The 54,539-nt window shown below is 56.3% G+C and carries 58 protein-coding genes, 1 pseudogene and 1 riboswitch; of the genes and pseudogenes, 30 read left to right on the forward strand and 29 right to left on the reverse strand.

Translation table 11 applies throughout. From position 1 onward, the window contains the following. From IQ273_RS01195 to purC, 6 genes and pseudogenes are all read right to left on the reverse strand, one after another. Positions 1–513: pseudogene (locus IQ273_RS01195) on the reverse strand (lipid-A-disaccharide synthase); the annotation flags it as partial. Continuing rightward, the gene (lpxA, locus tag IQ273_RS01200) at positions 503–1,327 is read right to left on the reverse strand and encodes an acyl-ACP--UDP-N-acetylglucosamine O-acyltransferase (RefSeq protein WP_194021276.1); all 825 of its coding nucleotides are present in this window, start codon (positions 1,325–1,327) and stop codon (positions 503–505) included. The pseudogene IQ273_RS01195 and the gene lpxA, both read right to left, overlap by 11 nt. 48 nt (positions 1,328–1,375) lie before the next feature. Further along, the gene (fabZ, locus tag IQ273_RS01205) at positions 1,376–1,873 is read right to left on the reverse strand and encodes a 3-hydroxyacyl-ACP dehydratase FabZ (RefSeq protein ID WP_313897999.1); all 498 of its coding nucleotides are present in this window, start codon (positions 1,871–1,873) and stop codon (positions 1,376–1,378) included. Between the two features lie 104 nt (positions 1,874–1,977). Continuing rightward, a complete protein-coding gene (lpxC, locus tag IQ273_RS01210; RefSeq protein ID WP_194021280.1) occupies positions 1,978–2,910 on the reverse strand; it encodes a UDP-3-O-acyl-N-acetylglucosamine deacetylase in 933 nt (310 codons plus the stop codon). After that, positions 2,910–5,279: a BamA/TamA family outer membrane protein gene (locus IQ273_RS01215; RefSeq protein WP_194021282.1), complete on the reverse strand. Its 2,370-nt coding sequence runs from the start codon at positions 5,277–5,279 to the stop codon at positions 2,910–2,912. The genes lpxC and IQ273_RS01215 overlap by 1 nt, the downstream gene beginning before the upstream one ends. Positions 5,280–5,409: 130 nt before the next feature. Next, positions 5,410–6,168, reverse strand: a complete 759-nt coding sequence (gene purC / locus IQ273_RS01220) for a phosphoribosylaminoimidazolesuccinocarboxamide synthase (RefSeq protein ID WP_194021284.1) — start codon at positions 6,166–6,168, stop codon at positions 5,410–5,412. Positions 6,169–6,383: 215 nt separating this feature from the next. Between purC and IQ273_RS01225 the strand changes: the two genes are divergently transcribed. The 3 genes from IQ273_RS01225 to IQ273_RS01235 all read left to right on the forward strand — a co-directional run bounded on the left by IQ273_RS01225 (position 6,384) and on the right by IQ273_RS01235 (position 10,238). Further along, a complete protein-coding gene (locus IQ273_RS01225) occupies positions 6,384–7,619 on the forward strand; it encodes an LL-diaminopimelate aminotransferase (RefSeq protein WP_194021286.1) in 1,236 nt (411 codons plus the stop codon). 172 nt (positions 7,620–7,791) lie between these two features. Continuing rightward, positions 7,792–8,439, forward strand: a complete 648-nt coding sequence (hisG, locus tag IQ273_RS01230) for an ATP phosphoribosyltransferase (protein WP_194021287.1) — start codon at positions 7,792–7,794, stop codon at positions 8,437–8,439. Between the two features lie 482 nt (positions 8,440–8,921). Continuing rightward, positions 8,922–10,238 carry an MFS transporter gene (locus tag IQ273_RS01235; protein ID WP_194021363.1) on the forward strand — a complete coding sequence of 439 codons (1,317 nt, stop codon included), beginning with the start codon at positions 8,922–8,924 and terminating at the stop codon, positions 10,236–10,238. Positions 10,239–10,550: 312 nt separating this feature from the next. Here the strand turns inward: IQ273_RS01235 and IQ273_RS01240 are convergent, their stop codons facing one another. Continuing rightward, a complete protein-coding gene (locus IQ273_RS01240; RefSeq protein WP_194021288.1) occupies positions 10,551–12,050 on the reverse strand; it encodes a sodium:solute symporter family protein in 1,500 nt (499 codons plus the stop codon). A gap of 94 nt (positions 12,051–12,144) precedes the next feature. After that, positions 12,145–12,283, reverse strand: a riboswitch (guanidine-I (ykkC/yxkD leader). A 287-nt stretch (positions 12,284–12,570) separates the two neighbouring features. On the opposite strand from IQ273_RS01240, the gene IQ273_RS01245 reads away from it, so the two are divergent. Next, a complete protein-coding gene (locus IQ273_RS01245) occupies positions 12,571–13,155 on the forward strand; it encodes a DUF981 family protein (protein WP_194021289.1) in 585 nt (194 codons plus the stop codon). An 88-nt stretch (positions 13,156–13,243) separates the two neighbouring features. Further along, positions 13,244–13,906 carry a class I SAM-dependent methyltransferase gene (locus IQ273_RS01250; RefSeq protein WP_194021290.1) on the forward strand — a complete coding sequence of 221 codons (663 nt, stop codon included), beginning with the start codon at positions 13,244–13,246 and terminating at the stop codon, positions 13,904–13,906. 164 nt (positions 13,907–14,070) lie between these two features. Here the strand turns inward: IQ273_RS01250 and IQ273_RS01255 are convergent, their stop codons facing one another. The 3 genes from IQ273_RS01255 to IQ273_RS01260 are packed head-to-tail and all read right to left on the reverse strand — an operon-like array spanning position 14,071 to position 16,159. Beyond that, a complete protein-coding gene (locus tag IQ273_RS01255) occupies positions 14,071–14,700 on the reverse strand; it encodes an SRPBCC family protein (protein ID WP_194021291.1) in 630 nt (209 codons plus the stop codon). 3 nt (positions 14,701–14,703) lie between these two features. Continuing rightward, on the reverse strand, positions 14,704–14,832 hold the full coding sequence (locus IQ273_RS34290; protein ID WP_255534343.1) for a hypothetical protein: 129 nt from the start codon (positions 14,830–14,832) through the stop codon (positions 14,704–14,706). Between the two features lie 4 nt (positions 14,833–14,836). Beyond that, positions 14,837–16,159, reverse strand: coding sequence for a sensor histidine kinase KdpD (locus IQ273_RS01260; RefSeq protein ID WP_194021292.1), 1,323 nt, complete (start codon positions 16,157–16,159; stop codon positions 14,837–14,839). 334 nt (positions 16,160–16,493) lie between these two features. Here IQ273_RS01260 and IQ273_RS01265 point away from each other — a divergent pair, with 334 nt between their 5' ends. Then, positions 16,494–18,182, forward strand: a complete 1,689-nt coding sequence (locus tag IQ273_RS01265; protein ID WP_194021299.1) for an ATP-binding protein — start codon at positions 16,494–16,496, stop codon at positions 18,180–18,182. 69 nt (positions 18,183–18,251) lie between these two features. On the opposite strand, the gene smpB is transcribed toward IQ273_RS01265, so the two are convergent. From smpB to IQ273_RS01280, 3 genes are read right to left on the reverse strand one after another with little or no spacing between them, the layout of a single operon-like run. Next, positions 18,252–18,722, reverse strand: coding sequence for an SsrA-binding protein SmpB (gene smpB / locus IQ273_RS01270; protein ID WP_194021301.1), 471 nt, complete (start codon positions 18,720–18,722; stop codon positions 18,252–18,254). A gap of 11 nt (positions 18,723–18,733) precedes the next feature. After that, the gene (locus tag IQ273_RS01275) at positions 18,734–19,000 is read right to left on the reverse strand and encodes a YciI family protein (RefSeq protein ID WP_194021303.1); all 267 of its coding nucleotides are present in this window, start codon (positions 18,998–19,000) and stop codon (positions 18,734–18,736) included. A gap of 36 nt (positions 19,001–19,036) precedes the next feature. Then, complete coding sequence (locus IQ273_RS01280) at positions 19,037–20,458, reverse strand: glycosyltransferase family 2 protein (RefSeq protein WP_194021305.1); 1,422 nt, start codon at positions 20,456–20,458, stop codon at positions 19,037–19,039. 281 nt (positions 20,459–20,739) lie between these two features. Here IQ273_RS01280 and ebsA point away from each other — a divergent pair, with 281 nt between their 5' ends. The 11 genes from ebsA to IQ273_RS01335 all read left to right on the forward strand — a co-directional run bounded on the left by ebsA (position 20,740) and on the right by IQ273_RS01335 (position 29,436). Then, the gene (ebsA, locus tag IQ273_RS01285) at positions 20,740–21,114 is read left to right on the forward strand and encodes a type IV pilus biogenesis protein EbsA (protein WP_194021365.1); all 375 of its coding nucleotides are present in this window, start codon (positions 20,740–20,742) and stop codon (positions 21,112–21,114) included. A gap of 182 nt (positions 21,115–21,296) precedes the next feature. After that, a complete protein-coding gene (locus IQ273_RS01290; protein WP_313897996.1) occupies positions 21,297–22,394 on the forward strand; it encodes a phosphotransacetylase family protein in 1,098 nt (365 codons plus the stop codon). Between the two features lie 85 nt (positions 22,395–22,479). After that, complete coding sequence (locus tag IQ273_RS01295; RefSeq protein ID WP_397196803.1) at positions 22,480–23,007, forward strand: DNA recombination-mediator protein A; 528 nt, start codon at positions 22,480–22,482, stop codon at positions 23,005–23,007. Positions 23,008–23,030: 23 nt separating this feature from the next. Further along, positions 23,031–23,447 (forward strand): MAPEG family protein, encoded by a 417-nt coding sequence (locus IQ273_RS01300; RefSeq protein WP_228052208.1) that lies wholly within the window; start codon positions 23,031–23,033, stop codon positions 23,445–23,447. Between the two features lie 32 nt (positions 23,448–23,479). Beyond that, a complete protein-coding gene (locus IQ273_RS01305) occupies positions 23,480–23,971 on the forward strand; it encodes a YajQ family cyclic di-GMP-binding protein (protein ID WP_194021309.1) in 492 nt (163 codons plus the stop codon). Between the two features lie 100 nt (positions 23,972–24,071). Next, the gene (locus tag IQ273_RS01310; protein WP_194021312.1) at positions 24,072–24,536 is read left to right on the forward strand and encodes a YraN family protein; all 465 of its coding nucleotides are present in this window, start codon (positions 24,072–24,074) and stop codon (positions 24,534–24,536) included. A 217-nt stretch (positions 24,537–24,753) separates the two neighbouring features. After that, entirely contained in the window at positions 24,754–25,311 is a 558-nt protein-coding gene (locus IQ273_RS01315; RefSeq protein WP_194021314.1) for a hypothetical protein, read from the forward strand. An 81-nt stretch (positions 25,312–25,392) separates the two neighbouring features. Next, positions 25,393–26,043 (forward strand): RibD family protein, encoded by a 651-nt coding sequence (locus tag IQ273_RS01320; protein ID WP_194021384.1) that lies wholly within the window; start codon positions 25,393–25,395, stop codon positions 26,041–26,043. Between the two features lie 57 nt (positions 26,044–26,100). Then, positions 26,101–27,273, forward strand: coding sequence for a GNAT family N-acetyltransferase (locus IQ273_RS01325; RefSeq protein ID WP_194021316.1), 1,173 nt, complete (start codon positions 26,101–26,103; stop codon positions 27,271–27,273). A gap of 91 nt (positions 27,274–27,364) precedes the next feature. Continuing rightward, positions 27,365–28,918: an adenylate/guanylate cyclase domain-containing protein gene (locus tag IQ273_RS01330; protein ID WP_194021318.1), complete on the forward strand. Its 1,554-nt coding sequence runs from the start codon at positions 27,365–27,367 to the stop codon at positions 28,916–28,918. Positions 28,919–29,028: 110 nt separating this feature from the next. After that, positions 29,029–29,436, forward strand: coding sequence for a DUF4346 domain-containing protein (locus IQ273_RS01335; protein WP_194021385.1), 408 nt, complete (start codon positions 29,029–29,031; stop codon positions 29,434–29,436). 230 nt (positions 29,437–29,666) lie between these two features. On the opposite strand, the gene IQ273_RS01340 is transcribed toward IQ273_RS01335, so the two are convergent. Both IQ273_RS01340 and IQ273_RS01345 read right to left on the reverse strand, forming a co-directional pair. Next, positions 29,667–30,038: a hypothetical protein gene (locus tag IQ273_RS01340; RefSeq protein WP_194021320.1), complete on the reverse strand. Its 372-nt coding sequence runs from the start codon at positions 30,036–30,038 to the stop codon at positions 29,667–29,669. Between the two features lie 367 nt (positions 30,039–30,405). Beyond that, a complete protein-coding gene (locus IQ273_RS01345) occupies positions 30,406–30,807 on the reverse strand; it encodes a YidH family protein (RefSeq protein ID WP_194021321.1) in 402 nt (133 codons plus the stop codon). A 290-nt stretch (positions 30,808–31,097) separates the two neighbouring features. On the opposite strand from IQ273_RS01345, the gene IQ273_RS01350 reads away from it, so the two are divergent. Further along, the gene (locus IQ273_RS01350) at positions 31,098–31,487 is read left to right on the forward strand and encodes a YidH family protein (protein WP_194021322.1); all 390 of its coding nucleotides are present in this window, start codon (positions 31,098–31,100) and stop codon (positions 31,485–31,487) included. Positions 31,488–31,501: 14 nt separating this feature from the next. Here the strand turns inward: IQ273_RS01350 and IQ273_RS01355 are convergent, their stop codons facing one another. Beyond that, positions 31,502–31,888 carry a YidH family protein gene (locus IQ273_RS01355; protein ID WP_194021323.1) on the reverse strand — a complete coding sequence of 129 codons (387 nt, stop codon included), beginning with the start codon at positions 31,886–31,888 and terminating at the stop codon, positions 31,502–31,504. A gap of 46 nt (positions 31,889–31,934) precedes the next feature. Further along, a complete protein-coding gene (locus IQ273_RS01360) occupies positions 31,935–33,389 on the reverse strand; it encodes an LCP family protein (RefSeq protein ID WP_194021324.1) in 1,455 nt (484 codons plus the stop codon). A gap of 390 nt (positions 33,390–33,779) precedes the next feature. Between IQ273_RS01360 and IQ273_RS01365 the strand changes: the two genes are divergently transcribed. The 3 genes from IQ273_RS01365 to IQ273_RS01375 all read left to right on the forward strand — a co-directional run bounded on the left by IQ273_RS01365 (position 33,780) and on the right by IQ273_RS01375 (position 36,153). Further along, positions 33,780–34,838 carry a mannose-1-phosphate guanylyltransferase gene (locus tag IQ273_RS01365; protein WP_194021325.1) on the forward strand — a complete coding sequence of 353 codons (1,059 nt, stop codon included), beginning with the start codon at positions 33,780–33,782 and terminating at the stop codon, positions 34,836–34,838. 183 nt (positions 34,839–35,021) lie between these two features. Then, positions 35,022–35,861: a hypothetical protein gene (locus IQ273_RS01370; RefSeq protein WP_194021326.1), complete on the forward strand. Its 840-nt coding sequence runs from the start codon at positions 35,022–35,024 to the stop codon at positions 35,859–35,861. Positions 35,862–36,006: 145 nt separating this feature from the next. Further along, a complete protein-coding gene (locus IQ273_RS01375) occupies positions 36,007–36,153 on the forward strand; it encodes a hypothetical protein (protein WP_194021327.1) in 147 nt (48 codons plus the stop codon). A 136-nt stretch (positions 36,154–36,289) separates the two neighbouring features. Here IQ273_RS01375 and IQ273_RS01380 read toward each other — a convergent pair whose 3' ends face one another. After that, a complete protein-coding gene (locus IQ273_RS01380) occupies positions 36,290–37,237 on the reverse strand; it encodes a cobalamin-binding protein (protein ID WP_194021328.1) in 948 nt (315 codons plus the stop codon). A 491-nt stretch (positions 37,238–37,728) separates the two neighbouring features. Between IQ273_RS01380 and IQ273_RS01385 the strand changes: the two genes are divergently transcribed. From IQ273_RS01385 to IQ273_RS01405, 5 genes are all read left to right on the forward strand, one after another. Then, on the forward strand, positions 37,729–38,598 hold the full coding sequence (locus tag IQ273_RS01385) for an NmrA family NAD(P)-binding protein (RefSeq protein ID WP_194021329.1): 870 nt from the start codon (positions 37,729–37,731) through the stop codon (positions 38,596–38,598). 218 nt (positions 38,599–38,816) lie between these two features. Then, positions 38,817–39,125: a hypothetical protein gene (locus tag IQ273_RS01390; protein ID WP_228052210.1), complete on the forward strand. Its 309-nt coding sequence runs from the start codon at positions 38,817–38,819 to the stop codon at positions 39,123–39,125. 281 nt (positions 39,126–39,406) lie between these two features. Next, positions 39,407–39,685 carry a hypothetical protein gene (locus tag IQ273_RS01395; RefSeq protein WP_194021331.1) on the forward strand — a complete coding sequence of 93 codons (279 nt, stop codon included), beginning with the start codon at positions 39,407–39,409 and terminating at the stop codon, positions 39,683–39,685. A 12-nt stretch (positions 39,686–39,697) separates the two neighbouring features. Next, entirely contained in the window at positions 39,698–40,105 is a 408-nt protein-coding gene (locus IQ273_RS01400; RefSeq protein ID WP_194021333.1) for a PIN domain-containing protein, read from the forward strand. A gap of 121 nt (positions 40,106–40,226) precedes the next feature. Beyond that, positions 40,227–40,697 carry a GFA family protein gene (locus tag IQ273_RS01405; protein ID WP_194021335.1) on the forward strand — a complete coding sequence of 157 codons (471 nt, stop codon included), beginning with the start codon at positions 40,227–40,229 and terminating at the stop codon, positions 40,695–40,697. Positions 40,698–40,747: 50 nt separating this feature from the next. Here the strand turns inward: IQ273_RS01405 and IQ273_RS01410 are convergent, their stop codons facing one another. The 5 genes from IQ273_RS01410 to hemE all read right to left on the reverse strand — a co-directional run bounded on the left by IQ273_RS01410 (position 40,748) and on the right by hemE (position 46,418). Continuing rightward, entirely contained in the window at positions 40,748–41,899 is a 1,152-nt protein-coding gene (locus IQ273_RS01410; RefSeq protein ID WP_194021337.1) for a WD40 repeat domain-containing protein, read from the reverse strand. A gap of 57 nt (positions 41,900–41,956) precedes the next feature. Further along, positions 41,957–42,124: a hypothetical protein gene (locus IQ273_RS01415; protein WP_194021339.1), complete on the reverse strand. Its 168-nt coding sequence runs from the start codon at positions 42,122–42,124 to the stop codon at positions 41,957–41,959. Between the two features lie 70 nt (positions 42,125–42,194). Then, on the reverse strand, positions 42,195–44,225 hold the full coding sequence (locus IQ273_RS01420; RefSeq protein ID WP_194021341.1) for an elongation factor G: 2,031 nt from the start codon (positions 44,223–44,225) through the stop codon (positions 42,195–42,197). A gap of 223 nt (positions 44,226–44,448) precedes the next feature. Beyond that, positions 44,449–45,246 (reverse strand): PD-(D/E)XK nuclease family protein, encoded by a 798-nt coding sequence (locus IQ273_RS01425; protein ID WP_194021343.1) that lies wholly within the window; start codon positions 45,244–45,246, stop codon positions 44,449–44,451. A gap of 110 nt (positions 45,247–45,356) precedes the next feature. After that, a complete protein-coding gene (hemE, locus tag IQ273_RS01430; RefSeq protein WP_194021345.1) occupies positions 45,357–46,418 on the reverse strand; it encodes a uroporphyrinogen decarboxylase in 1,062 nt (353 codons plus the stop codon). 297 nt (positions 46,419–46,715) lie between these two features. Here hemE and IQ273_RS01435 point away from each other — a divergent pair, with 297 nt between their 5' ends. After that, positions 46,716–47,234 (forward strand): phycobiliprotein lyase, encoded by a 519-nt coding sequence (locus IQ273_RS01435; protein ID WP_194021347.1) that lies wholly within the window; start codon positions 46,716–46,718, stop codon positions 47,232–47,234. On the opposite strand, the gene IQ273_RS01440 is transcribed toward IQ273_RS01435, so the two are convergent. Then, positions 47,227–47,433 carry a hypothetical protein gene (locus tag IQ273_RS01440; protein WP_106868794.1) on the reverse strand — a complete coding sequence of 69 codons (207 nt, stop codon included), beginning with the start codon at positions 47,431–47,433 and terminating at the stop codon, positions 47,227–47,229. The genes IQ273_RS01435 and IQ273_RS01440 overlap by 8 nt on opposite strands. A gap of 190 nt (positions 47,434–47,623) precedes the next feature. Then, on the reverse strand, positions 47,624–47,962 hold the full coding sequence (locus tag IQ273_RS01445; protein WP_194021349.1) for an NfeD family protein: 339 nt from the start codon (positions 47,960–47,962) through the stop codon (positions 47,624–47,626). A gap of 203 nt (positions 47,963–48,165) precedes the next feature. On the opposite strand from IQ273_RS01445, the gene IQ273_RS01450 reads away from it, so the two are divergent. After that, positions 48,166–49,668 carry a hypothetical protein gene (locus tag IQ273_RS01450; RefSeq protein ID WP_194021351.1) on the forward strand — a complete coding sequence of 501 codons (1,503 nt, stop codon included), beginning with the start codon at positions 48,166–48,168 and terminating at the stop codon, positions 49,666–49,668. Between the two features lie 19 nt (positions 49,669–49,687). Beyond that, positions 49,688–50,359 carry a helix-turn-helix domain-containing protein gene (locus IQ273_RS01455; RefSeq protein WP_194021353.1) on the forward strand — a complete coding sequence of 224 codons (672 nt, stop codon included), beginning with the start codon at positions 49,688–49,690 and terminating at the stop codon, positions 50,357–50,359. Positions 50,360–50,649: 290 nt separating this feature from the next. On the opposite strand, the gene lysS is transcribed toward IQ273_RS01455, so the two are convergent. The 4 genes from lysS to upp all read right to left on the reverse strand — a co-directional run bounded on the left by lysS (position 50,650) and on the right by upp (position 53,938). Then, positions 50,650–52,191, reverse strand: a complete 1,542-nt coding sequence (lysS, locus tag IQ273_RS01460) for a lysine--tRNA ligase (protein ID WP_194021354.1) — start codon at positions 52,189–52,191, stop codon at positions 50,650–50,652. Between the two features lie 181 nt (positions 52,192–52,372). Beyond that, positions 52,373–52,657, reverse strand: a complete 285-nt coding sequence (locus IQ273_RS01465) for a YggT family protein (RefSeq protein WP_035985781.1) — start codon at positions 52,655–52,657, stop codon at positions 52,373–52,375. Positions 52,658–52,777: 120 nt separating this feature from the next. Further along, positions 52,778–53,104 carry a hypothetical protein gene (locus IQ273_RS01470; RefSeq protein WP_194021355.1) on the reverse strand — a complete coding sequence of 109 codons (327 nt, stop codon included), beginning with the start codon at positions 53,102–53,104 and terminating at the stop codon, positions 52,778–52,780. A 180-nt stretch (positions 53,105–53,284) separates the two neighbouring features. Next, on the reverse strand, positions 53,285–53,938 hold the full coding sequence (gene upp, locus IQ273_RS01475) for a uracil phosphoribosyltransferase (RefSeq protein WP_194021356.1): 654 nt from the start codon (positions 53,936–53,938) through the stop codon (positions 53,285–53,287). A gap of 189 nt (positions 53,939–54,127) precedes the next feature. On the opposite strand from upp, the gene IQ273_RS01480 reads away from it, so the two are divergent. Continuing rightward, positions 54,128–54,442: a YkvA family protein gene (locus IQ273_RS01480; RefSeq protein ID WP_194021357.1), complete on the forward strand. Its 315-nt coding sequence runs from the start codon at positions 54,128–54,130 to the stop codon at positions 54,440–54,442. Positions 54,443–54,539: the final 97 nt, after the last annotated feature.

Below are 54,539 nucleotides of genomic sequence, written 5' to 3' on the forward strand. Positions count from 1 at the left end.
GTAGTCGGCCTCGGCCTTGAAGATGGCCAGCATGCGATCGCTATAGCCCACCAAGCGCTGGGTATCTTTGGCAGAAAAGGCCCACACCCACTGCTGAGGGGCAATGTAGTAGACCACCGGCACCTGGGGATGCTGGGTGCTCAGGTAGTCGCCCATCGCCAGGTTAGGGTTCATGTAGTCAATCAAAACGGCAATATCCGGGGGATTGTCGTCCAGAGCCTGTTTGGCCTGGCGCTGAATCCGCAGGGTGGGCAACAGGTAGGGCAAGGCCTCAAAAAGGCCCACTGAACCAATGCCCGACGTTTCGCCCACCAGCGTTGCCCCGGCCTTGGCCATACGCGGCCCGCCCAGAGCGGTGATATCAAGGGAAATATTGCGATCGCGGGCGCGATCGCGCAGCGCCTCGATCAGCAGTGCCCCCTGCAAATCGCCAGACACCTCGCCAGTGCTAATAAAAACTCGCTTCCGGCTGGGCTGATCCATGCCTCGTGCTGCTCCCAGACTAGTCGTCATCGCTGTGCCTACTCAGCCTTCGGCCTGGGGTCAACCCCCGGCGATCGGGCTGGATAGCCGCCTGCAAAAATTGGCTAAAGTGGTTGACCAGCTCATTACTACTGCTCTGGCTCAGCTTTGCGACCGCATTGCTCAACGATTCGCCCGATCGATAGACCAGGCGGTAGGCCTGTTTCAGCTCGCGGTAGGCCTGGGGATCGGCGGTCAGACCGGCCCGCTGTAACCCCACCTGGTTGAGCCCTCGTACGTAAGCCGGGTTGCCGTTGAGCAGGGTAAAAGGAGGCACATCGCGATCGATCCGGCTAAGGCCACCAATCATCGCCAGTCGACCGACATGCACAAACTGGTGCACCCCTACTAAGCCGCTAATGCGCGCGCCCGACTCGACATACACATGCCCAGCTAGGGCCACTGAGTTAGCAATAATTACGTTGTCTTCCACCACGCAGTTGTGGGCCACGTGGGAGTACGCCATCAGCAGGTTGTTACTGCCCAGCAGGGTGGCAGCCCCCGCATCGGTCGCCCGGTTGATGGTGACATATTCACGAATCAGGTTGTTGTCACCGATGACCACCCGGCTCATCGAGCCGTCATATTTAAGGTCTTGAGACTCTAGGCCGATGGCCGCCCCAGGAAAAATCCGGTTCTGCGCTCCAATTGTGGTGTCACCGTCGATTACCACGTGGGGGCCAATTTCGGTGCCGGGGCCAATGGTTACCTGCTCGCCAATAACGGCGTAGGGGCCAACCTTGACCGTAGGGTGGATCTGAGCGCCCCCATGAACCACTGCCGTGGGATGAATCAGGGTAGTCAACGGCCTGCCTCCAGAACCCAGGGATTGCAACATAGACACATTATTTACCTATTTCCCCTGGGGAGCCGTTGTCGACTCCACCACCGAAAACATCAGATCGCCCTCGCAGACTAGCTGGCCATCGACTTCGGCTCGACCGTGCATTTTGCCAAACCGCAGCCGCTTCATGGCCAACAGTTCGACCGTCATTACGAGCTGATCACCGGGCACCACCGGGCGGCGAAACCGTACCTTGTCGATGCCAGCAAATACGCACAACCCCTCAACCCCCGGCACCTGCATCAGCACAATGCCGCCAACTTGGGCCATCGCTTCAACGATGAGCACCCCCGGCATAATCGGATGGCCGGGGAAATGCCCCTGAAAGTGAGGCTCGTTGAAGGTGACATTTTTGATCCCAACAGCCTGCTTACCCGGTACATAGTCAATAATGCGATCGACCAGGGCAAAGGGATAGCGATGGGGTAGCAGAGCATAAATTTCTTCGGCACTATAGCAAGTCTTGACAGAATTCGCCGCAGTATTGTCCGCTGGGGTAGTGTCGATCGGGTCTAGGGTGGTGGTCACAGGGTTTGATGCAGTTACGTCAATCACAATCGATGGGTTAGAACAGCAGATGAGATAGGACTTTGCCTAGCTTGATTTTGCCACTAGTGGGGACTCTCGCTATAGACCAAGGCCGGTACCAGGGCCGCCGCCAGCTCGCCGTGGAGCCGATGGCTAGCCTTATAGGCCACGATGTGGGCGACAGGTAAACTGCCTAGCAGACTTAAATCACCAATTAAGTCGAGCATTTTGTGGCGGGCGGGCTCGTCGTCAAACCGTAGGGGCGGGTTGAGCCAGCCCTCATCACCACACACCAGCGCATTATCTAAGCTACCGCCCTGAATCAGACCGCTGGCCCGCAGCTGATCAACCTGATGGGCTAAACCAAAGGTGCGGGCCGGGGCCACAGCGGTGGCGAACCCCTCAAGGCCAAAGGGGTCAGCCTGGTAGGCCCAGCTAAACCACTGGTTGCCGATCGCAGCTACCTCAAAGTCAATGCCATAGGTAAACCGCAGGGCAGGGGCTGGGAAAGCCGCAACAAAGGCATCGCCGTGGGCAACAGTTACAGGCCGATCAAGGCGGGCTACAGGCCGAAGCTCTGCTTGTATTTGCCGCCCAGCCTGCCGCAAAGCATCAACCCAACCTAGGGCAGACCCGTCGAGTAGAGGCACTTCTGGCCCAGCAATCTCAATGCGGATGTTATCAATACCAAGACCGACCAAAGCCGCCAGCAGATGCTCAACCGTACGCACCGCCGCTTCTCCCTGGCGCAGTTCGGTGGAAAGCATGGTGGGGTTCACCGCCTCCAGGCTGGCGGACACAGTGGGCTGCCCTGGCAGGTCAGTACGCACAAAGAAGCGCCCCTGACCGGGTTCAGCTGGATGCAGGGTGACGGTGGTAGTAGCCCCAGAATGCAGCCCTATGCCCTGGCGCTCTACAGTGTGCGCCAGGGTGGTTTGGGCCTGAGTGTAGCCCCAGCTGCCGTGGGATGCTGCCCAGCTCCCAGGACTGGTTTGGGCGGTACTGGTCTGAGCCATTAGAACCGCTCCCCAAAGCCGAAGTGAATCCGTCCTTGACCTTGATTGTTGAAGCCGTAGTCGATCCGCAGGGGGCCTAGCGGGGTAGACAAGCGCACCCCAGCTCCGTAGCCAATACCGCTACCTGGTTTGCCCCGCGACGGCCCAGGGGCACCGGGCACAGCATTGCCGCTGCCCAGGTCGCTACCGACATCTACAAATAACGCCCCACCTAAGAACGAAAACAGCGGAAACCGGTACTCGGCGGTGAGCTGGGCGTAGCTGCGTCCGCTACCGACCTCCCCTTCGTCGTAGCCGCGAATGGAGTTGGTGCCGCCCAACGCAAAGGCCTCGTAGGGGGGCACGTCGCCCACAATGGTGCCCGCCTGAACGTTGAGGGCCAACGCTTGAGGCCCCTCGGCAAAGTTCAGCAGGCTGAGGGGAATATAGTAGCTGTAGCTGCCCCGCAGCCGGTTCATAAAGATGCTGCCCCGACCCAGAGGCACCGACTGCTCGGTATTGAGGCGCAGTATGCTGCCGCTGGTGGGGTTAAAGGCGTCATTGCGGCGATCGAGAGTGGCGCTAATCGGGAAGGTCCACAGATCATCTACCCCACCGCTGCTAGCGGTCAGGGGGTTGCCAGCAGCATCTACTGCATTTACTCGGCCCCCTTGGTCGCGAGCCGATACGTTTTGAATTAGAGTGCCTGCCGCCACCGTCCAGCCGTTGTCGAGGGGACGGCTGAAGGTAATGCCAGTACCCAGACGGCGAATGCGCACCTGATCGCCGTTAGGTAAATCAATTGGGTTAGGGCCATCCTCAAAGTTGAGGTTGTTGGATGAGCGGGCAAAGGCGGTAGCGGTATAGGAAGTGCGGAAGGGGTCGCCCGCAATCCAGGGATCGGTAAAGGACAGATCAAACAGAATATCGCGCGTGCTGAGCTGAGCCTCGGCGCTGAACTTTTGGTTGTTACCGCCAAAGTTATCCTGACGGAAGCTGACCGTACCAAACAGGTCACCGGTAAAGTTAAAGCCTAAACCTGCCGCTACCGAGCCGGTGTTGCGCTCAGACACATTGACAATGACTTTGACCTGGCGAGGGTCATCTTCAGCCGGTTCTAGCCCCGGCACTACATCCTCAAAAATGCCTAAGCCAAATACCCGCTGAAAGTCTTGCTCAATCTGGGTCTGGTTGAACACCTCGCCGGGCTCAGTCATAAACTCTCGGGTAATGATAAAGGGTCGAGTTCGGCCCTGCACCGGATTACCTTCATCGTCAACAGACTGACCCAGATCGTTGATGTAGCGAACCTCAATGCTTTCAATTACCCCTTCGGCCACTTCCAGAGTAACTACCCCTTGAGGCGACACCTGCGGCGCTGCCACCACCTGGGCCAGCACATAACCCCGATCTTGGTACCACTGGTTCAGCTCCAGGATGCCCTCCTGAAAATCAATCAGGTTGATGATTTCACCCTTTTGCTCGTCGAAGATTTCATTGACTACGTCCTGGGGCAGCACTTCGTTGCCCTGTACTCGCACGTCCGTGAGCACCGGGTTGGGCTGTACTACGAACGTCACCCGTACCCCCAAATCGGTGTCTTCGGGTTGGGCATCGACATCGGCAAAAAAGCCGGTGGCAAAAATACTGTTGATGTCCTGCTGCAGCTGGGTGCGTGTGGTTGTACGTCCGGCCTGGGTATCAATGACGCTGTAGATCAAATTCTCAAGGGAGGGGTCAAGCTCTCCCTGAGTAGGTTGCACCTGCACTTCGGCCACCAGCACTCGGGGCTCTTCGGCCTCCTCAGCTTCTTCAATGGGGGCTTCGGGGGCTTCTTCCGCCGCTTCGTCAGGAGCTTCGTTACTGGGGTCTGATTCTTCAGGGGTTTCGGTTTGCCCCGGCTGGTTGGGTGCAGGCTGTGGCTGACTGCGGCGCTGCACAGCCCCGTCTAAAATGCGCTGGGCTTCTTCGGGGCTAATCTCACGCGGGGTGCTGGGGGTCTGAGCTAGCTCAGCACTCTGTAGTTCAGGAACCGCTTCTGGACTGGCGGTGGGCAAGGCAACGGCAGCAGAATCTGCCGCAGCTTCGCCATCGACAGCACGGTAATCGTTAATGGCTCCCTGCAGCACCTCCGCGACGGGGCTGGTGCCCAAGTCAGGCTGCGTCAGGCCAAAATTGAGGGTATCGGCTGCTTCGGCAGAGTCGGGCTCTGGGGCAGCTAGGGATGAGGCACTGTCGCTATAGACTGAATCGACAGCCTGACCAGGTTCAGGGGAAGATTCTTGGAGCAGTTCTGGAACGGCTGGGTTGGCTTGGGCCGGAGCTGTCATCAGCCCCACTAGCCCTGAAGTGGCCAAAACCGCCAACAAATAATTAGGAGATACCCGCATCTAAAACTTACCTGCTAAACACGTCCACACACCAATCAAAGGCCCATCTCCCGGGCTTAAAGCCAGGGAAAATAGCCCTGGGGCGGGCCGTTGCCCCCGCAATCGGACAAATTCTACCGCATTGATGGTGCTAATTCTTGGTTGATTGTGCCAGCACCCGCTCTAGCACACGCTGATAGGCGGTTTCGACCTGGCCTAGATCTTGCCGAAAGCGATCTTTGTCGAGCACCCGCTGGGTTTCGTCGTCGGTGGTTTGATCCCACAGGCGACAGGTGTCGGGGCTAATTTCGTCTCCCAACAAAACCTGTTGCTGAGAGTCAAGACCAAACTCCAGTTTGAAGTCGACTAGCGTAATGGCGCAGCCCATAAAGAAATCGGTTAGGACTTGATTGATGCTGAGGGCAAGACGGCGCAGGGTAGCAACCTGTTCCTCGCTGGCGATCGCCATGGCGCGAATGCGATCGCCCGTCAGCAGCGGGTCGCCCAGGTCATCGTTTTTGTAGTAAAACTCCACCAGCGGCGGCTCCAGACGCTGGCCCAGCGGCAGACCGGTCTGCTTGCAAAGGCTGCCCGCTGCCAGGTTGCGCACCACCACTTCGAGCGGGATGATCTGGAGGGCTTTGACCCGCATGGTGCGATCGCCCGTGGTTTCCAGCCAGTGAGTCGCCATGCCCGCCGCCTCTAGCTGCCTAAATAGATAAGTGGAAATGGCGCAGTTAATTGGCCCTTTATCGACAATCTGCCCCCGTTTTTGAGCGTTAAAGGCGGTGGCGTCGTCTTTAAAGTAGGTGATCAATACCGCCGGGTCGTCGGTGGCATAAATAATTTTGGCCTTGCCTTCGTAGAGTTTTTCGCCAAGCGGTGCGCTGGGGGACGTGCCGGAAACCATAGTCAGGGGCAGGAGTAGGGACACCCCATAGTAGCGTTCGGAGTTGCCCCCTTGACGCGCTCACCGTGACACCCCAATACAGTGGCCCAACGACAGACGTAACCGAGGGTTTGCGACTTAGAGCACGCAATGGTTCGCCGTAGCGCTGTACCCTTGCTGTACCCTGGTTTAAGTAACCGTAACCATCGCAACCTGTCATCACCTCATAACGCCCCATGGCCACCATCAACGACAACTATCTGAAGCTCAAAGCGGGCTACCTATTCCCTGAAATTGCCCGCCGAGTTGCGACCTTTGCCGAGGCCAACCCCGACGCGCCAATCATCAAGCTGGGCATTGGCGATGTTACCGAGCCTTTGCCCGAGGCCTGCCGCACCGCCATGGTCAAAGCGGTAGAGGATATGGGCGATCGCGACAATTTCAAAGGCTATGGCCCCGAGCAGGGCTACCTGTGGCTGCGCGAAAAAGTGGCCCAGCACGACTTTCAAAGCCGGGGCTGCGATATTGACCCCAGCGAAATTTTCATCTCCGATGGCTCCAAGTGCGACTGCGGCAACATATTAGATATCTTCGGCAGCAATAACTCGATCGCCGTCACCGACCCGGTCTACCCCGTCTACGTTGACACCAACGTGATGGCCGGCCACACCGGTCCCGCCAATGAGAACGGCGAATATGATGGCCTCACCTACCTGCCGATCAGCGCCGAAAACGCCTTCACCGCCAGCATCCCCCACGAAAAAGTAGACCTGATCTACCTCTGCTTCCCCAACAACCCCACTGGGGCTGTGGCCAGCAAAGAGCACCTGCAGGCCTGGGTCAACTACGCCCGCGCCCACGGCTCGATCATTCTGTTTGATGCCGCCTACGAGGCCTTCATCACCGACCCGGCCATTCCTCACTCTATTTATGAGATTGAGGGAGCGCGGGAATGCGCGATCGAATTCCGCTCGTTTTCGAAGAATGCGGGCTTTACCGGCACCCGCTGCGCCCTGACTGTCGTGCCCAAAACCCTGATGGGCAAAGCCGCCGACGGTAGCGAAGTCGCCCTCCACAGCCTGTGGAACCGCCGCCAGTCTACCAAGTTCAACGGCGTGTCGTACATCGTGCAGCGCGGGGCCGAGGCGGTCTATTCACCCGAGGGGCAGGCCCAAACCAAAGCGTTGATCGACTTTTACATGGAGAACGCCCGCATTATTCGCGAGCAGCTCACCGCCGCAGGCATTGCCGTCTACGGCGGCGTCAACGCGCCCTACGTGTGGGTCAAAACCCCCAACGACCTCACCAGCTGGGACTTTTTTGACAAGCTGCTGCACAGCTGCCATGTGGTCGGCACCCCCGGCTCGGGCTTTGGGGCCGCAGGCGAAGGCTACTTCCGCATCTCAGCTTTCAACAGCCGCGACAATGTGAATGAGGCCATGCGCCGCGTCACCGAAAAGTTTCGGGTTTAGCAACCTCCCTCACCAGCCCCGACACTCCAATGTTGGGGCTGAGAGCCAAACCCTCTGATGAAAACTGGCGCTAGCTCCGTGGATTGCAAAAATATTCAGCTGCCGTAGGGTGGGCACTGCCCACCAGTCAGCGAGTCTCCCACGCTCCAACTCCTGCCAAGGAATGACCATTATGCTCACCATTGCCCTACCCAAGGGCGGCATGCTCAAAGACAGCATTCGCCTACTGCAAGCCGTTGGCCTCGACTTTAGCCTGTTTCAAGACAGCGCCAACCGCCAGCTGCAAATTACCGACCCCACCGGGCAAGCCACCGGGCTGCTGGTGCGCGCCCAGGATGTACCCGTGTATGTCGAATACGGTCAGGCGCAGCTGGGTATGGTGGGCTACGACGTGCTGCGCGAGAAAAAGCCTGCGGTAGCTCACCTGGCCGACTTAGGCTTTGGCGGCTGTCGCCTGTCAGTGGCGGTAAAGACCAACAGCCCCTATCGTTCGGCGCTAGATTTACCCGCTCACAGCCGGGTGGCCTCTAAGTACGTCAACTGCGCCCGCGACTACTTCCAAAGCCTAGATTTGCCGGTGGAAATTGTGCCACTCTACGGTTCGGTCGAGCTAGGGCCAATAACGGGCATGTCGGAGGCGATCGTAGACTTGGTTTCGACAGGCAAAACCCTAAAAGAAAACAATTTGATGGAACTCGAAGTGCTGTACTACAGCACGGCTCGGCTGATTGCTCACCCGCTGAGCTACCGAGTTAATCCCTACGGGTTGAAAGAGCTGATCGATCGCCTGCGAGATCAGGTTGAGGCCGTTGCGGTGTAGACATTTGTGGAAACTGAGAACAACAGAAGCACCAATCTGTCTTCGGTAACATGTGTCGTGGCCCCAAATTCGTCACAATGGACGGTGGTAGTACGATTTATGTCCTGTCAGCCCCGGCCTCTCATAAATGCGTTAGCTTTTCGTAAAGCGTTCAGATTGCAGGTTTTAGCTGGCGCAAATAACGCCGAATGTGCATCTAAGCCCTTATGGCAATGTCTGTGGTCTGTTTAGCAGTGCTAACCAAGGCTATATGGCATCTTAATCTATACCGAGATTAGAAAAATTGCCGCTAGATAGCACCAGGCAGTCACATCGCCCTAGAGGCTGTTGAAGACTCCCCGGCTGGGGCAGAGATTTGCGTATCAGTAGAGTCGCGATCGCCCTGATTGCTGCTAACTGCCGCCGCCCCCCGATGGAATTGGAGAAATCATTTGACTTCACCGCAGGTAAAGCCGGAATTGAGCTTTTGGCAACTCTGGAATATGAGTATTGGCTTCTTCGGCATTCAGTTTGGCTGGGGGTTGCAGATGGCCAATACCAGCGCGATCTTCGAACACCTGGGGGCTGATGCCGATCAAATTCCTATTCTGTGGTTGGCGGCCCCTCTAACGGGGCTAATCGTACAGCCCATCATTGGCAACCTTAGCGATAACACCTGGGGGGCTTTAGGTCGTCGCCGCCCTTATTTTTTAATTGGGGCCATCTTTGCCTCGCTCGCGCTGGTGTGGATGCCCAATGCTGGCAGCCTTTGGATGGCCGTTGGCCTGCTCTGGATTTTAGATACGGCGGCCAACATCAGCATGGAACCCTTTCGGGCCTTTGTGAGTGATCTACTCCCGCCCAAGCAGCGCACTAAGGGTTTCACCATGCAGAGCCTATTTATTGGCTTGGGGGCGGTGCTTGCTTCTGCCCTGCCGTGGTTACTGGCCAACGTCTTTGGCGTGCATGACAGCGTAACCAATGGCGTGCCCTTGGTGGTCAAAATTTCTTTTTACACCGGAGCAGCCTTTTTTCTGGGCACTGTCATATGGACCGTGTTCACCACTGAGGAGCGGCCCCCTCGTGATATGGAGGCCTTTCGAGAGCAGCAGGAAAGGCGTTTGGGCGTAAGTTCTACGGTTAGGGAAATCATTACGGCCTTTCAGCAGATGCCTGCAACCATGCGACAGCTGGCTTGGGTACAGGCGTTTAGCTGGTTGGGCATGTACTGCGTCTTTTTGTACTTTCCTCCGGCGGTGGCTCACAACTTATTTGGAGCGAGCAGTGAGTCTTCGCCGCTCTACAGTCAAGGCATTGAGTGGGCTGGTATCTGCATTGCGGCCTACAACGCAGTTTGTTTTGGGATGTCATTTTTGCTGCCTCGCTTGGCGGCGGCTACCAGTCGCCCCATTGCCCATGCGCTGTGTCTTACCTGTGGCGGATTAGGACTGATTTCGCTCTGGTTTGTGCCATCGCCCCGGTGGGCGCTGCTGCCCATGCTGGGTTTGGGGATAGCCTGGTCTAGTCTTTTGTCGTTGCCCTACGCCATGCTGGCTGGGGCGTTGCCTGCTCGTAAAGGCGGCATTTACATGGGCATTTTCAACATGTTTATCGTGCTGCCTGAGATTATTGTTTCTCTGGGCCTGGGGTGGATTATGGCCCATCTGCTCGACAACAATCGTTTGCTAGCGGTGGTGCTGGGCGGAGTTTGTTTTTTGATTGCAGTGCCCCTAACGCTGCGGGTAGAAGAGGCAACGCCACAGCCAACTATCACGGCGACGCTTCAACCCGCTCTGGAATCTGAGGCTATTTCAAAATAAATTGAAGATTGTATAGTACGGCAGTAGGGGTGAAGAGATCAGACAGCAACAGCATGATCATCACCCTGAATGCAGTAGGCAATCTGGCAGTTTTTAGTACCGGTGGGCATTGTTAAATTGATTGTAAGTTAGCCACGACTTTAGCTAGGAAATGCCTATTTTAAAAGCTGTAGCCTGGCGGGTTCGGCGATTATAGGTCATCGCTGTAGGACGTGTTTGTAGGTACTTTTTTGAACAAAGTCCAGCAAAAGCCCCCTTGGCCAAAGTTAGGGGGCTTTAGAGCGAAGCCAGCAGTCTTTACGGTTTTAGGTTTTACAGCGATCGCACGCCTGCCAGCACCTCAGCCCGCTGCTGTTCAGCACTCACGGGCCTATAGGTAAGCTGCGACACCACCACAAACGCAATCAGCCCCAAGATTGGGCTAATCATTGTCGGGAAGCCGTCAAAATCAATCGTAAACAGGTCGTTTGGGAAGTACAGCAGGGTATTGTCAACCCCAAACATCGTCGGCATCAGGCTGAAAAATACCAGCCGGGTCAACGACCCTACTGCAATACAGGCCAGCGCCCCTTGCCGTGTGGCTTTGGGCCAAAACAGGCCGCCAATTAGCGGTACCACCAGGCCCGCAAAGCTCATGTCAAAGGCCAGCAGCAGCAGTACACCTGTCTGAGGCACTTTGAGGCCTAAAATAACTCCCAGCACCGTAATTACAATCGCCATCAGGCGAGTGATCAGCAGCAGGCGATCGCCTCCGGTCCCGTGGGCTGTAGCATGGCGAATGCCCAGCACATTATGGGCCAGCACCGACGAGGTTCCCAAAATCGCGCCATCAGCGGTAGACAGCGACGCCGACAAAATGGCGGCCAGCACCAGTAGCCCCAGCAGTGGCGGCACTACCCCATCCAGTAGAGCAAACAGCACCGGCCCGTCGGGGGTAATGCCCGCCTGGCTGAGAATGCCGTTGGCTCCCAGGGCAATAATTGAGAAAGGAATACCAATAATCAACGTGCCAGCCGAGGCAATAAAGCAGGACCGCTGAGCCGTTTCGGGGCTTTCGGCCGCAAAAATGCGGGCCATGAAGTCGATCGCCACCATATTGCCGAACCCTAGGGCAATAATGCTGGCCCAGTTAATCGCCGCCCCAGAGCTAACCGCCGTCAGTTGATCAATAGCCCCTGGTCCCATGCCGGGGTCGATGGTGATGCCAAAGTTGGCCACCACAAACAGGAGCAGCCCCCAAGCCCCCACCAACGCAATCATCACCTGAATAAAATCGGTGTAGGCCACGGCAAAGAGCCCGCCCGACACCGTGTAAGCAAATACCAGTACCGCCAGCAGGGTAATGCCGCCGACGTAGCTGGTGCCCAAGAAGTTTTCGAACATGTAGCCCCCGGCTACCAAGTTGCCCGCCAGCAAAAATGAAAAGCTAAGCGTCATAATGCAGGCAGCAATGACTTCCACCGTGCGGCCATACTTAACTCGATAAAAGTCGGGAATCGTAATTAGCCCCATGCGGTTCATGGGCTTGGCCAAAAACAGCCCTGTTAGCAAAAGACAAAGCGACAGTCCAATAGGCAGCGCTGCCCCGGCCCAAAATCCAAAGGCCGACGAGAGATCGGTGTTACCCAGGGTGGCGTTAGAATCGACCGACTGAGCCATTAGTGTCGCTGCGGCCAATGGCAGCGCCAGACCTCGCCCTGCCACCAAAAAGTTGACGCTATCACCCTTAATTTGTTGAGAGGCCCACACCCCAATGCCCAGCGTGCCGAGCAAAAAGGCAATGATGCCGTAGGAAAACACACTATGTTCCATACCATCTAAGCTCCTGACCTATGTTTATGGCTATCGAGCGGCAGATACTAAAAAACCCAGGAGCAAAACGTCAGTTCCTGTAGAACTGCGCTATTCCTCCCGGGCTTTTATCCCTCCGTGAACCAGGCAGAAGCAAGTCATGCACAACCCGGCGGCACCTCTCGGACCAGTCACTTAGCAAGCCAAAATTGGGGAATCTTGCTTGCCCAGCCGGAACCCTAGATGCTCTACTCTCAAGTTTTTTAGAAGCAACAAATACCCCGATATTGCAGTGACCTATTGTGTACACCGCAAACGATTGAGGGAGTTTATGCGTGAACCGAATTGATTAGTTTGTATCAACTAGCCACGGGCAGGTAAGTAGCCATTACTACGGTTGCGCTAGCAGTATGTCAGCGTTTCATTATTTTTAAGTCAGTTGGGAGGACATAAGCGGATCTGGCTGAGCGGGCGATCGCATCTCTGTTCCCTCTACTCCATAGACCGATAGGATATAAGGCGTTGTGTTAAATCTGCCCCCATGTTTATCGACTACATCACCCTTATGCTGATCAATATGGTGGCCGGGCTAGTGCTGTTGGCCGACTTTGTTTACTGTGGGCTTGATGGGGCCAACCTCAAACGCTGGATACCAGGCTTTGGGCTAGTGGGGGCGATCGCCCTGGTCACTGGCCTGCACATGACATTGACCTGGCCTGTACCCGGCAGTTTTAATATTTCCTTTGGCGAAACCACGTTGCTGTTTGGCGGGCTGTATGTGGCGGCTGCGATCGCGATTGCCCAGGGTTGGGACTTACTCTCTCTGACGGTTTACGCGTTCTTTGCAGGCCTCACCGCCGTCGTAGTGGGGGCACGGATTATCAATCTGGGCCAAACCAACCAGCCCGTGGTGACCGGGCTGGGGTTTATTTTGACTGGGCTGGGCGGGGTATTGGCCGCCCCCACCCTGGTGTATCTGCGCAGCAACAAAACCTGGCGTACCGTAGGCGCTGTGGTGCTACTGGTGGCGGCTTTGGTGTGGGCCATCATTGGCTTTCGCGGCTACTGGAACCACATGGAGGGCTTTAGCGAGTGGCAACCTCCGGTGATGCGAGGCGAACCTTAAGACTGAGGCGATCATTTCGAGGAACGTTGCCGTGGTCTGTAGCTTAATCTTTATTTACACTTAAAGAAGCCCCTTAGCCTTTCTCGCTATGCTGCTTCCGCCCGACCAACGCACCAAACTCGACGAATCTAGTGACACCGTTTTCTACGATGCGCCCCGCTTTGTCACCCACGTAGACGACAGCTTTATTCAACAGCTCACCGAGCTATACCGCGATCGCCTAACGCCCAACAGCCGCATTTTTGACATGATGAGCAGCTGGGTGTCTCACCTACCCAAGGATATGGTCTTTGAATGGGTCGAGGGCCACGGCATGAACAGCGAAGAACTGGCCAAAAATCCTCGCCTTGACCACTACTTTGTGCAAAACCTGAACGACAACCCAACACTGCCGTTGGACGATCAATCCTTTGATGCGGTGCTGAACACAGTGTCGGTGCAGTACCTCCAGCAGCCCGAGGTGGTGTTTGCTGAGATTTACCGCATTCTCAAACCGGGCGGCATCGCAATTGTGAGTTTCTCGAACCGCATGTTCTATCAAAAGGCGATCGCCGCCTGGCGCGACGGTAGCGAAACCCGTCGGGTTAATCTGGTTAAGAGCTACTTTGGCTCGGTGCCAGGCTTTGGCACCCCAGAAGTAATTGCCCACACGCCGAGTATTCCAGCCATTCTACAAATGCTAGGCATGCCAGGCGGCGACCCCTTCTATGCCGTCATCGCCGAACGACTGGAACCCCTAGCGAAGCCGTGAGGTCAGACCGCACCGAGAGCCCTGGTGCGCTGCAAATGCAGCGCACCAGCCAAAATTCACTAGCCAGCCGGTGGCTGCGATCGCAAATTAGCGAAGCAGCCCAGACCCTTTAGCCTGGCTCAAGTCGCAATCGCCTTGGCACCAATATCTAAGGGCCAAACAACCTAAGCGCCAAATACTAGGGCCGTGCGATCGCTAATGGCTTTCAAATTGCGGGTCAGGTCGTGGCGAATATGCCGCTCGATCAGCCCTACCGGCATGGCGCGGGGTGGCCGAATCGTCAGGTCATAGCCCAGGCGAATCACGTCTCCCTGAGCATCCTCCACAGGCTCCAGCGTCCAGCGGCCTTCAAACTGGCGAAAGTCGCCTTCTACCATCGAGAAGCGCAGCTCTTTAGGGAACGCCTCGACCATATCAAGTACGACGCGGGCACAAAACTTGATGTTGAGAAAGCACTGAGCACCAATTTGCTCTAGCCGGATTCCGCCCTCGGGGTGGCTGAGCCGCTGGCTCAAGGACAGGTTAGGAATAAAGTTTGCCAAGTTGTCGTAGTCGGTCAGTATCTGCCACACCTGTTCGGCTGTGAAGGGAATATCGGTGAAGGCGAGAATGCGACGCTGCTGGCCTTCCAGCTTCTTAGTCTGAATTGTCACCCCTGTTCCCGGCAGGATGTCAATATCCAGCCCGATGCCTGGCCCAGCCGCTGCTCCAGACTCTATATCTGTTACAGCAGAATGGACGGCGTCCAAGGACAACGCTTCAAGGTTAGTGGTGTCAGGAACGTTCGCAGTCATAGGTTAAAACCAGCCGATAACGGTGTAGTTTGGCCAGGCCACCACGCCTGTGCCCAGAATACCAGCAAATTTTGCTGATGCGGTGTCGCTCCGATGAATTATGGTCTGACAAATTTGGAGTAAGACTGTCATGGCACTAGAACTCAAGGGTAAAGCAGGTCTGCCAGAGCTGAGGAGCGCTGGGCTGGCTAGACACCTTTATAGTGCCCTTAAGCTGCTCCACCAGCCCACGCACCAGCGCTAGCCCGGTACCCGTGCCCGCAATGCCGTCTTTGGTAGCGCTGTGGCCCCGCCGAAACTTGTCAAATATGTGGGGCAAGTCATCCGCCTCGATCGCCACTCCCAAATTGCTTATTGTCAGAACTACCCGCCCATTTTCAGGCTGTTCGTCTGAGAGCGAGAGGGTGACAGTCGTTTGTGGCGCGGAGTATTTGCAGGCGTTGTCCATCAGCTCGCCCAGCACCTTGGTCAGTTGTTGTGGGTCCGTAGACAGCACAACAGGGTCAGGCGGCAGCTGCAAGTCTAGAGTTAGCTGAGTCTGCTGGAGCTTATCCTGAGACTGCTCTGCCAGTTTGGTGAGAAGCTGCCCCAGATCCGTAGCCTGGTGAGCGACGGCGGACGCCTTAGCCTCTAGAGTTCGCAGCATCAGCAAATCGTTCACCAGATCAATTTCGCGGCTGCACTGCTGCTCCAGAATATCCAGGTACATAGCGGCTCGCTCAGGGGTGAGGTCGGGGCGGCGCAGCATACGAATGGCCAGCATCATGCTGGTAAGCGGCGTGCGCAGTTCGTGGTTGAGGGTGCTGAGGAAATCTTCTTTGAGATAGTTAAGGTAGCGTAGCTGCTCAGTATGGCGCACCGCCTGCCCCTGCAGGTAGTGCTGATGAAAGGCGATCGCCCCCAGGCTAGCCAGGTTTGCCTGCACCGTTTGATCCACCGTGAACCCGCCTGCCCCCAGCAGCAGTAGCGCCCCTTGCAGCCCTGAGCCGTCGACGGCGATCGCGGTACAGGCAGTAACAGTTCGCAGCCAGGGGGGTGGGCCATTCTCCTCGCGCAGCAGCTCCGCCACACCTTTCTGCCAGCGCAAACGGGCACCGCCAGCTGATTGCTCAATGGTTTGCTGAATTAGTCCCAGGGCTACCCGGCGCTGCCAATCTAGCGACGACCCCGCCTCGGCAATGCCCAGACCCTGGCTGGTCGGAGCCTCACCCTGATGCCAGCTGGTATAGATCAACTGGTTGGTGCTGGGATAGTGGCAGAGCAGTAAGCAGGCCTTAGCTCCCACATGAGTGCCCAAAACCTCGGCTAAAGCCGGTAGAGAATTGGGGGCATTGAGAATGGCCGCCAGGGCGTGCACTAGGGGCCACGTTTCTCTACCCTCGGTAAGACTGGAAGAGGTGGGTAACACCCCCTCATGGGGGCGGGCCTGGAACAATACGGGCGAATTTTCAGATGCCATGGGCAACCATCGAGCAACGTGTTCCTGACCTCCTGAGCCGGGGCGGGATTAGGCTACCCTGACCTCGCCGCCGACTACCCTTAGCCTATCTACTCATCCGCCAGGCAGTATCCGTGAATTCGCCAATTTTTCTGCCGTCTCCACGCCTAAAGATCCGTAATCTTCGGCGTAAGTACCCGCTGAGCTTTAGCTCGGCTTACAGGTTCTTTACATACTGAACATACCGATGGCGCGACCTCTACCCTAATGACCAACAGGACATTAGTATTAATAAAGTCTGAACCAGAAAGCATTCTCTAGCTACACTGGCAGCAAATTCTCTAGCGGGGTTTCTATGGCACGGTCATCACAGACTTCACAGTCTCCAGTCATTGGCACCGTTAAAGGACCGGGAGAAACCGGCAACCAGTATGTTTTTATTACCGCCAACAATAAACAGGTCAAAATTGGCGAGTTTGTCTACTACACCGTTGACTTAGCCGATACGCCCAGCGCCCAAATTTTGGGCAAAATTTCTGAGCGTCGCCTGATCGATCACCTACCCGATCGCATTTTTGCCGACCCCGACATCAACCCTGAAGCGATCGCGGCCCTAGTCGGATTTGCCCACCCCAATCCCGAAATCTACGAAGTCACCGTCGATGTCGTGGGCCACTTTCACCCCTCCCTGGGGTTTATGAACCCTCGCATTTCCCCCGACCCTGGTGCCAAAGTAAGCTTGGCTGATGACGAGAGTCTGCGACAGATCATCAATAAGAAACAACCTAAAGAGGTGGGCTCTGCCGAAATCGGCTCGCTGCTGCTGCGCCCCGGCGGGCGGGTGCCCGTGACGCTAGATGTCAAAGAGCTGGTTAGTACCCATATGGCCATTTTGGCCGGCACCGGATCTGGCAAATCGTACACGGCGGGGGTGCTAATCGAAGAGCTGCTCAGCCCCTACAACCGAGCGGCAGTGCTCATTTTCGACCCCCATGGCGAGTACGGCACCCTGACTGATATGCGCGGTCATCCCAACTTTACCAGCGACGATGGCTATAGCCCCGAGGTGAAGCTACTCACCCCCGACGACATTCGCATCCGAATGTCGTCGCTCGACTACTACGACATTCTCACCCTGCTGCCAGATATGAGCGATCGCCAGCAGGCCATTCTCAACAAAGCCTTTAGCCTGTTGGGCAAGCACAAGTTTGGCGAGCACCGCTGGGATGTGCAGGATTTGATCTCTGCCTGTTATGAGTCAGACCGCAGTACTGACGACGAAGGCAACGAGAAAACCGGATCTTCGGCCCCGGCTCTAGAGTGGAAGCTAGGCAAACTGGAGCGATCGGACTACTTTCACCGCATGGAGCACTTGGCCCCCAAGGATCTCTTTGCCCCTGGTCAGGTGACGGTGCTGCAAATGAACGAGATTAGTCAGGAAGAACAGCAGGTAATCTGCGCCGCCGTGCTGCGCCAGAGCTACCAGGCTCGCATTAACACCGCTAAAGATAAAATCACCGCCGATGACGAAAATTATCTGCCCTATCCGGTATTTATTCTAATTGAAGAGGCCCACCGCTTTGCTCCCGCCAATGAACCCGCCCGCTGCAAGCAGGTGCTACGCACGATTCTCAGCGAGGGGCGCAAGTTTGGTATGGGGGTAGGGCTAATTACTCAACGCCCCGGCAAGCTTGACTCTGACGTACTCAGTCAGTGCATGAGCCAGTTTCTCATGCGTATCGTCAACCCCGTCGACCAAGATAGTCTCAAGTACGGCGTTGAGGCCGCCGGTCGAGACCTACTGAAAGAATTACCCGCACTTACTAAGGGCCAGGTGATTGTGTCAGGGGCTTGTGTCAACACCCCGGTGCTGTGCCAGGTTCGCAAGCGGTTGACCAAGCACGGCGGCGAAACCATGAACGCCCCCGAAGCCTGGCTCAGCCATTTTCAGCGCCATCACCAGCAGGCCCGCCAGCTCGAAAAAGCTGCTCCAGCTCGGGCAGGCAAGAAGGCTGAGACCTTTGGCGGTGTGAGCATAGAGTAAGTCACCTGCCTATTCTCTCTCAGCAGGCAATTTGTTGACGCTATCTACAACATCTCGACCATTTTTGAATTACTCTCGACCGCTGAGCGCTCGGGCCGTCTCGCGGCCTTCCTGCTTACGCTTGAGGCTTTCACGCTTGTCATGAAGCTTTTTGCCCCGACCTAAGGCAATAGTGGCTTTGACCCAGCCCCGCTGTAAATAAAGCTTGAGGGGCACAAGCGTCAGGCCCTTCTGCTCAACTTTGCCGATCAGCTTACGAATTTCGTCGCGGTGCAGCAATAGCTTGCGGGCACGCTTAGCCTCGTGGTTATAGGCTTTGTTGGTCATGGTGTAGGGAGAAATATGCACATTGTGCAGCCACAGTTCTCCATCTCTAATCGAGGCATAGCCGTCACGGAGGTTGACTCTGCCTTGGCGAATCGATTTAACCTCTGAGCCCATGAGTTCTAGGCCAGCTTCGTAGGTTTCTAAAATTTCATACTCATGACGAGCCTGGCGGTTGTCGCTAACTATCTTGTACCCATCGCTAGAATCGGCCACAGCTTTCTCTCCTACTCCACGACCACCCGCCACTCGTGCAGCTCATACTCGACGCAGTGGTTTTGAATCAGCGGGTCGGCGGCTACAATGGCGCGGGCTTCTTCCATTGAATTAGCCCGGAACAACAGCATACCACCCCCAAATTCGGCCCAGTAGCCACTCTTAGCAGCGTGGCCCTGGGCAATGAGGTCTTTGACGTAGGCCATATGGGCAGGCACAAACTGGTCAAAGAGATCTTTGTTAACGATACCTTTCTCGATTTTAACGAACCAGGACATAGCGTGCGATCGCAGAATACTCCTGAAAAACCTAGCCTAGGGCAGATCAACCTGGATGTCGTCTTCGCTGCCCAGGTGAGTGGTTTTGACCCAGCGCAACCGCTTGGGCCGTACCGATAACCGCATCGTCATCGTAGCAATCACTAGCAGCCAGTGCAGCATGTAAAGATTGCCCCAGAGCGTTTGCAAGCCGCTTACCCACACCGACTGCTGCCGGGTGCGCCGCAGTCCGCAAAACATTCCCACCATCGACAGCGTCAGGGCCAAGCTCGATACCGGCAAAAACAGGGGCAGCCGATGTCGCAGCACCGCCATCACGAAGTCGGGTAGGGCCACCGTAGGCAACCCATACTGAATCACCCAAAAAGCAGCCATGTCGAAGGTTTTCGCCGGGGCTAGTCGGTGCTGGGCAATCAGTCGCCAATAGTCGAGGTAGCGCTGGTAGCCCCCTTCGGCCCAGCGATTGCGCTGGTGCCACAGGCCTAAGGGCCGTTCGACCCCTTCTTCGCCCACGGCAGGGTGCAGCAAAAACTGAATCTCCCAGCCGCCGAAGTGTAGGCGCAGCGTCAAGTCGAGGTCGTCAGTGATGGTTTCCTCATTCCAGCCACCGCACTGGGCCAGGGCCGCCCGCCGAACAAACTGGCCGTTGCCCCGCAGTTCGCCAATACCGCCTAGGCTAATGCGCTGCTGCTGAAAGTAGCTGTCGAGCGCCATCTCGGCCTGCTGCCCCCGAGTCCAGAGGTTTTTGGCTCGGTTGACGACGGCTTTTTGCATTTGCACCGCCCCCACATCGGGCTGATCGAACATCGGCACAATGTGGCGCAGCAGATCCCTGGGTACCCGAGCATCGGCGTCAAAAACGCCGATGATGTCGCCTTTGGTGTCGGGCCAGACCTGGTTGAGTGCCCCCGACTTGCCGCCGCTGGCCCCGGCACTGCGCCGCAGCACCCGCAGCTGAGGATAGCGATCGCGGAGGGTTTGTAGACGACGGGCCGTGCCATCGGTACTGTTGTCGTCAATAATCCACACCTCATAACGACAGGCAGGATAGTCGATCTGACACAGAGCCGCCACCAGAGGTTCAATGACGGTTTCTTCATTCTTAGCGGCCACCAGCAACGATACGTAGGGCCAAGTCTCCCAGGCATCGTTTTTAGCGGCAGAGTAGTCAGCAGGATGGCCAACCGGGTGGTTAACTGGGGGCAGAGGGGCTGGAGACAGCACGGGTCGGGCCAGCAAAATGCGGAGAGCATGGGTCGTCAGCAACGCCGTCAACCCGAGCACCAACCAGGTGCCCCAAGACACCAGGTGGAGCACAACAGTGGTCCCCCACAACACACTTAAGGTTAGGGCAGCCTTTGATCGACGACCGGAAAACCCTGGAAAATCTTCGATTTCTAACTCGTTAAGCGGTGTAAAAAAGCGTCCGGCGGCAAAGCGTTCAGGAATATCAGCCATGAACTCAGGTAGTGAAGCACGACAAAAACGGCAACGGCCAGGTTGCCACGCCTGGAGAGAATACCTTACCCCAAGCATGCCCCTGGCCCAGGTCTATCATCCCCGATTTTGCAAGAAAATTTTGGTGATACCCCTAGCACCATCCTAGGGAATGCTAGCTGTGTGTAAAAAATCATCGGCCAACCGGGCAGGGTAGGTATCTAGTATCCTAGGCAGCTAAACCCGATGAACGCCGACCTGAATCGTTTGTTAGAACTCGACTTAAGGCCAGACTCATGAGTATGACGTTTGAGGCAATTCAGCCCGCAGGTAAGCAAGATATCAGTGTTTACATGCCCTACTACCAGGGCAGTAAACGGAATGCGCTGCCCTACGCCATTTCTCTCTATAAGCAGGGCAATTTGGAGGGAGAGCGGCAGATAGAAGGCAGCAACAGCATTGCCTTTGTAGCGACCTGGAATGTCTCGGTGCTACCCGCCGACCTGACCCGCTGTCGCATGCAGTTTGATGATGATAACGATCTGAGCTACGAGATCACCATGGCGACCTTTGAGTTTGTTGACTTTTTGTTTGACGTCATTGTGGCGCTGCGGCAAAAGCGCCCAGCCGATTTTTCCCAAGGATTTTACCGAAAACTTCTGCGGCTAGACGATTAGGCTACTTCTCTTTATGTATAGGCAGAGGGTTTTACTGAGGCCTAACGCTCACATCCGCTAAAGTGGCAGAATGATTGTGGTACTGTGCCTACTGGCATCATTCATCTGGTGCTGGGTTGCTGTACGGCGGCGACGCCTGGCAATCAGAGAGCAGTGCCTTGCCCCCACAGAGGAGTTGCAGCGTGCCCAGTTTAGCAAAGCCCAATTCAGCAAAACGTTTAGTGATTGGCTCAACCGAGTCGTATAGCGGCAAATCGGCGGTGTTACTGGGCGTTGGGCTCCAACTTCAGGCGGCAGGGATGGATATTGGGTTTGGCAAACCCATGGGTAGTTCGATCGGCGGCGATGCAGCCGATCCTGATCTCGACTTTATTGTCGAAACCCTGCAATTGCCAGCAGCCCGGTTTTATCCGCCATCAATTTCATTGACTGAGGCTGCGGTAGCCGATCGCCTGGCGCTCGATGGCCAAGCGCCAACTCATTACAGCCTGCAGGGCTACACCGAGCACCGGGGAGAAGATCTGCTGCTGCTCGAAGGCCCCGGCAACCTGACAGAAGGGACGCTGCTGAGCCTGTCTGTGGCCCACATTGCGGCGGATATTGATGCAGCGGTGCTGCTGGTCACCCGCTACGATTCGCTGCTGCTGGTCGATCGCCTGTTGGCAGCTAAAGCTCAGCTTGGGGCACGCCTGATTGGGGTCATCGTCAACGATGTACCTCCAGATGCGGCTGAGGCCTGTGCCGAGCTAGCCCGGCCCTTTTTAGAAAGCCAGGGCATTCCGGTGCTGGCGCTGCTGCCGCGATCGCCGATTATGCGCAGCGTTACCGTGCGCGAAATTGTGGCCCGTCTCAACGCCGAGGTGCTCTGCTGCCCCAACCGCCTTGACCTGATGGTAGAGACGCTAACCATTGGGGCCATGAACGTCAATTCGGCGCTGCGATACTTCCGCAAAGCTACCAATATGGCGGTAGTAACCGGGGGCGATCGCACCGACATCCAGTTTGCCGCCCTAGAGACCTCCACCCAGTGCCTGGTGCTAACGGGCCAAATTCCTCCGTCCCCAGAAATTTTGGAGCGAGCCTCTGACCTAGAAGTGCCCATAGTCTCGGTCGATTCTGACACCCTCTCTACGGTAGAGCGCATCGACGAACTATTTGGCCAGGTGCGCCTGCACGAGCCCATCAAGGTACAGTGCATTCGAGAGCTAATCGCCACTCACTTCGATATGGAGCGGCTGCTGCAGCTGCTCGACCTCAAGCTGCCCGTATCGGCTAGCTAAGCCCGCCCGCCAGACGGGCTTCTCTCGTAGAGCCTTGTCTTACCCTCGCCTTCTGATACAATTAAGCGCGTTATTCTCGCATTCGGTGCAGCCTTTGAGTCAGTCCATTGAAGCGTCGTCGCTCGAATCCGCTAAAGTCGACACGTTTTTGCAGGAACTCGCGGCTATTCAACAGTCGGGGTCTAAGCGGATAGCCATTTTAGGGTCGCGCCATGTGCCTATTACTCACCAGCAGCTGATTGAGCTGATGACCTATGCCCTGGCCCTGGGGGGCAACCGGATCATTACCTCCGGGGCCACTGGTACCAACGCCGCTGCCATTAAGGGGGCGATGCAGGCAGACCCAAACCTGCTCACGGTAATTTTGCCCCAGAGCCTGGCCCGCCAGCCTCGCGAGTCACGCGATCAGCTAGAGCAGGTGATGCACCTGGTCGAGAACCCTGCCAACGATGCCATGTCTCTCGCTGATGCTAGCTCTCAGTGCAACCAGGAAATTATTTCTCGCTGCCAGCAGCTGGTCTGCTTTGCCTTTCATGACAGCCATACGCTGCTCAAAACCTGCCAAGATGCGGAAGACCAGCGCAAGATTGTAACGCTGTTCTACTTCGACTAAACCGTTATTCAGATTGGATTCTCATGGCATCTGTTTTGATCATGCCGGGGTTTTTGCTGGTCAGCATTGGGCTGGCGGCGCTGCTGGTATACCTTCCGTTTTTGGTTGTTGGCTACGGGCGATTTACGGTGGGCTACGACCAGGCGGCACCGCGAGCGATGTTGGCTAAACTGCCTCCCTACGCTCAGCGGGCCACCTGGGCCCACGAAAATGCTTTTGAGTCGATCATTTTGTATGCCCCGGCGGCGCTGATGGCCTATGTTACCGAGCAGCAGTCGGAGTTGGCCTTGGGAGCAGCGATCGCCTACCTGATCGCCCGCACCCTGTACCCGGCAGCCTATATTTTCAATGTGCCGATTGGGCGATCGCTGATGTTTGCGGTTGCCAACCTGAGCACGTTTACCCTTTATTTCTTGAGCTGTCGGTCGGCCTTGATGTAGTCTGTTGGTGCGCAGATACCCTACATTGTCCTATGGCTTCTAGCTATTCTTTTGATATCGTCAGCGATTTTGATCGCCAGGAGCTGGTCAACGCCCTCGACCAAACCCGACGAGATGTGACCGGCCGCTACGACCTAAAGGATACCAAGACCACCCTCGACCTGGGGGAAAGCAGCATCACCATTGAAACCGCCAGCGATATGACCCTCGATGCGGTAAAAGATTTGCTGCACCAGAAGGCGGCGAAGCGTAATCTATCTCTGAAGATTTTTGAGTATGGCGATGTGGAAGCTGCAAGCGGCACCCGCGTGCGGCAGACGGTCACCCTCAAAAAGGGCATCGAACAGGATATGAGCAAACAGATTACCAAGCTCATTCGCGACAACCTCAAGAAGGTCACTGCCGCTATTCAGGGAGACGCCGTTCGGGTGTCGGCTAAATCGAAGGATGATTTGCAGCAGGCTATGCAGCTGGTAAAACAGGAAGACTGGCCGGTAGCGGTTCAGTTTACCAACTACCGTTAAATTCGGCCTGAGCACTTAATCGCTCATTTAATTACTCAAGGGGCATAGGCGATCGCCCCAGCTTGGGCAGGCTAAGGACAGCTATCCGCCGGAGCTGCCTATGACCGCCGAACTCAGTAAAACTGAACTGGGCACCCTGGGAGAAACCCTGGTGGCCAACTGGTTGCAAACTCAGGGCTGGCGACTGTGCGATCGCCAGTGGCACTGCCGCTGGAGCGAACTCGATTTGGTTGTAGCCAAAGGCCCGGCAAATCGTGACGGTCAGATTGCTTTTGTGGAAGTCAAAACTCGCAGCCAGGGCAACTGGGACGCCTACGGTCTGATGGCGATTACCCGCAGCAAGCAGGCCAAGCTGTGGAAAGCCGCCCAGCTTTATTTGCTCAAGCATCCCCAGTGGGCCGAGGCCACCTGTCGCTTTGACGTGGCCCTAGTGGCCTGTCGGCGTCAGGTGGGCGGGGCACCACCCACCTCACTCAATTCAGCTTGTCAGATGACGTTGGACGATCGCCGCTACCTAGTGCTGCAAGACTACATTGACAACGCCTTCGACGTACCCGGTCGGTAGATTAGAACAGCGCAAAAAGTATTGCACAGAGCACCGGACGGCCAAGCCTTAAGTAAATAATAACGCTCTATTAACAGCATCTCGCCAGTTATAGCCTAAGCTGCTATGTAGAGGTGTAGTCGTTGTCCTGCCTCTATCCCTAGCGTCTGCATCCACCCAGTGGGCTAGAGCAGGCTCAATAGCGTACGCCATAGCCCGTTGTTTCTCTGGGAATACCATGACCAAGTTTGCTATTTTTGTCTGCCCAACCGGCACCCTGGCTGAGCAGATCAAGCAGTTTCTGGCCCAGAGTGGTGATGCTCAAGGCACCAGTAGAGCCAAGGGCTCTGTGCCTGGCTTTACCCTAATTGAGGGTTTCGAAGAACAGGGCAGCGCGGCTCCAGTCTATACTCAAAGCCTCGATCGCGCCTTTAACCGGGGGCTAAAATCACGCCCTTCCCCGGTAGTGACTATGGATGGAGTGGTGACCAAGCCCGATGGCTGCGGCATGGCCATCACGGCTCCCTGGCTGAAGCAGGTCATGGTCAATTTTGCCTGCACGGTCAAGTCGCCCACCCGTAAAATGCCCCTCCGCATCCAGGATGAGCTCGGCATGCCTTTAGCCTGTGGGATTGACAAGAAGCAGGTCAATGCCATCGTCGCCCAGGCCGAGGCCGCCATTGACTGCAAAACCCCTACCCAGTGGGAAATGCGGTTTTACCAGCGATCGCCCAACCAGGAATGGGTTTGCCACCGCAGCTGGGATCTAGGCGATAGCCAGTCCTCGGTAAACTAAAGGGGTCTTGCATAACCTGCTATCTTGGCGATCGCCCCCGAGTCTAACCCTGCCATCCCTCACACTACGCTGGTGCTGGCCATGAGCCTAGACGGCAAAATTGCCGATGCCCAGCGAGGGGCAGCCCGGTTTTCATCCCCAGCTGATTTGGCCCACCTGGAGGCCCAGGTAGCGGCGGCGGATGGCGTGCTGTTTGGCGGCGGCACCCTGCGGGCCTACGGCACCACCCTCAGCGTGCGCAATCCCGAATTACTGGCGCAGCGACGGCAGCGAGGGCAGTCCGATCAGCCTATTCAGATTGTCTGGTCGCCCTCGGGACATTTAAACCCCAAGCTGCGTTTCTTTCGGCAGCCGGTGCCTAGGGGCTTAGTCACCACATCGGCGGGAGCCGAAGGCTGGAAGACAGACCAGTTTCAGTACATTTGGACAATACCCGAGGACAAGACCCATCCCTGGGACTGGGTTTGGGTTTTAGCCCAGCTCAAGCAGGCTGGCATCAATACCCTGGCGCTATTGGGGGGCGGTGGACTGGCCGCAGACCTACTGCGCTGCCGCTGTATCCACGAAGTGTTTATTACCGTGTGCCCGCTGATTTTGGGCGGCACGATGGCTCCAACGCCAGTGGAGGGGGCCGGATTTTTAGCGGATCTCGCCCCCCGGCTCACGCTGCTATCTAACCAGACGGTGGGCGATGAGGTGTTTTTGCACTACCGGGTACTGTCCCCTGCATAGAACTACAAATTCCTTTACCCTGGAGAATAACCACCGTCCCCTACCGGCTAATCACCTATGGGCTACCCCGCTGTGCCGTCGCTAACCGCCACCTGGCTGCGTTCTATTGAAGAGGTGCCCGAAGCGGTGTGGGATGAGCTAGCTTTGCCCCTGGCCACGCCTTTTTTGGAGTGGAGCTGGCTACACAATATGGAGCGATCGGGTAGCGTAGGGGCCAATGCGGGCTGGCTGCCCTGCCACCTCGCCCTCTGGCAAGGCAAGACCCTGGTGGGGGCGGCCCCCATGTACCTGAAGGGGCACAGCCGGGGCGAGTTTGTGTTTGACCACCAGTGGGCCGACCTGGCTGAGCGACTGGGGGTCGAGTATTACCCAAAATTGCTGGGCATGTCGCCCTTTACCCCAGCGGAGGGCTACCGATTTTTAATTGCCCCCGACGCCGATGAAGCGGTGATCACCCGAGCGATGGTCGAGGTAATTGATGACTTCTGCGATCGCAACACCATCTCCGGCTGTCACTTTCTCTATGTTGATCCTCAGTGGCGAGTCGCGATGACCCAGCTGGGTTTCTCAGAATGGTTGCACCACAGCTACGTGTGGCAAAACCAGGGCTTTCAAGACTTTGACGACTATTTGAGTATTTTTAATGCCAACCAGCGCCGCAATATCAAGCGCGAGCGCAAGTCGATGGCAACAGCAGGCCTGCGCCTGGAAGCGATCGCGGGTGACGCCATTAGCAAGCCGTTGTGCAACCAGATGTACGACTTTTATGCCGACACCTGCGACAAGTTTGGCTGGTGGGGCAGCAAATACCTGAGCCGCAAGTTCTTTGCGCTGCTGCACCACGACTACCGCCACCGCATGGTGTTTTTTGCGGCCTACGGTGAAGACGACAGCGACCCAATTGGCATGTCGTTTTGCCTGACTAAGGGCGATCGCCTCTACGGTCGCTACTGGGGCTCTACTTTAGATTTCAACAATCTGCACTTCAACGCTTGCTACTACGCACCGATTGAATGGGCGATCGCCAACGGTATTACCTCGTTTGACCCAGGAGCTGGGGGTCGCCACAAAAAACGGCGCGGGTTTCCGGCCCTGGGCAACTACAGCCTGCATCGGTTTTATGATACTCGTTTGGCCAAGCTGCTAAATCGCTACATTACCGAAGTCAACGATCTAGAGCAGCAAGACATTGATACCATCAATGCCGAACTCCCCCTCAAGCTGCCTTAGGGATTGCGCCTTGAGGATTGTAATTCCTCCCCAACTGGGCACCCTAGAGCAGCACAACGCTGCTGGGCAGGGCAAGTAATGGGTAGGGGCAGTGGCAGAACTGGAGAACATTGAGCGCAGCCTGCGAGATCTGGCACCGGCTGACCTCTACGCAGCCCTTTGGGTTGACCCTTCTGCCCAGACCTTGAGCAAGGTATTTAATCACTTGCGCACGCTACAGCACGTGCTGATTGACTATGTGCCGCGAGATGTGTCTCAGCAGCCCCCTACCAGTCCACGGGTGCGCCACCGCTGGCACCAGGGCAGCCTGTTATTTACCGATTTAGCTGGGTTTACCCCCCTGTTTGCCGCCAATGCAGCGGCTGGGCGCGCCGGGGCCGAGGCTCTGCTGGCCATCATCAACGCCTACTTTGCCCAGATGGTAGAGCTGATTAGCAAGGCTGGCGGCAATCTGCTGGAGTTTACCGGCGATGCAATGCTGGTGCAGTTTTGCCACGAAGCCTATCAGTCTGACAATGGCGAGGCAGAAATGATCCAGGCTATTTATGCGGGACTGCGGATGCAGCGAGCCATGGCCAATTTTGCCCAGCTTGAAACGGCCCAAGGTCCACTATCATTACAGATGCGGCTGGGCATTCACCCTGGGCCATTTGTAGCCGCCGATATTGGCACCCCCATGCGCCGCGCCCACGTACTGCTGGGCCAAACGGTGCTAGTGGCCAAACAGACCGAGGCAGCCGGGACTGTGGGCCGAGTCTGCCTCAGCCAAACGGGGTGCGATCGCTTGTCGGCCAGTTTGCGCCTGCGCCTGGAGCCGAATACCGCTGGTGGTAGCCTGGTGGTAGACGACCTCAGTCCTGAAACCCTGGGTGAATACGGCCTGACGCTAAACCGCCGCCGTGCGGCTAGCTCAATATTGTTTGACCGCAGCGTACCCGGCCTGATGCAGGAGATTGAGGCCAGCCTGCAGGCCCTTGAGCCCCTGGCCAGCTATCTACCGCGATCGGTACTGCAGCTGCTGGTCAACACTGCGGCGGCTCGCCGCATTCCGCCTGCGTTTCCGACGGCGGCAGTAGCCTTTGTCAACCTGATTGGCCTACCCGAGGCAGTAGACGCCGACTATCCCAACGATACCGACAGCGTTGTCAGCTGTTTTTCCCACGCCTTTGCCCTGATCAACGGGGCGGTAGAACGGCAGCGCGGCATTTTGCAAAAGGTCACCTATCACTCCATTGGCTCGGACCTACTGATTCACTTTGGTGTGCTCAATCCTGAGACTGACGCCCCCCTACGAGCAGCTGAGACCCTGTTGGCTATTCGCGATTTGGTGGCTCAATTGCGCCCCCCTACTCGCCAAGGCCAGCCATTGCCAATTACCTGTCGCATGGGCCTGACCTACGGCCAGGTCTTTGCCGCCGAAATTGGTGAACCCCGAGGGCGGCGAGAGTTTAACGTGCTGGGCGATACGGTCAACACCGCCGCACGATTGATGAGCTACGCCGCTCACAACCAAATCCTGCTGGATGCGGCAACCCATCAGGCGCTTGCTCTCGACGCTGCCTACGACTGCCGGTTCTTGGGGATGCTGGCACTGAAAGGTAAGGCTATTCCCCAAGCGATCTACAGTTTGGCCAGCCGCCCTTAAGATTGGGCCAATGGTGGGTCACTGGTTGGGAAGAGTGAGGTAGATGGCCTAACGCGCTACCATAGAGAACCTTGACCCTGTACAGGCCGCGATCGCTGCGCCATTCTGCGATGACTCTCCCCTCTAGCACTCAGCCTATTGATAAAGCCCAGCGCCAGGCCCTCGATGACCAACTCTCGAAGCGCTACATCGAGCTAGACCCCGGTGGCTACTTTTTAATTTATTTGGATGTAGAACAGGGGCTAATTTGCGCCAAGCACTTTGCCAACGTCATCAACGACAAAGGGCTTGCCTGCGACCCGGTTACAGGTAAACCTCTACCCGTACGAGGTACCGTAGAACGGGTGCCCACCCGTACCTACAGCGGACGCACCGCCAAAGAACTCTGTATTGCCATTTTTGAAGACCCGGTTAACCCCTGCCCCATCACCTATCTAGACCATGCGGCCTACCTGGGGCGCGAGTTTGCTCGGGCCGAAGCCGCTCTCTCAGCAGGCGAACCCTATATTCAAGATTAAACGCAAAGGGCAAGGCTGTAGAACCGAGTCCGCTGCGCGTCGTCAGCTCGCGCCAATAGTATGTCGCCTGAAAACAGGTCAGCCCAGAGTCGGGCTTAACGGCGACAAAATCAACTGACAGGGGACGTTACTAACCAAGCTTTGACCAGGTTGGGCCGTCAGCAAGCAGAGCGATCGCCTCTAGCTAAAGCTTTTGCACCAGCTTCATTAACTAACCCCTTGGCATCGACTCAATGGACCCGAGAGGCCAACAGCTGTTCCTCTAGAGCAGCGATACGATTGTAAGCCGCCGTTAGCTGGGCTGTCAGTCGCTGAATCTGCACGTCTGGGGAGAAGGTAGTCTCTGTATTTTGGCGATCTAAGTCTAAATAACTGCTGTCTAGCAGAACATCTTTGTGCTCGCAGACACTGTCTAGCAGGCCAGGATTGTGTCGAGAAGACTTACCATAGGTGAAACGCCCGAACCCAGCATCGTCGGGTGTAATGGCACAGGCCTGGGTCGCAATTAGCGCAGAAACCTGATCGTTAACCTGATCAATCATGTGATGCAGGGAGTCAATCTTGTTTGTCAAAAGAATGACTTGAGTTTGGATAGAGTCCATGCGACGCTCTGGTTTTTAATTTTCCCCATCATCCTAGACTCCACTTTATGGATTACGGCGGGTCTCCTGAATCATTTAACCTTTATTAGCAAGGCTACGTACAGGAGCTAAAACCCCTGACGAGACTAACTTTCAGCCTGAAAAGCAGTGAAGATAGGGTTTGCTTTGTAAACTTATCACCCAGGCTTGTTACATGCTGACGTTAACCAACCAGGGCCTATTTAATAGCTCATTTCACTTAAGAAAAATTAGATGTTTAGCTCGAAATTCCGATGATTAGGTGGGCTCAAGCGAAGTCATCCTCTAGCTTTGGAGAAGCTAAATCAGCCTGGAGGATGCTGGGCCTGAGCCACTTTTGCTCCGCCTTTCAGGAAATTAAAGGGCTGACTAAAATGCCGATAAAGGCAATCGCTCCCAGCCCGATCAAAACATAGGCCACCATCAGGGCCGGAGATCGCCGCGATCGATAAACCAAATCGTTGCGCTGAATGCGCTGCAGCTGATGGTTGTGGTCGAGGGCGGCACCGAGCAGGGCAAACGTGCCCAGAGCCACAAATGACAGCCCTAAAACGCGAGACAGCGGCAACGGGTTAACGGTATTCCCCAGGGTTTGATAGATAGCTGCAACAATGCGCTCAATCCCAAAGCCAAACCCAATTAGCGCCAGCGAGGTACGAATCCAGGCCATCAGAGTGCGCTCTTCGGCAGCACGATTGCGCTCTTTGGCCAACTCGGTAGCCGGAGTTGGGCCTGGGTTAGACGTACTCATAGCAGCACCAGGTCACAGCAGCAACAGCCTCGATACAGCAGCCAAACCCTAACCAAAGTACCGTACTCTCAGATTAGGGACTCGCAAGAAAATAAGGTACCTGCTGATCGGACTTCGACTTCGCTCAGCCCTCGATCACTGAAGGTTGATCGAAGTCGAAACCTGGCTATCTGGTACGCCATTAACCCGCAGAGCCCTTAGTTATCAGATTAGCTAAATTTTGCGCCCAGACAGCACTCAGCTGCTGCGACTGACTCACTAGCATTAATACAGGTTTAAGGCACTAGCCCATGAGTGACATGCCACAGCCCCAGCTGGTAAATACCACCAACGAACTGGCCCGCGAACGTAACCGCGCTGCTGCCGAACGCACCCTCAATGCCTGGACCGGGATTTGTCTGAGCCTGATCGGGTTTGGGGTCGCCTTTGATCAAATTGGCCGCAGCCTCAGGCGGCAGGCGACAGTGACCACGGCAACCCCAGCACTGGTTGGCATCGGATTTGTGGGGGTGGGGGTTTTGCTACTGGGGCTAGCGCTGGTTCAGCACCGGCTGGCCATGAGCGCCATTGAGCAGCAAAACTATGTGCTACTGCCGAGTCAGACCTTAAATCGTTGGGCGATGGTGACCGTTGTGCTGGCGGGAGTAGCGGGGCTAGGGGTCACTCTCCTGTGGCGGTAGCGGCGGATGGGCCATCACTGTAGCAGGTCTAGCCAGAGCCAGCCCAAGGCCACCACCCCGATCGCTAAAATCGCCAGGCCAGTCGCTTCAGCTAAAGACCACCGAGGTACATATAGATAGCGAGGCGATCGCAAACGCGCCCTTTCCGCCTGGTAATCGGCTAGGGCAAAGACCAGGCACAACAATCCCAGCCCAACGTATACCAGGCTCAGACCGTAGGCCCATGCATCGATATGGCGATCGCCAGGAGAGAGCGCTGCCAAGATTTGCTCCAGACCAACGCCAAGGCTGATCAAAGTCAGGCTACTGCGCACAAAAGATAGCAGAGACCGATCGGCAGCCAGACGGTTGCGATCGCGGGCCAGTTCATCTTGAGCATTGGGCGGGTAGGGGCTCGGCATGGGGCAGGCCCAAAAACATGACGGGGGCAAGGACTGGGCCAAAGGGCTACTGAGGCGCAGCATCGAGGGGCTGACTCGTGCGCTTGGTCCAGTCTTGGCCCACTCGAATAGTAAGGTCAGAACCCAGGTCACCCGTTGACTCCGAGAGTGCCCGGCCCACCCCTAAAAGCGATTCCACCATATGGGCGCTATCGACATCGCCCTGCTGGGCCACTACCTCAGTACGGGCTACAGTGCTGGGCCAATCGCCAATCAGGTAAACATTGCTAAATCCATTTTCGCGCAGGTAGCGAGCCACCGAGGCCGCCTGCTCAGGCCGACCAGAGGCATTTTGAACCGCGATCGCCAAATCGGTCACATAGCGATCCTGAGCATTGTCGGCGTAAAGGCCAACCTCCGCCGCCGCAAAGAAATTTTGCATCACCGCTGCCGAGGCGTCCCAGTTGGGCAGCCAGTAGCTGGCGTTAAACTCTGCCGAGGTGCTAAACCGACCGGGCAGCATAACCATCTGCAGTTGGTCAGACTCAATTTCGAGGCCAAAGTTAGCGATCGCCAGCATTTCTTCCAGCGTGAGGTTGGTATCGACGTAGCGCTGCAGCACCCGAATAGCCTGGGGTAGTTTGGGAATAACCGTGGGATTGGTCAACCGCTCGCGCAATGCTTTAAGCAGCAGCTGCTGACGCTGCACCCGGCCAATATCGCCACTTTCTTTACGGTAGCGAGCAAACTGCTCGGCCTGATCACCATTTAGGGTTTGCCAGCCAGGGTAGAGATCAATATAGAGTCCTTGGGTGCGATCGGTGTACTCCATCCGACTGGGTACATTGACCTCAATGCCTTCGACCAGATCAACCATTTCGCGAAAGGCCGCCGTATTGATGCGAACATAGCGATCGACCTGAATATTGCCCAGGTTGTAGCCCAGGGTCTGAGCGACCAGTTCGGGGCCTCCCAGCACGTTGGCCTGATTGATTTTATCCATGCCAAAGCCCGGTATCTGCACCCGAGTATCGCGGGGAATTGACATGACGTTGAGGGTACCGGCCTCAGCATCGACCCGCACTAGCAGCAGCGTGTCGGTGCGACCCGCAAATACCTCGTCCGAGGTGGGTTGGGCATCAGGGACTTCATCGATTCCCATCACCAGGATATTGACCGGCCGCGTTACCTGGTAGCGAAAGCCCGCCTGCCACAGATCGCCCAAGTTGGCAGCCTGGTTGGTACTACCACCTAGAAAGCCTGGCAGCGGCACCGATAGGGCGATCGCGGCCCCTACCATCGCTGAAACGGCTGCCGTACCGACAAATACACTACCCCACAGCAAAGCGTTGAACGTTCGCCGGGCGGCGCTAGGTTGATGGCCGAGGTTTGTCGCGGCAACCACATGCTGCGACGGATAGCTAACTGAGACAACCGGCTCAGCCTGCTCAACACTGGCAGATAGATCGGGACGGGTAGAGCTGTCTTGCTGAGACTCGACGTTTTGCGAAGGGGTTGTCATGAATACCTACTTAAGCTGCTGCGACGCCCTACCAACATAGCCCCTGTTACGACATGCCACTGTAGCCTCAGCATGGGTTTTATCAAGCCAAAATAAGGCAGGTCAGGGTTAGACTGCACCGCCCTCACAAGCAGGTCCGGATCCGACTCTAAAACCCTGCTAAATCTTCGCAGCAGGTTGATGTGTTAATCAATATTAAGCGAATTGTGCCCTGAATTCTTCTACAAAGGGATAGGATTGAGCCACTTATGCAGGTGGATTTGATGGCAGCGATCGCGCCGAAGTGTCTCTGGGCCAGGGCTGAAGCCAGCGCTCAAGACTTTCCCAATGCCGTCTGTAGTCCGTCATAACTCCTTAATCTTTAAACGGCGTAGAAACAACGTAATTACTATGGCTGCACTTATTCCTATTATTTTGGCTGGGGGCAAAGGCGAGCGATTTTGGCCCGTTAGCCGACTGGCGCGCCCTAAACAGTTTTTGTGCCTAGACGGCAGCGATCGCAGCCTGCTGCAGGCCACCGCTGACCGCCTGCTACCCCTGTCTGAGGGTTGGGAGAATATGTGGGTGATTACCGCTGCCCACCTGGCCGATCGCGTGCGCGAGCAGTTGCCCGAACTGCCCGAGGCCAACCTGCTGATCGAACCCGTGGGGCGCGACACGGCCCCGGCGGTGGCCTGGGGCACCCTAGAAGTCGCCCAGCGCTACGGCGACGATGCCCTGGTGGGCTTCTTTCCAGCCGACCACTGGATCGCCGATGAAAAGGCCTTTTGCCAGACCCTGCAAGCGGCCGCAGAGCTAGCGGGCCAAGGGGCGATCGCAACGCTGGGCATAGCCCCCACCTATCCGGCCACGGGCTATGGCTATATCGAGCAGGGCCAGGCCACCGGCACCTACGGCTCGCACAACGCCTACACCGTCAGCCGCTTCACCGAAAAACCCGACGCCCCCACCGCTCAAACCTTTATCGATAGCGGTCGCTTCAGCTGGAACAGCGGCATGTTCGTCTTCCCGGCTGGCGTCATGATCGACGAACTCAAAACCCACGCCCCCGACCTGATGCAGGCGCTGATGGCCAAAGGGGTAGACGCTTACCCTGGGCTCGACAAGCTCAGCATTGACTATGCCGTTATGGAGCACACCGATCGCGCCCAGGTAATGCCCGTCACCTTTGACTGGGACGACCTGGGCGACTGGAACGCCGTCGAGCGCCTGCTGAAACAACCCGGCGATCAAAACGTGAATCTGGCTACCCACGTGGCCCTCGATACTACTGGCAGCATTGTCTACTCGGCTGACCCCGACGAGGTGGTCGTCACCATTGGCCTAGAGGACGTAGTGATTGTGCGCGACGGCAACGCCACCCTGATTGTGCGCAAAGACCGCACTCAGGACATCAAAGCCGCCGTCAAACAACTCGGATCCGAAGACCGTTTTCAGCACCTGCTATAGGCTGAATACAGTTTGCTAACCGAGCCCCTTCGCTACGATGCTCACGCGGAGAGGCTCGGCTTTAGGATCCTGGGCCTGTGCAGAATGTTCCAGGTTGGGCAGCGGTTGATATAATTTCGGGATCAGCCGTTTATACCTGCGCTATGCTGCGGATTCATTCGCGGTGTGCGGCAGCTTTGAGCCATGCATCCAACCATTGACGACATTGACTTCCAGGCCCGCCAGGGGAGTGTAGCTGCCATCATTCAAATTTTGAATGAGCACTTTGCGGAAGAAGGCATTCGCACCCGTGCTATTCAAGACAGCGGCATTCTTCAACTGTTGGTCGAAGCGCCCAGCGCCGATGCCCTACCCCGAGAGACCGTGGTCGATCAGGTGCGCCACGTACTGGAGACGATTAGTCCCCGGGGCATTAGCCGAGTCAACATCAACAGCCGCATTGTGCAGGAGCAGCAGCTGCTGTGGCTCGACGAAATCAAGCGCGACCCCGAAAACAGCCTGCTGTGGTCAGAGCCAATTGTGCTCAAGCGGCCTAACCCAGTCGCTCGCCTGTGGCGCGATTTGCGTGCCCCCCGCCAGCGCAACCCCTTCTTAGATGATGTGTACAAGAAAAAGCCGACCTCAAGCAGCAGCGCCTTTTGGCGAGGGATCATTGGCGGTGCCAGTCTGGCCCTGCTGCTGCTGCTAGTGGGGTGGGCCACTAAAGACTGGCTGGGAGTTGATCTAAGGTTGGGCGCACAGAGCGATACGGCTAGCGAAACAGATGCGACCGCCGCCCCAGCCGCCCCAGCCGGACAAGACCCCTTCGTACTGGCGGTGCGCATTGCCCAACAGTCAGTAGAAGACGGGAAGACAGCTTCTACCGCTGCCGAGTGGCTAGATTTAGCCGTGCGCTGGCAGCGGGCGGCCGATCTAATGGCCGAAGTGCCCCCCGAGGATGAGCGCTATCCGATCGCTCAAGATCGGGTACAGACCTATTCTGCCAATAAGGCTATGGCCCTGACGGAAGCCGAAAAGTTTTAGGTTCTGAGATTTTTTGGGGTAGAACCGGGGCAATCGCCAGGCTCTATGCAAGAGCTAGCCAGGTCAATGTAAATAGCGCATAACACCGTAGCTGACGCCTGGGGAGATTTGTTATATCAGAGCTATAGAAGCTCTATGTATTGCCATGTCTACCTTAAAATCTTCGCAGGCTACCTCCGCCCCCTCTACCCCCGCTCGCAACGCCCTCGAAAACCGCGAAGACTTTAGCCTCTGGGCGGAAGCTGTCAAGCAGCAGATGCTAGAAGCCCTGCAAAAGCGTCAGCGCAGCTAGGGCATTATCAAACTTTCAGCCAAAAGATTAATGGTGTTGCTGAATTGAGGCATGAACTTTCGTAAGGACAAACGGCCGTTTGCCCTTACGAAAGGCGTTGAATTTTTGATGCATACCTGAGGTCAGCAACCCCAGATTAATTATTCTCAGAGTGAAAGGGCTGCCAGCCCTGGCCTCGGTAGCCATAGGCAGCTCTATCTGGGTGAAAAATTTCTGCCAAGATCTCTAAAGAATCGACCAGGCGAGGGCCAGGGCGGTTGAAGTACTGGTTGCCATCGGTCAGGTAAACCCGACCCGTTTGCACCGCTTTGAGCGACGACCATTGAGGATGGGCAATCAGCGCTGCACTCTCGCGACGGGTCACGGCCAGGTTATAGCCGCAGGGCATGATCACAATCACCTCTGGGTCAGCGGCAATCAGGTCGTCCCAAGACATCCAGGGGGAGTGTTGGCCGACTTGGCCAAAGAGCGATTTGCCCCCCGCCAGGGCCACCAGTTCGGGCACCCAGTTGCCAGCGGCCATCAACGGCTCTGTCCACTCAATGCAGGCGACGGTAGGGGCTGGGAGGTTAGTGGTGCGATCGCAACAAATCTGCACCCGCTGCTTGAGCCCGGCTAAAACAGATTCCACCTGAACCCGCCCCGTCTCCCCTAGCAGAGTCACCCCAGTTCTATAGATGTCGTCCCAAACGTCGGCCAGGCGGTTGGGAGAAAGCGAAATCAGCTGAGGCTGGCCCTGGGTGAGTTGGGCCACGGCAGCTTCTACATCACCCAGGCTGACGGCACAGACTTCGCACTGGGCCTGGGTAATGATGTGGGTGGGCTGTAGTGCTTCTAGCATGGCGACATCGACCCGGTAAACGCTGAGGGCCGAGGTGAGCAGGTCGCTCACCCGCTGGTGAATTTCGCCGCTGCTGCCCTCGGGGTTAAATTTGGGTGCGGTGCAGACGGGCAAAGCTTTGACAGTGGGCGGAAAGTCGCACTCGTGGCTGCGACCCACCAAAGATTCTTCTAGCCCCAGGCTACAGACAATCTCAGTGGCGCTAGGGATGAGGGAGATGATGCGGAGGGGCGTTTGGGTCATGGAAGATGCCAGTTTTAGACTTCAGACTTATCCCTAACTTAATTATCCCTGCAGCGAGGTGTGGGGACAAATCCTGAATTCTCTAAATTAGAGGCGCAGGAGCGCCATAGTGACAGTCCCAATACGCGAGGAGAATCGCTTCCCTCATCTAATAGTTAGGGGATTGAGGTACTAGCATTGGTAAACGCTGGATAAGCACTGAATCTGGGGTATTATCCAGCACTTTTGACAGATAATATCCCACTACCCATACTTAACCCTCAAATCTACTGGATAACATCTCGAAATATAGGACTTATCCGGCAGATTTGATGTTTAATTTCTTAAGAATTGGGTGTTATCCCGTAGATCTAACAGATAATGCCGAGCACAGAGGGTTTTGTCCAGCGGATCTAATACTTAACTCATAGTTAGCTAGCTCAGTATTCAGTAATTGTTTATCCTAGATCTAGAGAGATGCACGAGATGCACGCTAGGCTCGGAGGCACTGAATGCATATTATCCTTGGAGGTACTGGTAATGTTGGTTCAGCCGTAGCGCGGGCACTGCTCAAACGTTGTGAACCAGTTCTTGTCGTCACTCGCGATCCCTCAAAAGCCGAAGAGTTGTGTCGGGGCGGTGCTGATGTTGCAGTAGCCGATGTGCATGATACGGAAACGCTTCGTAGTATCTTTCGTCAGGGACGGCGGTTGTTTTTGCTCAATCCGCCCGCTGCTCCTTCCTCCGATACGACTGCTGAAGAGCGACGCAGTTTAGCAGCTATTTTGAGCGCGATCGATGGGACAAATTTAGAGAAAATCGTAGCCGAATCAACGTATGGAGCCCAACCTGGAGAGCGAATAGGCGATTTAGGGGTGCTTTATGAAATGGAGCAGGCACTAACGGCCCAACCTATTCCTACAACGATTATTCGAGCCGCTTATTACATGAGCAATTGGCACGCATCTCTACAAGCAGCCCGCGAACAGGGAGTGGTACAGACGCTTTATCCAGAAGATTTCAAATTGCCGATGGTTGCTCCATTAGATATTGGTGAGGTAGCGGCTCGTTTAATGACTGAACCGATCGAGCAAACGGGGCTTCATTATGTTGAAGGTCCCGATCGCTACCCATCACAAGATGTAGCGGTTGCATTTGCGACGGCGCTGGGTCGTCCCGTTTCTGCTGAATCTGTTCCTCGTGACCAATGGTTGGCTATGTTCAAAAGTGTAGGATTCTCAAACGAAGCTGCCGAATCTTTCGCCAATATGACAGCAGTGACTCTTAATGAAGCATTTCCAGACTTCAACTCTGTTGAGCGGGGCGTAACTTCACTGCACAATTATCTCTCGCAGATGGTGCAATCAAGCGATCGCCAGTAAGATGACTGGAAGTCCGCATCCAAATGCCAGCCAGCTAACAAGCGTGGTGCAGCGGATTGTTGTTATCTACTAGTGAAGTTGCAGAGTTCTTGCAACGGCTGACTACGATCGTTAGCTAGCTTAACCCTTGGTCAGGTTAGTGAATAGAGGTTCCTCGCATCTGATGCTAAGTTTATATCAAAACAGCTTAATTTCTGAGCTATAGTTTCGTCCAATTTATGCCTTTATCCTCTGGTCAGACCGAAAAGACTATAGAAGCTATTAATTTTCTAGTTGATCCTTCAAGCAACCGATACGGGCAATTACTTAATTGGCAAAATCTACCTGATCCGTTTTGGCATTATGGGATTGGCTTGTCCGATACTCATATTTTTGATACGGGTCAAGGATTATGCCCTTTTGAGCGGAATGAAGCAAATTTTGTTCTTGGTATTGACCACATTGCCTTTTCACCAGATCAAACCATTAAGCGTCTAAAGCACGCTCTTAGTGTTTTCGCAGATTGGGAATATACCCTACCTGGCTAGAATTGCGAGCATCTTGGTCGATTGATTGCTACCGATCAGCCAAGATGTTATCAAAGTAGTCCTATTTGGTGGCTGTGCGACATGAATTCAGAGGGTGATCATAAAACTGCTCAGCAGGTTTTCCACAGTTACCTGAGCACGGTTGATCCTGACCTGACTCGCTAACAGTGCTAAGTGCAACCCGTAGGGCTAAAGATGTGCCCAGCGAAGGTAACGATTCGGGCATCTTTAGCAGAGGGTTATAATGACTCTATGTCGCTCAAGTTGCCTGGAATCTACTTATGAGCCAGCAGTTGACTCTAGAAATTAGTGATGAAATCTATGCTGACCTCCAGCGTAAGGCTAATGCAGTAGGCATTTCCATAACAGAGTGGATAGTTACTGTTCTCAGCAGACAGGGCGCGGCAGCTAACAGAGTGATGCTGACTCTAGAGCAGCAAGAGCAGGCACGGCAGAAGTTTAAGAGTCATGCAGGGGCAATCAGTCTAGGGTACGCGACGGGTACAGACAACGAAGCAATTGATGCAGACCTTGCAAAAGCTTATGCCGACGAGTATTAACGGCGGGGTTTCTTGGTGCTTTTAGATACATCTGGCTTGCTGTGCTACTTGCATCGTGATGAGCCGCAGCATGAGAAAGCTGTACAACTCGTTGATGATTTAACCAGTGGGCTTTTGACTCACAGCCATGTTCTGGCTGAGTTGGTGGCCCTCGCCCTGGTTCGTCGCCTTCCTCGAACTAAGGTTTTAGAGTTTGTAGTTGACTTGGTTGATAACCCAGACATTGAAACGGTTTGGGTTGATGAGCAACTGCACCGAGAGGCTATGCAGCTTTTACTTGCTCGGCAGGACAAGGGGTATTCTTTGTGCGATGCAGTTAGCTTTGTCCTTATGCGCCAGCGAGGAATAACCAATGGCCTGACGACAGATCGCCATTTTGAACAGGAGGGATTTATTAGACTATTGCCGCCAGCTAGCTAACACCGCGTTGGTGCGGGCGTTACAGAGGTTATCGATGGGTGTTCAAAATTATCTGCCGCCGCACAATTTAGCCGTTAGGACAAAAAATATTGTTGGCGAGCTAAGCGCCAGGGAGCTAGTAATGACAGACAGTAAACCTTACAAAATGGGCCAGTGTAGATGTGGGCAGGTTCAGTTTGAAGTCAGCTCAGAACCCCTCATGACGATGGCGTGCCACTGCACCGGGTGCCAGCAAATGACCGCAAGCGCCTTTAGTTTGAGCACGCTTTATCCCAGCAGCGGGTTCAAAGTAACGCAGGGTGAACCTGCGATCGGTGGACTGCACGGCGCAACGCGTCATTATTTTTGTGCCCACTGCATGAGTTGGCTATTCACGCGCCCCGAGGGTATGGATGACTTCGTCAACGTGCGATCGACGATGATGGATGACGCCCAAACTTACAGCCCATTTATCGAGACCTACACCGACGAAAAGCTGCCGTGGGCAACAACCCCTGCCGTCCACAGCTTTGAAAAATTTCCACAGCCAGAAGATTTCCCGGCGTTGCTCTCTGAGTTTGCAAAACAACGCCATCGCAGCCATGAATCGTAAGCATCAAGGTAACAACTCATATAGCGAGCCCCCCATTGGTTGGCACTGGGTTACAAATCGACCTCCCAGACAATGCCAAAGCCAGGCTTGGTATCGATGTAGGTGGTGTTGGGAGTGAGAAAGCGATCGCTCGTATTGACGGTATTGCCTCTGGCGGCTCTTCTCTGGGCATGCCAGCGTTCTTGGGCGGTGATGCGCGTTACGGTAGCGTCACTCCGTAGCCCTACCGCCAGCCGGGTGCCATCTGGCGAAAGCGCAATACCGCTCAACTGCTGTCCATGTTCAAACAGTTGCAGCAGCTCACCGTCTGGCAGCGACCACACTTCGGCAAAGCCATCGGTATAGCCCACCGCCAGGCGCGTGCCGTCAGCAGATAGCGAGATCGCCGTGATGGTGAAATCGGGATTTTCTACCGCCTGCACCAGCGCGCCATCTGCCGTCTGCCACACAAACGCGGCGGCGTCATTGTGGGCCGCTACAAGCGCACCGTCGGCACTGAGCTGAAGGTTGGTATGAATGATGCCACTAACCTTACCAACATCGGCAATGGCAACGGCGTCAGCAATACTGGCCAGGGGCCAGATATGAATGGTTTCGGTTTCAGCCCTGTAGGCGGCGAGAATGTCACCCTCGGCGGAGGTGGTCAGCTGCCCCATGCCCTGGGAGTCGGGCATCTCGGTGAACTGCTGCCCGTCAGCCAGACGATAAAAGGCGATGCCAATGTCTTGGGCTAGCGCAAAGCCATTTACCAAGGGCAGGGCGGCAAACTCGGCAGTGCGCACCTCGGGGTCGGCCTGCCAGGTGCGCAGCAAATCGCCGTTGTAGTCAAAAAACTCGATGGCTTCTCGACCAACAGCAGCGATTTCAGGCCTGTTGCCCATAAATTTGGCCGAAAAACTCTCAAAGCTGGGCTTGAGTCTAAAGATGCGTTTTCCGCTGGCCGTCTCGTGAACTAGGGTATCGCCGCCTTTGGTGATTAGGTGGGCACCATCGGGCGAAAAGCCAACGACCCGAACGCTACGGCTGCCATTCACCACAGTGAACAGACAGCCGGACTCAACAGCGCAGGTGGTCTGGGCGGCCAGGCGCGGCTCAATCAGCGCTTTCGCCACGGCCCACAGCAAAAAACCGCCAATCAGCACGCCAAATACAGACAGCGTGCCCAATATCCAAAATTTGAAAATAGTTTTTAAGTTTGTCATCTTTTATTTTCTCAACAATATTTTCTCAACAAAAATAACTAGCGGCAATTTGTACAGCTAAGCGATCGCATTCCCCGTTGCCAGCGGCTTGTTGTTCAACAATTTATCAGGCCATGGTGATGGAGCGGTGATGAGAGATGCGCATGGAATGGTCAGCAGACTTAAAAAGTGGCGGTCTTTACCAAAATTTATTGGAAAAACGTCGGCTAAATCAGCGGTGGGCAAGTTTAAGCCCCAGAGCTTTTGAACGCGCTGGGGCTTAGGAGAGTGGTCTTGTTAGGGCTAGAGATTAGGGTTAGCGATCGCACCCCACACTTGCCAATATGCGCTCGGTCAGCTTCTCAGGTACTGGGTCGAGGTGATCGTAGGTCCACTTAAAGAAGCCCACGCCCATGGTCAGCGACCGGAGTTCCAAAATCATGGTTTGCATTTCGGCCTGGGGCAGATGCCCCGTCACCACATCCCAGCCGGGCCAGTCGGCCTTGGCCTCGTAGCCCAAAATCTGCCCCCGGCGACCCGTAATCAGCTTTAACACGTTGGAGGTGTAGAGGCTGGGCACCGAAATTTCGACCAGGGCAATGGGTTCGAGCAGGGTGGGGGTGCAGGCTGCCAGCCCCTCCTGCATAGCGATGCGGGCCGCCTGCTTAAAGGCATTGTCTGAGCTATCGACGTTGTGGTACGAGCCATTGGTGAGCGTCACCGCCACATCCACCACCGGAAAACCCAGCGGCCCGTGGTCGAGGTGTTCGCGCACGCCGGTTTCAACGCTGGGAATGTACTGCTTGGGCACCACGCCGCCGACAATCGTGTCGCTAAAGGCAAAGCCATCGCCGCGCGGCAGCGGCTGAATGGAGAGATACACGTCGCCAAACTGGCCGTGACCGCCGCTCTGGTGCTTGTAGCGCCCGTGCACCGAGTCTTTGGCCTGGCGAATGGTCTCTTTGTAGGGCACCTGGGGCAGGTGGGTGGCCATAGGCAGGTTGTACTTGCGGCTGAGGCGATCGATTGCCAGCTTCAGGTGCACATCGCCCTGGCCCCAGAGAATAACCTCGTGGGTGTCGCCGTGCTGCTCCCAAAAGAGCGAGGGGTCTTCTTCGAGCAGTTTGGTGAGGGCGGCGCTGAGCTTGACCTCGTCGCTGCGCTTGGCGGGGGTAATGGCCAGGGCGTAGACCGGGTCAATCACCGGGGCCTTGGGTAGAAGGGTATCGGGGTTGCCTTGGGGAGTGAGGGTATCTCCGGTCTGGGCACCCTCCAGGCGAGCCACGGCGACAATGCGACCGGCCTCGGCCCAGCTGAGGCTGTTTTGCTGCATACCCATCAGGTCGTAGAGTCCGCCCATGCGATCGCCATTCAGGCTGTCGCCATCTTTCAGCTCACCGCACCAGATCCGCACTAGCGATAGCTTGCCGCCCTGGGGGGTGTAGTAGGTTTTGAGCACCTGGGCCAGGGTGTCGTCGTCGCAGGCAATGCCTCTGCGATCGCAGGTAATGCTGGGTTCGGGCGCTTCTTTGACCAGGGCATCGAGCAAGGGACGCACGCCGTAGTCGGCCAGAGCCACGCCAATAAACACGGGCACAATCAGGTCGGCCCCCAGCTCCATTTTCAAATCGCGGACAATTTCGTCTTCCGGGGGGGTAATGTCCTCCAGCAGTTCTTCGAGCAGGTGGTCGTCGTAGTCGGCCAGGGTTTCGAGCATTTCGGCGCGGGCGGCCTGTTCCTCTGCCTGAAGCGAGGATGGCAGTGGCACAGGGTCAGCGGGGGCACCGGGGTGATAGTGAAAAGCCTGCTCAGTGACCAGGTCTATAAAGCCCACCAGGTCCTGGTTTTGGCGAATCGGGTACTGCTGAGGAATCACCGGGCGAGCGGAAACCTGGCGCAGGGCAGCCAGCACATCGGCAAAGGTGCCATTGGCGCGATCGAGCTTGTTAATCCAGATCAGGTGCGGAATGTCCCAGGTGTCGAGAAATTGCAGCAGGGGTGAGAGGGTGAGCACCTTGTTGGGGTCGGCTTCGCAGACCACGATCGCGGCATCGACTCCCATCAGGGCGTGGTTGGTTTCTTGCTGTAGCTCGACCGAGCCTGGGCAGTCTACGAATGTAAAACAAATGCCGCCGTACTCAGTACTGGCGGCATTTAGTTCGACGGTCATGTTGCGAGCGCGGGCCTCCGGGCAGCTATCGCCGAGGGTATTGCCCTCATCGACGCTGCCCTTGCGGGTTATGGCTCCAGTGACCGAGAGAATGCTTTCTAATAAGGTCGTCTTACCGCTAGAGTAAGCACCCACCAGCGCCACATTGCGCCGACCTGAAAGGACGTTTTGGGTCATCATAAACTCCTTGCCATGTAGCGATGGCATGTAGAGAAAGGCCTACGAAATGCAGGCTGGACGAGCTTGATGTGAAGCGACTCAGCTGTGTCTAACCTCAGATTAACCCGGCACTAAACCCTTGCTTAACCAGGTTCTAGAAAATTCACCTGTTGAAGTTTTGTGGTGAAGACTATCGTGGGTTTTGTCGATGTGTAACGAGGGGCGTAACGTCTGAGTTTTTCTAGAGGGGCACTTCGGCAATATCAGCGATCGCAGGCAAAACCATCCCTCCACCTGTCCCAAATCGCTCAGCCCACCGCTGGCAGCGCACCGCATAGGGGCACTGGGCGCAGTAACCCAAAACTGGATCTACCTGAGGCAAATTGCCGCCGGGGGTAAGCAGGGACGTAAGCTGGTCGGTCAGCCGCCGTAAATCGGCCTCAGTACGACGATGCTGGGCCTTGGTGTAGGCGATCGCAATACTGCTGGGCGGCCCAGTTTGGGCTTCTGCTCGGGCTTCTGCACCGGGAGGGGAGACAAACCAGTAGGTCATTGAGACCTGCTCAGGAGCCAAATCGGTGGTTTCAACCAATAAATAAAGATAAAGCCGAGTCTGCCACTCTTTGGCCAGCTGCGCCTGTTGGGGGGGCCGCTGGTAAGTCTTCCAATCAATAATTTGTCCCTGGTTCGGCTCCAGCACCAGCAGGTCGTAAATGGCGGTCAAGGCGTAGCCGTTAAAGGCCAGGGTGCGGCGGTGCTCGCTCTGGCGAAAGCGATCGGCCTGGGGCACAAACAGCTCTGGTGCAGCGGTCAGCAACCCCTGCACCGCTGCATCCAACGCCGCATCTGCTTTGAGAAAGCCCTCTACAGGCAGGCCCAACTCGCGCTGCTGCATCACCAGGTGAAACTGAGTGCCCCACCGCTGCCGTTCCAGCATCTCCGGGTCGGTGGGCACCGGCACCTGCTCCAGGTAGCCGTACTGATAGCGCCGGGGACAAATTTCTAGCTGACGCAAGTGGCTCTGGGTGAGGGTAAGCATGGGGAATGGGTGCAAGGTAAAAGGTTTAGGGTTTAAGGCTTTGTTTCCGACCCTGCACCTTAAACCTTAAACCCTGTACCCGTCCTCAACCAGTCTCTCAGGGCGCTGCTCTAAACCGCTGCCAGCAGCTTATCGACGTTCTTGGCCGTCTCAAAGAAGTAGGCGGCATTTTCTTCGGGCGTGCCGGGTAAAATACCGTGGCCCAGGTTGAGAATGTGGCCCTGATTGCCCGCCTTGTGAATGGTGTCGAGGATGCGATCGCGAATCAGCGACTGAGAGCCAAACAGGATAGCGGGGTCGATGTTGCCCTGTACGCCAATGCTGGGGCCGAGGCGACGGCGAGCCTCCGCCATATCCACCGTCCAGTCCACGCTGATGATATCGACGCCCGACTCGCCCATTAGGTCAAACACACCGGCGCTGCCGCTGATGTAGAGAATGAGCGGCGTATTGGGGTGGGTCTGCTTCACCTGCTGCACCACCCGCTGCTGGTAGGGCAGCGCAAAGGTGCGGTAGTCCATGGGGCTGAGCTGCCCGGCCCACGAGTCAAACAGCTGCACCACCTGAGCACCGCAGTCGATCTGGTAGCGCACATAGGCGGCGATGTTGTCGGCCAGCTTGCCCAGCAGCGTGTGCAGCATCGCCGGTTCGCTAAAGGCCATGCCCTTGATGTTGGTGTAGCTCTTCGAGGTCTTGCCCTCCACGGCGTAGGCCGCCAGAGTCCAGGGCGAGCCCACAAAGCCCAGCACAGCCGCATCGTTGCCCACTTCGCTGCGCAGGGTGTTCAGAATGGTGCGGATGTAGGGCAGCGCTGTTTCGGGGTCGAGTTCGTGCACCGCGTCGATTTGCGCCTGGGTGCGGATGGGCGGGTCGATGATCGGCCCTTTACTCTCGACGATGTCGAAGGGAATGCCCATGCCCGGCAGCGGCGTCAAAATATCGGAGAACATAATCACCCCGTCGGGGCGAAAGGCGCGCCAGGGCTGCAGCGAGATCTCGATCGCCAGGTCGGCATTTTCGGAGCGATCGCGAAAAGACGGATACTTATCGCGCAGGTCGCGGTACACCTTCATGTAGCGCCCGGCCTGGCGCATCATCCACACGGGGGGACGCTCTAGCACCTCGTGGCGGGCGGCGCGGAGCAACAAAGGGACCTGGTTCACTGCGGTCATGGAAGGCGTCACCAATTTACAAAAACAGCGTTTTTACAAAAGTTACGAAGCGAGAGCTACAAAAGCAACCCTATAAATAACGAAAGCGTAACCGTTAGCTTATCACTCTGTGATGCTCTCTAATTCTTACGGGAAAAGGGGTGCGGCACTTTTTGCATCGCAACATTTGTACACAATTAGCCAGCCCCTAGAGGGCGTTGTTTTAGAGCCAATCGCTCCCGATCCCCAGTCTAGAAAAGGTGCGCTTCGCCGTAGAATTAAAGACTGTGACTCGTTGGCAAAACACAGATTATTCCCATGGACATTGTGAACTTTTTTGAATCCCTGGCTGGCAAGTGGTTCTCTCAACGCACCACCCACAATCTGGCTGGGCAGAGTTCTCAATCGGGTCAGTCTAATCTGGTCCTTGAGTTTTTGCCCGCCACCGATAGCGACCTGGCGGCGGCCTGTGCGCCCTTGAGACATAGCCCTGACCAAATTGCCTGCGGTCTGCGCGTTCACCAGGACAGCCAGATCGACGGTCAGTCCCAAAAAATGCAAAGCACTGCCCTCATGGTCGTTTTTACCCCCACAGAAGCAGGGGAGGGGGTATTAGTGCAGGCCGCTGGGACGTCCGTTCTCCAGGGACGTTACCGGGTCGAAGATGAGGTCCTCTCCATTACCACCCCTACCGAGACCGGACAGGTAGAAGAACGTCTATGGTTTGTAAACCCCAACCTGCGCATGCGCACCAGCGTAGTCAAAGTTGGTGATACCGAACAAATAGCGTCGTTTTGCTCCGAAATTCGGATGGGGGTCAGCAAACCCGCTACCTGACGACCGCAGTCACAATCGTCGTAATGGTAGCCGTCGCCAGCAGACCAAAGGCGAGGTTTACCACCCACTGCGAGGCCTGCTGATAGGCCGCAAAGCGAATGTTGAGTTCCTTGGTTTCCTCGGTCAGCTTTTGGATAGCTTCGCTGTTGCGCTCTACCAAAGCTTCAATGCGATCGAGGCGGTCTGTACTGGCGGCCATGGAGTGCTCTCCCTTATCTACTGCAATTATTGCTCAGAAACTAAAGAAAGTCCCCCGATTGTAAGCGGGGGACTTGTGGTGCTGGTTTTAGTTTTCTGATCGCCCGATTTAAGGGGATGATGGCGGTCTACCATTCGGTGTGATGCTGCCGATTGGCCTCAGTGACCCCGGCTATACCCGCTTGGGTGTGTCACGGCGTTGGCAGGTGATCTGGATGACTGAGCTGCGGACTAGGGAGGGGTCTAATCATCAACTCGTTGCCTTTGCGGCCCAGCACGGCCACCAGGTCACCAGGCTGAAAGTCAACTCCTGGCTCAACTGGAATGGCGGTCCAGTAGGTGGCCTCGTACTTAACCTGATAGCGAGAGCCGGGCCGCAGCACGTCGGCCACCTCGGCGGTGTAGTCTGACCAGGTGCCCTCAAAGACTTGCACCTGATCGTCGTCTTGCCCCCAGGGTACATGTTCGACCGGGCCTGGCTCGAGGGGAAAGTCATCAGGCTCTGGTTGGGATGGGGAGAAGCTGGTCATGGCGATCGCACCTCAGTGCTAAAAAAGTATGGGCTAAGGAAAGTATGGACAAGAAAGCGGGGATAATCTATGGCTCGTGCCCTGAGGTCTCCCCAACGTTTGCCGGTCGAGCAGTAAGATACCACCAGCAATCATCACCATTTATGATGAACCAATTGCGACGGCTGTGACACTGTCGTGGAATGTGAGGATAGTGATTGGCTATGGCAGGGTCTCAGATTGAACAGTGGCAGGAGCCAGAACTTCAGGCAAATCTCCAGACCGATGAATCGGTGGAGGATGCGGCAACGGCGGCAGCCATTACCCTAGCGCCCGCGCCCCCACCGCTGCCGCGCCCTCGATGGCAGCGGCGGCTGGCGATCGCCGCTGGTGTCGGTGCCCTGGGCGGGTTGGGCGGTCTATTGTGGTGGGTTTTTGGGCGCACGCCGCCTGCTCCCCACGTGCTCGACCTGTCGCCATCCCAAAGCCAATACGCAACCGCCAACGCCGAAACGCCCCAGCTAAGCTGGCAGGTAAGCCAGCCCCGCCAGGTCGAAACCATGCTGTTGCGCGGTTATGCTCCCGATGGCACCCTGGTGTACGGTCCTGAGACCTACGACCTCTCCCAGGGGCTACCCGTTAACCTGCTGCCCTACTGCGACCAAACGAGACGCCTGCTGACCTGCCGCGAGGTGCCCCTGGACCTGCGCGAGCCCGGTCAGTACCGCTTTGAACTCACTCTACTGCCCGATATAGCGCTCAACCTGGCCCCAGTGGTGGCTGAGAGCAGCCTGGTTACGGTGGCCGACCTGCCCCAGCCTACCGTGGTCGAACTTGCCCCTGACCAGGTGATTTACTCCGAAGCGGGTACTCAGATTTCAGCCAGCACCGCCAATATGGCCCCCGCCGTTACCGAGGCGGGCATTAGCGTCAGCTGGATTGTTACTAACCCCGAAACCCTACAAGACTTGCTGCTGGTGGTCAAACGCCCCGATGGCGCTACCCTGGGGGGCCGCCGCTTTACCCTGCGCGACCCCGAAAACCCTGCCCAGGTGGCGCTGCCCGACGCGCTACAACCCTTCTGCCAGCTGCAAGACCGGCTGATCTGCCAGGGTGTCCCCACTGGCATGCTCGAGGTGGGCGAGTACCAGTTTGAACTCACCCCGGTGCCGATCAACCTGGGCGATCGCGAGCTAATCGCGGCCAAGCAGAGCGAGGTGGTCACCATCGAGCCGCGCCCGGTGCGCATTGCCTCGTTTACCATCAACGGACGCGAGGCCCAGCCTAAATACCTGGTACCGGTTGAGCCAGGCCAGCAGATCCCTGGGTTTCAGGTGGCCTGGCGGGTCGAAGGCGGATCGACCGCTAAAGTCGAACTGCTGCCATCCCCCGGTACCGTGGGCCTACAGGGTGCCCTGTCGATGCCCTTGAGCCCGGCGGGCACCACCACCGTCACCCTGCGCGTCACCGATGGTCAAAACCCTCCCCTGGTGCGGGCCGTTACCTTTGAAACCTTTAACCCCCGGCCCAACCAGCCCGTGATTATCAACCAGGGTGGCGGCGGTGCCCCTAGCGGTAGTGAGGGCGCTCCAGCCCCTCAGCCTGCGGCCCCAGCCCCAGCCCGCGATCCACTGGGTGAAAGCATGCGCGAGGGGGAGGCCTCCTCTGACGGATCGCTCTCAGATCTGCAAACCCGCCCTCCCGAAGACCTAGATCTGAAATTTTAGGAGAGGGTCGGTCGAAGCGATGGCAACAACGGATCTTGACTCGATAGACTACAGCCCGGTACTGCGATCGCTGATGGCCCAAGTCGGCCTGACTAGCTACCGATCGCTGAGTCAGACCAGCGGCGTCCCCCGATCGTCCATTGATGCCCTGCGCCAGGGGCAGGTAGGTCGGCTGCGGGTATCCACGCTACAGCGACTGAGCGAGGCTTTGGGGGTGCCTTTGGAGACGCTAGTAGCTAAATTTAGCTCATCTGTACCACCCTTAAAGCCAGCCAGCGATGGAGTTGAGGTTATCAGCCAAGTTAACGCTCTACGGCAGGAGTGCGATCGCCTCCAAAACCAGCTTGCTGCCCAAGCCGAGACAGTGCGCCAGCAGGTACAGCAGCAGGCGATCGCGCAGCTAGAGCCCTGGCTCGTGCAGTGGCCCACCGCCGTCCACGCCGCCCAGCAAAAACCCGATTTAACTGCTCAAAAGCTGATTCCGCTGGTGCGGCCCGTAGAAGCCCTGGTACAGCACTGGGGGCTAACCCAAATAGACTCAGTAGGTGCTGAGGTGCCCTTTGACCCCCAGCACCACCAGCCCAGGGCAGGCAACCCATCGCCGGGGCAGCTGGTGCGGGTTAGTCATGCGGGGTATCGGCAGGGCGATCGCCTGCTGTATCGCGCCAAAGTTAGCCCAATCCAGCCCTAAACAGCGGCCCCGACGACAGGCTGCCCCAATTGGTGCCAGCCCAGGGCATTTTTCATCCCTACTGTAAAAATCCCATAAAGTTTTAGATTTGCTTTCAATTCCTTTCGGAATTTGGGCCTTCTCATGGGAATCTTATGCGTGGGTGAGTCACTAACCGGGCAAGCCCAGTCCACCTTCCTATACAGAAACCCACTTTCTAGCTGAACTACTTATATTTGAAAAGCTCCTGGCCCTCGGGCCGGGAGCTTTTCGTTGGGGCAAAGCAATGTTGGATTGTCCCCAACTCCCCTCTACTCGTCGCGCTCTGGCTTGAGCAGGGGAAAGGCAATCACATCACGAATGCTGGGGCTATCGGTGAGCAGCATGACCAGGCGATCGATACCAATACCCTCGCCACAGGTGGGCGGCATGCCGTGCTCTAGGGCAATTAGAAAGTCTTCGTCTACCCCGGTGGCCTCCAGGTCGCCCGCCGCCTTACGAGCCGCCTGCAATTCAAACCGCTGGCGCTGGTCGATGGGGTCGGTTAACTCAGAGAACCCGTTGGCAGTCTCGCGGCCCGCTACGAATAGCTCAAAACGTTCTACTACCCCAGGCTTGCTGCGGTGGGGCTTCGAGAGCGGCGAAATCTCTACCGGGTGATCAATCAGGAAGGTGGGCTGAATCAGCGTTGCCTCAATCTTTTCCTCAAACACCTCGTTCAGCAGCTTGCCCACCGAGTCGCAGTTGCCGATGCCGGGCAGGCTTAGATCTTTGACGGCAGCCTTGGCCTCGTCTAGGGTGGCAAATTGACGAAAATCTAGTCCGGTGTGCTCCTGCACCAGGTCGTGCATTGAGACCCGCTGCCAGGGCGGGGTGAGGTCAATATCGACCCCCTGGTAGGTAATTTTGAGCGTGCCCAAAATGTCTTTGGCCAGGGTCGCCACCAGGTCTTCGGTGAGGGCCATCAGGTCGTGGTAGTCGGCGTAGGCCTGGTAAAACTCGACGCTGGTAAACTCCGGGTTGTGACGCGTTGACACCCCTTCGTTGCGAAAAATGCGGCCAATTTCAAACACCTTCTCAAAGCCGCCCACCACCAGCCGCTTCAGGTGTAGCTCGGTGGCAATGCGCAGGTACAGGTCCATCTCCAGGGTGTTGTGGTAGGTGACGAAGGGGCGCGCCTCGGCCCCTCCAGCCTCGCTTTGCAGCACCGGAGTCTCAATTTCTAAAAAACCCCTATCTTCTAGGTAGCGGCGAATGCCCGTGGTAATCAGCGCCCGCTTGCGAAAGGTGTCGCGCACGGTGGGGTTAACGATTAAATCGACATAGCGCTGGCGATAGCGCTTAGCTACATCGGTCAGGCCGTGCCACTTGTCGGGCAGGGGCAGCAAGGCCTTGGTCAACATGGCATATTCCTGCACCTTGACCGAGAGTTCGCCCTTCTCGGTGCGCTTGATGGTACCGCGCACGCCGAGAATATCGCCCACATCGGTGAGCTGCTTCAGGTGCTCAAAGGCCTTCTCGTCCGTGGCCCCCATGTGCTCCTGAATGGTGGCCTTTTCAAGGTAAAGCTGAACGATGCCGGTTTCGTCTTGCAGGCTAAAGAAGGCTAGTTTGCCAAACACGCGCCGGGCCAAGATTCTGCCGGCCAGAGAAACCTCGGTATCAACCTCTTCACCCGCTTCCAGATCGGCATACTTGGCCTGTAGCTCGGCGGTGTTGGCTGTGACATCCCAGCGATAGGCAAACGGATTTTGGCCCAGCTGCTTGAGATCTTCGACCTTTTGCAGCCGCGCCGCACGAATGTCTTCAAGGCTGGAGGCGCTTTGGCCAGGGCGGTTAGAGTCAGACGACATAGCTAGGGCAAATGAATGGCATACAGTCACAAACCCCCATTATAGGGAACCGTGGCCTTTACACTGCCGCGCGATCGCATCTTGTCAGCCGTTCTCTAAACAGCAATCAGCCCGACTGCTAAACCCGTTCTAACGACAGGGACTTGAGCAGCCAGGCTGAGAGAATTCTGAGGATAGGTGGCTAGAAGTAGGCGTAGGACGAGGCGGTGGCGGCTGCGATCGCAACCAAGCCCTGCCGCACAAACGACAGCAGCAGAAAGGCCAGAATTGGGGACAGGTCAATACCGCCTAGGGGAGGAATGATCGAACGAAACAGGTTTAGGTAAGGATCTGTCAGCTGGCTGAGCACCGAGAAGGGAGGGCTAAACCAGTCCACATTGGGAAACCAGCTCAATAGAATGCGAACGATCAGCAAGATCGTATAAATCGATAGAAAAGTCGTGAGGGTTTGTACCAATATGTCCATCTGAGAACCTCGGCAGTAATCGTTACCAACAATACACGGAACGTCTAGGTCTGTCAGTTAGTGTAACGGTTTGCTTCGCCCAGAGCGTCGCTAACTCGGTAGATTTGCTTAAGAGTTTGTTTAAGAGTCGACGCGAGAGGGGTTTTCCCAGGGGCGCTCAGAGTGGCCGTTGATGCCACCGAGTTGCTGGCGCACATCGTCGATCGCCTCATTGAGCTGGGCGATTTTGGCCTCTAGACCCAGGCGAGCGGCCTCAATGCTGTCTTCGTCGGTATCCTCAAACTCGCCAAAGGCCAGGTTGCTGTTGTCACTGGGCAGCGAGGGTTTGGCCTTAGTCCCCCCCGACTGCATGCGTGAGGCCGCCAGAGCACCAACAATGCCCCCCAGCGCTCCGCCCACAACGGTACCGAGCAAAAACCCGCCGACAAAATTGTCTTGCTGACTCATAGATTGCTATCCACCTATGCCAAAGAACCGATGCCTAGAATACTCTATTGTGTCAGAGTCCAGACATGACTGCAGACCGCGCTCTACCTCTTCTATTCTGACGGATCTTCGGCAAAAGTAGGGCTAGTGGTGAGCGAGTAGGCGGCATACAGCACCTACTCATCGACATCGTTGCAAGGGCTACGTACCAAAGGTGCGATCGCCCGCATCGCCCAGACCCGGCACAATAAACCCGTGTTCGTTAACCGTTTCATCGATCATGGCCGTGTAGATCGTCACCGTGGGGTAGGCAACTGCTAGTTTTTGCAGGGCTGGTGGCGCGGCTACGATCGAAATAATCCTTACCACAGCGGGGTCTATACCTCGCCGGGTTAGCTCATCCATCATGGCCATAATGGTGCCGCCGGTCGCTAACATGGGTTCGCTAATGATGACTCGCGTCGCTGGGTCTATCTGGTCGGGCAGCTTATTGAGGTAGCAGCTCGCCTCCAGGGTTTCTTCATTGCGCACAAAGCCCACGTGGTACACCGAAGCCAGCGGCAGCAACGCCTGAATGCCCGGCATCAGCGCCAGTCCGGCTCGCAAAATCGGCACAATCATCGTTGGCACCTCGGGGTTTATAAAGGTGGCCGGAGCCGGGCCGAGGGGCGTATTCACTGTCATATCCATAGTTGGTAGCCAGTCGCGAATGGCCTCGTAGGTGAGCCAGCGACCCAGTTCTTCCATCGCCGAGCGAAACAGCGGCCCCGGCGTTTCGGCATCGCGGGCGACCCCCAGCCAGTGCTTTACCAAAGGATGCGGCGGAACATAAATACGCAGTTGAAAGGATGACATAGTCCAGTTGCCCGCGAAAAATCTGCCACATCATACCCCGGAGAGCCGTAGGGCCGCGATTAATCGTAGCCCTACGGCTCTCCCTATACGGTCGATTCGGTGTAAAAACCCCGCTTTTACAGAGGTAAGCCACACCTGCCCCCAGGCTTTAGTTCTGTCAAGATAGGCATATCAGCGAAGGAGATAGCAATGGCAAAACGATTTTTTGGTAAGCCTTTTATGAACTGGTACCGCCAGCTACTGCGGAACTCGAAATATCGTTGGGTGGTGTTATTTGGCACCCTGGTTTACCTGGTCAGCCCCATTGATATTTCTCCTGATGTATTCCCTGTTTTAGGCTGGATTGACGATGGCTTAGTCGCCACGATCGCCATTACCGAAATCACCCAAATTTTGCTCGATCGCAAGCGCAATCTGCGCCAGGTCGATGAGACTATTGCCACGACAGAGGCTGTAGATACAAACGAAACCATCATTGATGTCGATTCTGTCGCCGTAATGTAACGTTGCCGAGCCATGCTCATGGATATTTCTCTTGAGCCAAAAAAGCTCGCCATCAAGACAACCTAAACAGCCTTACCCCCCCATTTTCTAAGCAACA

Source organism: Nodosilinea sp. LEGE 07298 (assembly GCF_015207265.1).
GTDB lineage: Bacteria > Cyanobacteriota > Cyanobacteriia > Phormidesmidales > Phormidesmidaceae > Nodosilinea.

What these genes read in the sequence shown, in the direction of transcription:
- lpxC (WP_194021280.1), bottom strand. Translation starts at nt 2,910, where the DNA reads ATGGCTCAGACCAGTACCGCCCAAACCAGTCCTGGGAGCTGGGCAGCA.
- IQ273_RS01215 (WP_194021282.1), bottom strand. Translation starts at nt 5,279, where the DNA reads ATGCGGGTATCTCCTAATTATTTGTTGGCGGTTTTGGCCACTTCAGGG.
- purC (WP_194021284.1), bottom strand. Translation starts at nt 6,168, where the DNA reads ATGGTTTCCGGCACGTCCCCCAGCGCACCGCTTGGCGAAAAACTCTAC.
- IQ273_RS01225 (WP_194021286.1), top strand. Translation starts at nt 6,384, where the DNA reads ATGGCCACCATCAACGACAACTATCTGAAGCTCAAAGCGGGCTACCTA.
- hisG (WP_194021287.1), top strand. Translation starts at nt 7,792, where the DNA reads ATGCTCACCATTGCCCTACCCAAGGGCGGCATGCTCAAAGACAGCATT.
- IQ273_RS01235 (WP_194021363.1), top strand. Translation starts at nt 8,922, where the DNA reads ATGAGTATTGGCTTCTTCGGCATTCAGTTTGGCTGGGGGTTGCAGATG.
- IQ273_RS01240 (WP_194021288.1), bottom strand. Translation starts at nt 12,050, where the DNA reads ATGGAACATAGTGTGTTTTCCTACGGCATCATTGCCTTTTTGCTCGGC.
- IQ273_RS01245 (WP_194021289.1), top strand. Translation starts at nt 12,571, where the DNA reads ATGTTTATCGACTACATCACCCTTATGCTGATCAATATGGTGGCCGGG.
- IQ273_RS01250 (WP_194021290.1), top strand. Translation starts at nt 13,244, where the DNA reads ATGCTGCTTCCGCCCGACCAACGCACCAAACTCGACGAATCTAGTGAC.
- IQ273_RS01255 (WP_194021291.1), bottom strand. Translation starts at nt 14,700, where the DNA reads ATGACTGCGAACGTTCCTGACACCACTAACCTTGAAGCGTTGTCCTTG.
- IQ273_RS34290 (WP_255534343.1), bottom strand. Translation starts at nt 14,832, where the DNA reads ATGACAGTCTTACTCCAAATTTGTCAGACCATAATTCATCGGAGCGAC.
- IQ273_RS01260 (WP_194021292.1), bottom strand. Translation starts at nt 16,159, where the DNA reads ATGGCATCTGAAAATTCGCCCGTATTGTTCCAGGCCCGCCCCCATGAG.
- IQ273_RS01265 (WP_194021299.1), top strand. Translation starts at nt 16,494, where the DNA reads ATGGCACGGTCATCACAGACTTCACAGTCTCCAGTCATTGGCACCGTT.
- IQ273_RS01275 (WP_194021303.1), bottom strand. Translation starts at nt 19,000, where the DNA reads ATGTCCTGGTTCGTTAAAATCGAGAAAGGTATCGTTAACAAAGATCTC.
- IQ273_RS01280 (WP_194021305.1), bottom strand. Translation starts at nt 20,458, where the DNA reads ATGGCTGATATTCCTGAACGCTTTGCCGCCGGACGCTTTTTTACACCG.
- ebsA (WP_194021365.1), top strand. Translation starts at nt 20,740, where the DNA reads ATGACGTTTGAGGCAATTCAGCCCGCAGGTAAGCAAGATATCAGTGTT.
- IQ273_RS01300 (WP_228052208.1), top strand. Translation starts at nt 23,031, where the DNA reads ATGGCATCTGTTTTGATCATGCCGGGGTTTTTGCTGGTCAGCATTGGG.
- IQ273_RS01305 (WP_194021309.1), top strand. Translation starts at nt 23,480, where the DNA reads ATGGCTTCTAGCTATTCTTTTGATATCGTCAGCGATTTTGATCGCCAG.
- IQ273_RS01310 (WP_194021312.1), top strand. Translation starts at nt 24,072, where the DNA reads ATGACCGCCGAACTCAGTAAAACTGAACTGGGCACCCTGGGAGAAACC.
- IQ273_RS01315 (WP_194021314.1), top strand. Translation starts at nt 24,754, where the DNA reads ATGACCAAGTTTGCTATTTTTGTCTGCCCAACCGGCACCCTGGCTGAG.
- IQ273_RS01320 (WP_194021384.1), top strand. Translation starts at nt 25,393, where the DNA reads ATGAGCCTAGACGGCAAAATTGCCGATGCCCAGCGAGGGGCAGCCCGG.
- IQ273_RS01325 (WP_194021316.1), top strand. Translation starts at nt 26,101, where the DNA reads ATGGGCTACCCCGCTGTGCCGTCGCTAACCGCCACCTGGCTGCGTTCT.
- IQ273_RS01335 (WP_194021385.1), top strand. Translation starts at nt 29,029, where the DNA reads ATGACTCTCCCCTCTAGCACTCAGCCTATTGATAAAGCCCAGCGCCAG.
- IQ273_RS01340 (WP_194021320.1), bottom strand. Translation starts at nt 30,038, where the DNA reads ATGGACTCTATCCAAACTCAAGTCATTCTTTTGACAAACAAGATTGAC.
- IQ273_RS01345 (WP_194021321.1), bottom strand. Translation starts at nt 30,807, where the DNA reads ATGAGTACGTCTAACCCAGGCCCAACTCCGGCTACCGAGTTGGCCAAA.
- IQ273_RS01350 (WP_194021322.1), top strand. Translation starts at nt 31,098, where the DNA reads ATGAGTGACATGCCACAGCCCCAGCTGGTAAATACCACCAACGAACTG.
- IQ273_RS01355 (WP_194021323.1), bottom strand. Translation starts at nt 31,888, where the DNA reads ATGCCGAGCCCCTACCCGCCCAATGCTCAAGATGAACTGGCCCGCGAT.
- IQ273_RS01360 (WP_194021324.1), bottom strand. Translation starts at nt 33,389, where the DNA reads ATGACAACCCCTTCGCAAAACGTCGAGTCTCAGCAAGACAGCTCTACC.
- IQ273_RS01365 (WP_194021325.1), top strand. Translation starts at nt 33,780, where the DNA reads ATGGCTGCACTTATTCCTATTATTTTGGCTGGGGGCAAAGGCGAGCGA.
- IQ273_RS01370 (WP_194021326.1), top strand. Translation starts at nt 35,022, where the DNA reads ATGCATCCAACCATTGACGACATTGACTTCCAGGCCCGCCAGGGGAGT.
- IQ273_RS01375 (WP_194021327.1), top strand. Translation starts at nt 36,007, where the DNA reads ATGTCTACCTTAAAATCTTCGCAGGCTACCTCCGCCCCCTCTACCCCC.
- IQ273_RS01380 (WP_194021328.1), bottom strand. Translation starts at nt 37,237, where the DNA reads ATGACCCAAACGCCCCTCCGCATCATCTCCCTCATCCCTAGCGCCACT.
- IQ273_RS01385 (WP_194021329.1), top strand. Translation starts at nt 37,729, where the DNA reads ATGCATATTATCCTTGGAGGTACTGGTAATGTTGGTTCAGCCGTAGCG.
- IQ273_RS01390 (WP_228052210.1), top strand. Translation starts at nt 38,817, where the DNA reads ATGCCTTTATCCTCTGGTCAGACCGAAAAGACTATAGAAGCTATTAAT.
- IQ273_RS01395 (WP_194021331.1), top strand. Translation starts at nt 39,407, where the DNA reads ATGAGCCAGCAGTTGACTCTAGAAATTAGTGATGAAATCTATGCTGAC.
- IQ273_RS01405 (WP_194021335.1), top strand. Translation starts at nt 40,227, where the DNA reads ATGACAGACAGTAAACCTTACAAAATGGGCCAGTGTAGATGTGGGCAG.
- IQ273_RS01410 (WP_194021337.1), bottom strand. Translation starts at nt 41,899, where the DNA reads ATGACAAACTTAAAAACTATTTTCAAATTTTGGATATTGGGCACGCTG.
- IQ273_RS01420 (WP_194021341.1), bottom strand. Translation starts at nt 44,225, where the DNA reads ATGACCCAAAACGTCCTTTCAGGTCGGCGCAATGTGGCGCTGGTGGGT.
- IQ273_RS01425 (WP_194021343.1), bottom strand. Translation starts at nt 45,246, where the DNA reads ATGCTTACCCTCACCCAGAGCCACTTGCGTCAGCTAGAAATTTGTCCC.
- hemE (WP_194021345.1), bottom strand. Translation starts at nt 46,418, where the DNA reads ATGACCGCAGTGAACCAGGTCCCTTTGTTGCTCCGCGCCGCCCGCCAC.
- IQ273_RS01435 (WP_194021347.1), top strand. Translation starts at nt 46,716, where the DNA reads ATGGACATTGTGAACTTTTTTGAATCCCTGGCTGGCAAGTGGTTCTCT.
- IQ273_RS01440 (WP_106868794.1), bottom strand. Translation starts at nt 47,433, where the DNA reads ATGGCCGCCAGTACAGACCGCCTCGATCGCATTGAAGCTTTGGTAGAG.
- IQ273_RS01445 (WP_194021349.1), bottom strand. Translation starts at nt 47,962, where the DNA reads ATGACCAGCTTCTCCCCATCCCAACCAGAGCCTGATGACTTTCCCCTC.
- IQ273_RS01450 (WP_194021351.1), top strand. Translation starts at nt 48,166, where the DNA reads ATGGCAGGGTCTCAGATTGAACAGTGGCAGGAGCCAGAACTTCAGGCA.
- IQ273_RS01455 (WP_194021353.1), top strand. Translation starts at nt 49,688, where the DNA reads ATGGCAACAACGGATCTTGACTCGATAGACTACAGCCCGGTACTGCGA.
- lysS (WP_194021354.1), bottom strand. Translation starts at nt 52,191, where the DNA reads ATGTCGTCTGACTCTAACCGCCCTGGCCAAAGCGCCTCCAGCCTTGAA.
- IQ273_RS01465 (WP_035985781.1), bottom strand. Translation starts at nt 52,657, where the DNA reads ATGGACATATTGGTACAAACCCTCACGACTTTTCTATCGATTTATACG.
- IQ273_RS01470 (WP_194021355.1), bottom strand. Translation starts at nt 53,104, where the DNA reads ATGAGTCAGCAAGACAATTTTGTCGGCGGGTTTTTGCTCGGTACCGTT.
- upp (WP_194021356.1), bottom strand. Translation starts at nt 53,938, where the DNA reads ATGTCATCCTTTCAACTGCGTATTTATGTTCCGCCGCATCCTTTGGTA.
- IQ273_RS01480 (WP_194021357.1), top strand. Translation starts at nt 54,128, where the DNA reads ATGGCAAAACGATTTTTTGGTAAGCCTTTTATGAACTGGTACCGCCAG.